43 protein-coding genes and 1 pseudogene (2 of these 44 only partly in view) are annotated in these 57,671 nt (G+C 62.3%); 32 read left to right on the top strand and 12 right to left on the bottom strand.

What is annotated here, in order from left to right:
• The 6 genes in view from AB4Y77_RS15020 to AB4Y77_RS14995 are tightly spaced (at most 53 nt apart) and all read left to right on the top strand, a layout consistent with a single transcriptional unit that may run on beyond the window.
• Positions 1–436: the 3' end of an FAD-binding oxidoreductase gene (locus AB4Y77_RS15020; RefSeq protein ID WP_311212197.1), read on the top strand. 977 nt of this gene lie to the left of the window's left edge; the window shows 436 of its 1,413 coding nt (coding positions 978–1,413); the start codon falls outside the window, past its left edge; its stop codon occupies positions 434–436.
• 53 nt (positions 437–489) lie between these two features.
• Positions 490–2,142, top strand: a complete 1,653-nt coding sequence (locus AB4Y77_RS15015) for an ABC transporter substrate-binding protein (protein WP_442014484.1) — start codon at positions 490–492, stop codon at positions 2,140–2,142.
• Positions 2,139–3,107: an ABC transporter permease gene (locus AB4Y77_RS15010; RefSeq protein WP_442014483.1), complete on the top strand. Its 969-nt coding sequence runs from the start codon at positions 2,139–2,141 to the stop codon at positions 3,105–3,107. Before AB4Y77_RS15015 ends, AB4Y77_RS15010 begins: the two co-directional genes overlap by 4 nt.
• Positions 3,104–3,958, top strand: a complete 855-nt coding sequence (locus AB4Y77_RS15005) for an ABC transporter permease (RefSeq protein ID WP_442014482.1) — start codon at positions 3,104–3,106, stop codon at positions 3,956–3,958. Before AB4Y77_RS15010 ends, AB4Y77_RS15005 begins: the two co-directional genes overlap by 4 nt.
• 1 nt (position 3,959) lies before the next feature.
• Complete coding sequence (locus AB4Y77_RS15000; protein WP_442014481.1) at positions 3,960–5,681, top strand: dipeptide ABC transporter ATP-binding protein; 1,722 nt, start codon at positions 3,960–3,962, stop codon at positions 5,679–5,681.
• A complete protein-coding gene (locus AB4Y77_RS14995) occupies positions 5,678–6,877 on the top strand; it encodes an aminotransferase-like domain-containing protein (protein WP_311212202.1) in 1,200 nt (399 codons plus the stop codon). Before AB4Y77_RS15000 ends, AB4Y77_RS14995 begins: the two co-directional genes overlap by 4 nt.
• Positions 6,878–6,888: 11 nt before the next feature.
• Here the strand turns inward: AB4Y77_RS14995 and AB4Y77_RS14990 are convergent, their stop codons facing one another.
• Positions 6,889–8,040 (bottom strand): fatty acid desaturase family protein, encoded by a 1,152-nt coding sequence (locus tag AB4Y77_RS14990; protein WP_311212203.1) that lies wholly within the window; start codon positions 8,038–8,040, stop codon positions 6,889–6,891.
• Between the two features lie 13 nt (positions 8,041–8,053).
• Positions 8,054–9,154, bottom strand: coding sequence for a ferredoxin reductase (locus tag AB4Y77_RS14985; protein ID WP_442014480.1), 1,101 nt, complete (start codon positions 9,152–9,154; stop codon positions 8,054–8,056).
• A 429-nt stretch (positions 9,155–9,583) separates the two neighbouring features.
• On the opposite strand from AB4Y77_RS14985, the gene AB4Y77_RS14980 reads away from it, so the two are divergent.
• The 12 genes from AB4Y77_RS14980 (at position 9,584) to AB4Y77_RS14925 (ending at position 29,046) form a co-directional block, all read left to right on the top strand.
• The gene (locus AB4Y77_RS14980) at positions 9,584–10,783 is read left to right on the top strand and encodes a pyridoxal phosphate-dependent aminotransferase (RefSeq protein ID WP_311212205.1); all 1,200 of its coding nucleotides are present in this window, start codon (positions 9,584–9,586) and stop codon (positions 10,781–10,783) included.
• Positions 10,780–11,739, top strand: coding sequence for a 2-hydroxyacid dehydrogenase (locus AB4Y77_RS14975; protein ID WP_311212206.1), 960 nt, complete (start codon positions 10,780–10,782; stop codon positions 11,737–11,739). Before AB4Y77_RS14980 ends, AB4Y77_RS14975 begins: the two co-directional genes overlap by 4 nt.
• A gap of 142 nt (positions 11,740–11,881) precedes the next feature.
• A complete protein-coding gene (locus tag AB4Y77_RS14970) occupies positions 11,882–12,280 on the top strand; it encodes a bleomycin resistance protein (protein WP_311212207.1) in 399 nt (132 codons plus the stop codon).
• A 73-nt stretch (positions 12,281–12,353) separates the two neighbouring features.
• Positions 12,354–13,781 (top strand): mycothione reductase, encoded by a 1,428-nt coding sequence (gene mtr / locus AB4Y77_RS14965; protein ID WP_311212208.1) that lies wholly within the window; start codon positions 12,354–12,356, stop codon positions 13,779–13,781.
• A 103-nt stretch (positions 13,782–13,884) separates the two neighbouring features.
• Entirely contained in the window at positions 13,885–14,613 is a 729-nt protein-coding gene (locus tag AB4Y77_RS14960) for a hypothetical protein (protein ID WP_442014479.1), read from the top strand.
• A 31-nt stretch (positions 14,614–14,644) separates the two neighbouring features.
• Positions 14,645–15,208 carry a dihydrofolate reductase family protein gene (locus AB4Y77_RS14955; protein WP_311212210.1) on the top strand — a complete coding sequence of 188 codons (564 nt, stop codon included), beginning with the start codon at positions 14,645–14,647 and terminating at the stop codon, positions 15,206–15,208.
• 149 nt (positions 15,209–15,357) lie between these two features.
• Positions 15,358–15,648 (top strand): hypothetical protein, encoded by a 291-nt coding sequence (locus AB4Y77_RS14950; protein WP_311212211.1) that lies wholly within the window; start codon positions 15,358–15,360, stop codon positions 15,646–15,648.
• A 78-nt stretch (positions 15,649–15,726) separates the two neighbouring features.
• Positions 15,727–26,232 (top strand): amino acid adenylation domain-containing protein, encoded by a 10,506-nt coding sequence (locus AB4Y77_RS14945; RefSeq protein WP_442014478.1) that lies wholly within the window; start codon positions 15,727–15,729, stop codon positions 26,230–26,232.
• Between the two features lie 6 nt (positions 26,233–26,238).
• Entirely contained in the window at positions 26,239–26,517 is a 279-nt protein-coding gene (locus AB4Y77_RS14940; RefSeq protein WP_311212213.1) for an MbtH family protein, read from the top strand.
• The gene (locus tag AB4Y77_RS14935; protein WP_311212214.1) at positions 26,514–27,494 is read left to right on the top strand and encodes an ATP-binding cassette domain-containing protein; all 981 of its coding nucleotides are present in this window, start codon (positions 26,514–26,516) and stop codon (positions 27,492–27,494) included. Before AB4Y77_RS14940 ends, AB4Y77_RS14935 begins: the two co-directional genes overlap by 4 nt.
• Complete coding sequence (locus tag AB4Y77_RS14930; protein ID WP_311212215.1) at positions 27,491–28,291, top strand: ABC transporter permease; 801 nt, start codon at positions 27,491–27,493, stop codon at positions 28,289–28,291. Before AB4Y77_RS14935 ends, AB4Y77_RS14930 begins: the two co-directional genes overlap by 4 nt.
• Positions 28,288–29,046, top strand: coding sequence for a 4'-phosphopantetheinyl transferase family protein (locus AB4Y77_RS14925; protein ID WP_442014477.1), 759 nt, complete (start codon positions 28,288–28,290; stop codon positions 29,044–29,046). Before AB4Y77_RS14930 ends, AB4Y77_RS14925 begins: the two co-directional genes overlap by 4 nt.
• Here the strand turns inward: AB4Y77_RS14925 and AB4Y77_RS14920 are convergent.
• Positions 29,036–29,722 carry a helix-turn-helix domain-containing protein gene (locus AB4Y77_RS14920; RefSeq protein WP_442014476.1) on the bottom strand — a complete coding sequence of 229 codons (687 nt, stop codon included), beginning with the start codon at positions 29,720–29,722 and terminating at the stop codon, positions 29,036–29,038. The genes AB4Y77_RS14925 and AB4Y77_RS14920 overlap by 11 nt on opposite strands.
• Positions 29,723–30,126: 404 nt before the next feature.
• Here AB4Y77_RS14920 and AB4Y77_RS14915 point away from each other — a divergent pair, with 404 nt between their 5' ends.
• From AB4Y77_RS14915 to AB4Y77_RS14880, 8 genes are all read left to right on the top strand, one after another.
• Positions 30,127–30,465, top strand: a complete 339-nt coding sequence (locus AB4Y77_RS14915) for an antibiotic biosynthesis monooxygenase family protein (RefSeq protein ID WP_442014475.1) — start codon at positions 30,127–30,129, stop codon at positions 30,463–30,465.
• Between the two features lie 79 nt (positions 30,466–30,544).
• On the top strand, positions 30,545–32,527 hold the full coding sequence (locus tag AB4Y77_RS14910; protein ID WP_442014474.1) for a hydantoinase/oxoprolinase family protein: 1,983 nt from the start codon (positions 30,545–30,547) through the stop codon (positions 32,525–32,527).
• On the top strand, positions 32,527–34,101 hold the full coding sequence (locus AB4Y77_RS14905; RefSeq protein ID WP_442014473.1) for a hydantoinase B/oxoprolinase family protein: 1,575 nt from the start codon (positions 32,527–32,529) through the stop codon (positions 34,099–34,101). Before AB4Y77_RS14910 ends, AB4Y77_RS14905 begins: the two co-directional genes overlap by 1 nt.
• Before the next feature lie 76 nt (positions 34,102–34,177).
• Complete coding sequence (locus tag AB4Y77_RS14900; RefSeq protein ID WP_442014472.1) at positions 34,178–35,635, top strand: APC family permease; 1,458 nt, start codon at positions 34,178–34,180, stop codon at positions 35,633–35,635.
• A 64-nt stretch (positions 35,636–35,699) separates the two neighbouring features.
• Positions 35,700–37,181: an aminopeptidase P family protein gene (locus tag AB4Y77_RS14895; RefSeq protein ID WP_442014471.1), complete on the top strand. Its 1,482-nt coding sequence runs from the start codon at positions 35,700–35,702 to the stop codon at positions 37,179–37,181.
• 300 nt (positions 37,182–37,481) lie between these two features.
• A complete protein-coding gene (locus AB4Y77_RS14890) occupies positions 37,482–38,768 on the top strand; it encodes an ATP-binding protein (protein WP_442014470.1) in 1,287 nt (428 codons plus the stop codon).
• A gap of 99 nt (positions 38,769–38,867) precedes the next feature.
• Complete coding sequence (locus tag AB4Y77_RS14885; RefSeq protein ID WP_442014469.1) at positions 38,868–39,095, top strand: MmcQ/YjbR family DNA-binding protein; 228 nt, start codon at positions 38,868–38,870, stop codon at positions 39,093–39,095.
• Positions 39,092–40,417 (top strand): replication-associated recombination protein A, encoded by a 1,326-nt coding sequence (locus AB4Y77_RS14880; protein WP_442014468.1) that lies wholly within the window; start codon positions 39,092–39,094, stop codon positions 40,415–40,417. Before AB4Y77_RS14885 ends, AB4Y77_RS14880 begins: the two co-directional genes overlap by 4 nt.
• Before the next feature lie 72 nt (positions 40,418–40,489).
• On the opposite strand, the gene AB4Y77_RS14875 is transcribed toward AB4Y77_RS14880, so the two are convergent.
• Positions 40,490–41,062: a TetR/AcrR family transcriptional regulator gene (locus AB4Y77_RS14875; protein ID WP_442014467.1), complete on the bottom strand. Its 573-nt coding sequence runs from the start codon at positions 41,060–41,062 to the stop codon at positions 40,490–40,492.
• A gap of 92 nt (positions 41,063–41,154) precedes the next feature.
• Between AB4Y77_RS14875 and AB4Y77_RS14870 the strand changes: the two are divergent.
• The 5 genes and pseudogenes from AB4Y77_RS14870 to AB4Y77_RS14850 form a co-directional block, all read left to right on the top strand.
• Positions 41,155–41,721, top strand: a pseudogene (locus AB4Y77_RS14870) (MFS transporter); the annotation flags it as partial.
• Positions 41,722–41,788: 67 nt separating this feature from the next.
• Complete coding sequence (locus tag AB4Y77_RS14865) at positions 41,789–42,403, top strand: hypothetical protein (protein ID WP_442014546.1); 615 nt, start codon at positions 41,789–41,791, stop codon at positions 42,401–42,403.
• Between the two features lie 119 nt (positions 42,404–42,522).
• Positions 42,523–43,494, top strand: coding sequence for an aldo/keto reductase (locus AB4Y77_RS14860; RefSeq protein ID WP_442014543.1), 972 nt, complete (start codon positions 42,523–42,525; stop codon positions 43,492–43,494).
• Positions 43,495–43,538: 44 nt separating this feature from the next.
• Positions 43,539–44,393 (top strand): helix-turn-helix transcriptional regulator, encoded by an 855-nt coding sequence (locus tag AB4Y77_RS14855; protein ID WP_442014466.1) that lies wholly within the window; start codon positions 43,539–43,541, stop codon positions 44,391–44,393.
• Between the two features lie 602 nt (positions 44,394–44,995).
• Complete coding sequence (locus tag AB4Y77_RS14850) at positions 44,996–45,775, top strand: CPBP family intramembrane glutamic endopeptidase (RefSeq protein WP_442014465.1); 780 nt, start codon at positions 44,996–44,998, stop codon at positions 45,773–45,775.
• A gap of 885 nt (positions 45,776–46,660) precedes the next feature.
• Here the strand turns inward: AB4Y77_RS14850 and AB4Y77_RS14845 are convergent.
• Complete coding sequence (locus AB4Y77_RS14845) at positions 46,661–48,751, bottom strand: glycoside hydrolase family 3 C-terminal domain-containing protein (RefSeq protein WP_442014464.1); 2,091 nt, start codon at positions 48,749–48,751, stop codon at positions 46,661–46,663.
• A complete protein-coding gene (locus tag AB4Y77_RS14840; RefSeq protein WP_442014463.1) occupies positions 48,751–49,824 on the bottom strand; it encodes an SAVED domain-containing protein in 1,074 nt (357 codons plus the stop codon). Before AB4Y77_RS14840 ends, AB4Y77_RS14845 begins: the two co-directional genes overlap by 1 nt.
• A 673-nt stretch (positions 49,825–50,497) precedes the next feature.
• On the opposite strand from AB4Y77_RS14840, the gene AB4Y77_RS14835 reads away from it, so the two are divergent.
• Positions 50,498–51,529, top strand: a complete 1,032-nt coding sequence (locus tag AB4Y77_RS14835; RefSeq protein ID WP_091466953.1) for a DUF4192 domain-containing protein — start codon at positions 50,498–50,500, stop codon at positions 51,527–51,529.
• 160 nt (positions 51,530–51,689) lie between these two features.
• On the opposite strand, the gene AB4Y77_RS14830 is transcribed toward AB4Y77_RS14835, so the two are convergent.
• From AB4Y77_RS14830 to AB4Y77_RS14805, 6 genes are all read right to left on the bottom strand, one after another.
• Positions 51,690–51,911: a hypothetical protein gene (locus tag AB4Y77_RS14830; protein WP_054808180.1), complete on the bottom strand. Its 222-nt coding sequence runs from the start codon at positions 51,909–51,911 to the stop codon at positions 51,690–51,692.
• A gap of 86 nt (positions 51,912–51,997) precedes the next feature.
• Positions 51,998–53,461 carry an APC family permease gene (locus AB4Y77_RS14825; protein ID WP_231341097.1) on the bottom strand — a complete coding sequence of 488 codons (1,464 nt, stop codon included), beginning with the start codon at positions 53,459–53,461 and terminating at the stop codon, positions 51,998–52,000.
• A gap of 127 nt (positions 53,462–53,588) precedes the next feature.
• A complete protein-coding gene (locus AB4Y77_RS14820) occupies positions 53,589–54,185 on the bottom strand; it encodes a TetR/AcrR family transcriptional regulator (protein WP_442014462.1) in 597 nt (198 codons plus the stop codon).
• Between the two features lie 110 nt (positions 54,186–54,295).
• Positions 54,296–54,877: a carboxyltransferase domain-containing protein gene (locus AB4Y77_RS14815; RefSeq protein WP_364305441.1), complete on the bottom strand. Its 582-nt coding sequence runs from the start codon at positions 54,875–54,877 to the stop codon at positions 54,296–54,298.
• A gap of 503 nt (positions 54,878–55,380) precedes the next feature.
• Positions 55,381–55,578, bottom strand: a complete 198-nt coding sequence (locus AB4Y77_RS14810) for a hypothetical protein (RefSeq protein ID WP_024820613.1) — start codon at positions 55,576–55,578, stop codon at positions 55,381–55,383.
• Positions 55,579–57,671, bottom strand: partial view of an FAD-binding and (Fe-S)-binding domain-containing protein gene (locus AB4Y77_RS14805; RefSeq protein WP_442014542.1) — the 3' portion only. It continues 847 nt past the right edge of the window; only the last 2,093 of its 2,940 coding nucleotides appear in the window; its start codon lies beyond the right edge, outside the window; it ends in the stop codon at positions 55,579–55,581.

Here is a 57,671-nt window from a genome sequence, read left to right as displayed (position 1 = left end):
CGCAGTGCGGCTCTGGGAACTGCGCCGCAGCGGCCGTGGCCTCCCCCAGGACAAGTGGTACATCGGCGAGGACATCGCCGTGCCCAAGTCGCAACTGCCCAAGGTCTACGCTGCCTTCCCGGCGTTGGAAGCGCGTTTCGGCGTGGCCATTTCCGCGGTATCGCACGCCGGCGACGGCAACCTCCACCCGCTGATCACCAAGGACAAGACGCCCGACGACGGCGCGAACCCACCTGCCGCCCTCCTGGAAGCGGCCACTGAACTCGTCAAGGTGGCGCTTGCCCTCGGTGGGACGGTCACCGGCGAACACGGCGTGGGAACCATCAAACGCGAATGGGCAGCACTGGAACTCTCGGAGCGCAGCCGCGAGGTGCAGCACGCCATCAAGGCAGCCATCGACCCCCAGCAACTTCTCAATCCCGGCAAGGCCATCTGACCGCCCTGCCCCGCAGCATCCCCCAACGCACCATGACGCATCAGGAGCTAACCATGAACACTTTCAACAACCCTGAATTCCGCAGGCGGGCCTTCCTTGCAGGCCTCGGCGCGCTCAGTACCACGGCACTCGTCACGGCGTGCGGCGGCACAACCGCCAGCACGGGCGCCGGTTCCACCACACCGGTGGATGGCGGTGACGTCACTTTCCTGATTCAGGGGTATGACACCGGCTGGGTTTCCAGCAAGACATCCATCTCCAGCTACGAGGGCAACCTGTGGGGCCAGATCACGGACAAGCTGGTGTATGTCAATGAAAAGGGCGAGTTGAGCCCGTGGGTTGCCGAGAGCTGGGAAGAACTCAACGGCGCCAAGGATTTCATCCTCCACCTGAAGCAGGGCGTGACGTTCTCCGACGGCAGTCCGCTGGACGCAGCAGCCGTGGTCGCCAACCTCAATGCCTGGGCGAAGGGCGATTCCACCCGCGGCGTCAGCAAGGTGGGTTTGTTCCCCTCCAGCAATTTCGTTTCTGCTGAAGCCACAGACGCAGCCACAGTCAAGGTTTCGTTTTCCTCGCCCGCGCTGGGCTTCATTGCCACACTGGCCTATCACGGCTGCATCCTGCTCTCCCCGAAAACCCTCGCGCTCCCGGTGGAAGCGCAGGCGGACCTCAGCCAGGAGATCGGCAGCGGTCCGTTCGTGGTCAAGTCCTGGAAGCAGGGCGACAGCTATGTTCTGGAGAAGCGCAAGGACTACAACTGGGGCCCGGCCGCACTCGGCCACACCGGCCCGGCGCGTCTGGACACCATCACGTACAAGGTCATCAAGGACACCTCGGTCCGGACATCTACGGTCGTTTCCGGTCAGGCTGACGTCGCTTTCAACGTGGAGCCCCAAGAGATCGAATCGCTCAAGGCCCAAGGCTTCACAGTCGGAACACCTCGATACTTGGGCTTCGTGGATGGATTCCAGGTCAATACCCAGGCCTTCCCCACCAATGATCCCGCTGTCCGGAAGGCCATCCAGCACGGCATTGACCGCGAAGAGATCCTCAAAACCGTCTACACCAGCGACTGGAACGCCGCCACCACGTTCATCCAGGGCAACGTTCCTGAAGCCGGCGAGTTCAGCGAAAGCTTCACGTTCGACGCCGATAAAGCCAACAAAATCCTCGACGACGCCGGATGGGCGTCCGGTTCGGATGACTACCGTTCCAAGGACGGCAAGACCCTCGAATTCACACTGACACCCAACCCCTATGTGCCGTCCACCAAGGCAGAGGATGAGCTGATCGCCCAGCAGCTCAAGAAGGTGGGCATCAAGGTCAATCTCAAGGTGGTGGACGTCGCCGGCTACGCCGCGGTGCAGGCCAGCAAGCCGCCGCTCTTCCAAACTTCACGCAGCTTCGTCGACGTCGGAACGGTCGCCGGTGTCCTGACCAGCCAGAACAAGGGTGAAGACTGGTTCGGACTCGGTACCAGCGATCAGAAGCTGAACGAGCTTTCCACCGCAATTGCCACTGCCTCGGACCGGGCCTCCCGCGAAAAGGTTGCCGACGAACTGCAGCAGTACGTCCTCGAACAGGGCTACTTCATCCCGCTTAACCAACTCGTCCAGCGCCTGTACCTGATCAGCCCCAAGATCAAGGACGTCCAGTACAACGGCCTGGCATACGCCAACTTCTACACCGCCTGGATCTCGCAGTGACAGGCGACTACAGGCGCTTTGCGCTGACGCGCGCAGGCCAGGCGATCGTCGTCGTCCTTCTCGCCTATGTGTTCACCTTCCTGATCATCAGCGTCCTCCCGGGCGACGCCATCACCAATACGCTCAGGGACCCGCAGCACGGCCTGAGCGAGGAAGACATCCAGCGGATTGTTGCCTTCTACGGCCTCGATCAACCGGTGATTGTCCAGTTGCTGTTGTCCTTGGGACGCTTCCTGAGGGGGGAACTGGGATTCTCGCTGCAATCCAACCTCCCAGTGTCCCAACTGGTGGGTGACGCCCTGCCCTCGACGCTGACGCTGGCCACGACCGCCCTTGTCATCGCCGTCATTTTTGCTGTCGCCATTGCCTACGGCGCGCAGTATCTGCCCGGCAAATGGGCTGCAGTGGTCCGGTCCATACCGTCGTTCTTCCTGTCGGTCCCCAACTTCGTGATCGGCCTGGTACTGATCGAGTTCTTCGCCTTCCGGCTGCACTCGTTCACCACCACCGATCCCAACAGCCCGGTGGCCACCTTGTTCGCCGCCATTACCCTGGCCATCCCGGTCTCAGCGCCCCTGGCCGAAGTCCTGATCGCGAGCCTGGACCATGAATCCCGGCAGGAATACGCTGCGGTGGCCCGTTCACGCGGGTTAAGCGAGGCCAGGCTCTTCGCGAAACATCTTGTGAAGCCCTCAGCCCTGCCGTCGGTAGCCATGGTGGCCCTCATCGTGGGCGAACTGCTGGGCGGTTCTGTGATCACTGAGACCATCTTCGGACGGGACGGGATCGGCACCGTGGTCCAGAAGGCCGTTACCGGTGAGGACCAGCCGGTCCTGCAAGCAATCGTTTCTTTGTCAGCCGTGGTCTTCGTCGCCGTGAACCTGGTGGCGGATCTTGCCTCGCCGCTGTTGGATCCCCGCGTCAAGCTCCGCGAGACCAAACTCAAGGAGAAGGTGGGCGCATGACTGCCATCCTCAGCAACACACAGCTCCGGAACAGTGGAGCGGCGCCCAGGAAACTCAACGCCGGCCTGCCCCCGGCAACGGTCATGTTGTCCTTCGCCGTAGTCCTGGTGGTCATCCTGTGGTCACTGGTCCCAGGCCTCTTCACCACCCTGAGCCCTGTCACGGGCGATACTGCGAGCAAGTTGGCGGCACCAAGCGCCGCTCACTGGTTCGGCACGGATTACCTCGGCCGCGACCAATACGCCCGGGTAGTCCACGGAACCGCATCCTCGGTAACAAGTGCACTGGTGGCCGTGCTCATCGGCCTGGTGATCGGCAGCATCATCGGCCTGGCCAGCGGCTTCCGCGGAGGCTGGGTGGATGCAATCCTGGGCCGCTTCGTTGACGTCCTGCTGGCCATTCCCGGCTTCCTCCTCGCAGTTGTCATCGTCAGCTCACTGGGTTTCCAGACCATCAACGCCGCGATCGCCACCGGAGTGTCCGCCGTCGCAGTCTTTGCCCGGCTGATGCGGGCAGAAGTGATGCGGGTCCGCAGCGCCACCTACGTTGAAGCGTCCTATCTTGAGGGCGGAAACCGGCTGCACGCGCTGCTGGGACACGTCCTTCCCAACGCGTACCGCTCGGTCCTGGTCTTGGTAGTCCTGCAGTTCGGTACGTCCATCCTGGTCATCGCCTCCCTGGCCTTCCTCGGCTACGGCGATCCGCCCCCTGCCTCGGACTGGGGACTCCTGGTCGCCTCGGGCAAAACCTACGTCACAGCTCCTTGGCTTGTGTACGCGCCCGCTGCGGTCATCGTGGTCACCGTCCTGTCCGTGAACCGCATCAGCCGCTGGCTGCGAAACGCCAAGTGATATGACGACTCCTCGAAAGGACACCGACGTGTCAGCTGACCTACTGACGGTGGAAGGCTTGTCGATCGCCTACGGTCCCACCGCCGTCGTTCATGACGTTTCTTTTTCGGTCGCCAAAGGCGAAAGCCTGGCGCTTATCGGCGAATCCGGCTCCGGCAAGTCGACCATCGCCAAGGCCGTCCTGCGCCTGCTCCCCCACGGTGAAGCGACGGCCACGGGCCGAGTGGCATTGAACGGACGGGACGTTCTGGCCTTGCCCGAAAAGCAGTTCCGTCCCCTGCGCGGTCGGGAACTCGGGTTTATCCCGCAGGACCCCGCCTCCGCGCTAAACCCGGTCCGGACCATCGGCGCGCAGGCACATGAAGCTGCGGCGCTGCTCGGCGAAACCGATCCGTCAGTTCGCCGTGGCAAGATCCTGGAGGTGCTGGAGCAAGTGGGACTGCCCGATCCCGTACGGGTATACGACTCCTACCCTCACCAGCTTTCGGGCGGCATGCTCCAGCGCGTCCTGATCGCGCTCACCGTGCTGCCCCGCCCGTCCCTGATCGTGGCCGACGAACCTACGTCCGCCCTGGACGTAACCGTACAAAAACTGATCCTGGACCTGCTCACCGAGCTCCGCCAGGAGCTGGACATCAGCCTGCTCCTCATCACACACGACCTTGCCATCGCGGCCGAACGGGCCAATTCCCTGGTGGTGCTGAAGGACGGCGCAGTGCAGGAAAGCGGCTCGTCGCAGGCCGTCTTCGCTTCACCTCAAACGGACTACGCGCGCAGCCTGCAAGCGGACGTCCCCGCGCTTCATCCGGACCGGTACCGGGACCAGCGTGCTGCTTTTCATACGGCGCACGACGACGGCTCCCGAAGTGGGGCAATCGCCTCACCGTCAGCGGGCCTCCAGATTGATGTCCAGGATGTGACGAAGCGCTTCTCGGCCGGTGGAAAGGACATCCTTGCCTGCGACGGCGTGTCCTTTTCCATAGAACGCGGACGGACACACGCACTCGTTGGCGAATCCGGCTCCGGCAAGACCACTGCGGTGCGGCTGCTGCTTGGACTGGAACAGCCGGACAGTGGGCAGATCTCGGTTGCCGGCCAATCGACGTCGGGAAGGTCGCGTGCGGAAGTGCGCGACATCCGCCGGCACCTCCAACTGGTCTACCAAAACCCATTCACCTCCCTGGACCCCACGTGGCGTGTGGGCAGGATCGTCCGCGAGCCCCTGGACCAGTTCGGTGTGGGCTCCAAGCCGGAGCGTGCCCAGCGAGTGCACGAGGTGTTGGCAGCCGTGGGGCTGCCGGCCGATGTCACGACGAGGCGGCCTGCGCATCTGTCCGGTGGCCAGCGCCAGCGCGTAGCGATTGCCCGGGCGTTGGTGTTGAGGCCCGACGTCGTGGTTCTGGATGAGCCGACGTCCGCCCTGGACGTGAGCGTGCAGGCAGGGATCCTGGAACTGCTGTCCAAACTGCAGCGCGAGCTGGGCCTCACCTACTTGTTCGTCTCGCATGATTTGGCGTTGGTAAGGCAGGTGGCTGACTCCGTTTCCGTCCTGCGAAAGGGGCAAGTGGTGGAAGACGGAGCTGTGGAGGACATCTTCTCGCGACCGCAACATCCCTATACCCGTGCACTCCTCGACTCGATCCCCCTGGCTGCACCGGCTGCCGCTGCCCCGCTTGGCACGGTAGCCACAGAAGTCAAACAACTAGCAAAGGCCACAGCATGACCACCCAGACCCTGACAACCACCCGGCGTCCCGCGCTGATCGAGGCCTTCACTGCACCGAAAGGATTCGGCGACCAAACGCTCCGGGACCGCAGGGCAGATGCCATCGAACTTCTGGGCGGCATCCCTGACCCCGGGGTCCTCCCCACGGCGGAACTTGCCGCCGCAACGGCCCGAGTGCTGGCGAAGCCCGGCGTACCGGCACTCCAATACTCGCGAACGGAAGGCATCTCCCCGCTGCGTGAGTGGATCGCCGATCGCGAAGGTGTTCCGGTGGATCGGATCCTGATCACCAACGGCGGCTTCCACGGGCTCTCCCTGGCCATCCAGTCCGTGGTGGAACGCGGAGACCTGGTGGCCGTGGACAACCCAATCTTTCCGCTGTTCCTGCGAGGGCTTCAGTTGTCGGATGCGCGGACCCTGCCCGTGTTCGTGGGGCCCAAGGGCCTGGACGTTGATCATCTTTCGGACCAGTTGCGCGCAGGCGCCCGCCCCTCAGCGCTCTACACCGTACCGGACTTCCACAATCCTTCCCAAGGGACGCTGCCCGAAGAGGCCAGGAAGGAGTTGGTGCGGCTGGCCGAGCACTACGGTTTCGTGATCCTGGCCGACAACCCGTACCGCGAACTTCGTTTTGCCGGTGAACAGGAGAGCGTGGGGGAATTCAATGCCTCGGATCACGTCCTCCACATCAACACGTTCACCAAAACTCTGGGCCCGGGACTTCGCCTCGGCTGGACCGTGGCACCCGAGCGACTGTCCCGCGATCTTGTGGCTTTGCGGAGCAGGCAGGATTCGCACAGCTCCACTCTGGTTCAAGCGATCATAGGAGAACTGGTGACCTCCGATCCCGGGATCTTCGACGCAACACTGGACCGTGCCCGTGCACTGTATCGAAATCGGGCCGAAACGCTTGTTGCAGCACTGCATCGCGAGGCACCAGGCGCGTTCGAGACCGTCCTTCCCGACGGCGGGCTGTTCCTCTGGCCCAAACTGGCAGACTCATCGGTGGACCCTGACAAACTTGCCGCCGACGCCAGCGCCGAAGGTGTTGAGTACCAGCGGGGCTCGTTCTTCCCCTCGGGTCCGGGGACCGACGCTGACCGGCACTTGCGCCTGGCTTACGGCGACGTTCCAGCCCCGAAGCTTGAGGAAGCGGCAGCGCGCCTGGGACGCGCACTCAAGCGGCAGAGCTAAGGCAGGGCGGGCTAAGGGAGAGCGAGCTTAAAGACCTTAGCCCACGCGGAACCGACCTGTTTCAGCAGCGGCCCTGTGGTGTACTTCAAGCCGTAACGCTGGCAAATGTCACGGACCTTGGGCGCAATCTCGGCGTAGCGGTTGGACGGCAGGTCAGGGAAGAGATGGTGCTCGATCTGGTGCGACAGATTCCCTGTCATGAGGTGCATGAACCGTGAGCCCGAGATGTTGGCGGATCCGATCATCTGACGGACGTACCAGTCACCGCGGGTTTCGCCTTCCACCATGTCCTCTGTGAACGTGTCCGTTCCTTCCGGGAAGTGGCCGCAGAAGATGACGGAGTGCGCCCAGACGTTGCGGACGGCGTTGGCAACGAGTGTGCCGTAGAGGGCTTGTTTCCCGGAACCCGACAGCATTGCCAGGGCCGGGGTGGCCGCATAGTCCTTGGCAAACTGTTTGAGCGCCTTCCGCCCCAACGCTTTGAGGTCCTTGTTCATGGCCTCTTTCGACTTCAGGCCCTCCTTGTACTCGGGGATCTCCAAGTCGTAGAGGGCTATGCCCCATTCAAAAACGGGCGCAAGCACTGCGTTGTAGAGCGGATTGCCCAGGTTGAAGGGCTTCCACTCCTGGTCGGGGTCCATGCGCAGAAGGTTGTAGCCGACGTCGCGATCCTTGCCAACCACGTTGGTCCAGCGATGGTGGAGGTCGTTGTGCGTGTGCTGCCACGAACGCGACGGGGTAACGAAGTCCCATTCCCAGGTGGTGGAGTGGATGTCCGGGTCACGCATCCAGTCCCACTGGCCGTGGAGGATGTTGTGGCCAAGTTCCATGTTCTCCAGGATTTTTGCCAGGCTGAGGAGTGTCGTGCCGGTGAACCAGGCAGCTTTGTTCTTGCTTACCAGCAATGCGGCACGACCTGAGATTTCCAACCCACGCTGGATCTTGATCATCCGCCTGATGTAAGCGGCGTCGCTGGAGCCTCGCTTGGCAAGGATTTCGTCACGGATCGCATCGAGCTCACGGCCCAGTTGGGCTACTTGCTCGTCGCTCAGGTGTGCGGCCGCCGGCGGCCGAACCGTGGGCCGTCCCGCATCAGCAAGGGCACCGCGCCGGGTCTTGGATCCGACGGCGGTGACGGAGCCTTTGGCTGAAACCACTGACATGCTGTTGTACTCCTCAGATTTCCAGGTTGACGGGCCCGGCGGCTGCCGAGACACAAGTTTGGATAAGTTCCCCGGGCGCCCCATGGATCTCACCGGTGCGCAGATCGCGGACCCTCCCGGCAAGCAAAGGAGTCAGGCAGCTGTGACAGATACCCATGCGGCAGCCGCTGGGCATCAGCACCCCTGCGTCCTCGCCGACGTCGAGGAGAGGGACACCGCCGTCGGCCTGGACCTCGCGATCGGAAGTTTCGAACGTGACCACGCCGCCTTCACTGCCGTCCCCGCCCAGGAGCTCGGTGCTGAAGCGCTCGATAGTGAGCGAGCCGTGCCCTGTTCCACCGGTGGCTGACTTCCCTGACGTGGCGGCAGGAGTCAACGCTGCCTGGTTCCACATAGCTTCGGCGTCATCCAGGAAAGACCCAGGGCCGCACGCGTACGCTGCCCTGTCACGCCAGTCCGGGCACACGTCCTCGAGGACGGCCGTGGATGCGAAGTTCATGCGGCCACGTCCACTGGTGTGCCACTGCACCACGCGGAAGTTGGGAAACTGATCAGCAAGTTCGTCCAGTTCCTCGCGGAAGATACTGTCGCCTTCTTCGCGGGAGGAATGGATCAGGACAACGTCTGCATCGGGGCGGCTGGGGACAAGCGTCCGAATCATTGACATCACGGGAGTGATGCCGCTTCCCGCTGTGAGCATGAGTAGTGAACGGGGGTGCTCAGGGAGGACAAAGTCGCCCTGGGGCGGAGCAAGGAAGAGGACGTCACCCACCTTGGTCTTACGGACCAAGGTTCCGGAAACGGATCCAACGTCCGTGACAGTGATGGCCGGACCTTTACCAGCCGGCGCACTCAGCGAATAGGACCGCCATTGGCGGACCCCATTGATTTCTACGCCTATTCTCGCCCACTGGCCGGCGAGGTGGGCATGCCAGCCGCGGCCGGGCCGGAAGAAGATGGTGGCTGATTGAGCTGTTTCGTGGACTACCTCGGTGACGACCCCCCGCAACTGACGGGATGAATAGACCGGGTTGAACAGCGCCATGACATCCTCCGGCGCAAGCGGGGTGGTCAAGACCGAGGCGATGCGGGCCAAGGGACGAAAGCTGACCATGGACTACTCCTCGCAACGACGGAGACCGAAGACCTCGACCACGGATGTCGGGATATCCGAACTAGCAAATATCATAAGCATACTTACAACCTCACTCCCTGCAACATTGGGAAGGCCCCACGGGAGGGGCTTCAGCGGGAATGGGGTGAAATCCTAGGAGTGGACAGCGGTGATTCGCGCCGCCTCACCGAGCCTTTTCACCCATGCCGGTTCAGTAGAAAAACAGTAGTACGCCCAACGGATGACGTGCAAACCCGCAATCGACCGAGCCCATCAATGCGGCATTTCCCCGTTGGTGGATTAACGGGTTTGCTCATCGGGGTCGCCGCTCGAACGTTCGTGTCCTTTCGCGGAACATGCCATTCCTGATATATTAGTTAAGTATTAGATGTCTACGGAAGACTCTTAACTCAACGAGGAGTAAACAGCATGCAGCAACTCGCGCATCGACTCGAACGGCTCGGCACGGAAACCGCCTTTAGCGTCGCCCAAGCTGCGGCGGCCTGGAAGGCGAAGGGGAATCTTGTTTACCCCTTCCACCTCGGGGACATCAACATCCCAACCGCCCCACATATCGTCGAGGCGATGACCAAGGCAATCGCTGACGGGTACACGGGCTACTGTCCCGGCCCAGGCATCCCACAGCTCCGCGAAGCCCTCGCCGAGGACCTCGGCTCACGCCGTGGCATGACCTTCTCTGCCGATAACGTCGTGGTGATGACGGGCGGCAAGCCGGTCATCACGAAGTTCCTTCAGGCTGTGATGAACCCCGGGCAGGAGGTGCTCTACCCGAATCCCGGCTTCCCCATCTACGAATCGCAGATCGAATACCTCGGAGGCACAGCGGTGCCGTACCGTTACGTCCCCACGAGCCAGGGCTTCTCGATCGACCTGGACCAAGTTCGCGCGTCCATCACCGCTAACACGGTGGCGATCATCTACAACGACCTGCAGAACCCCATCTCCGCAGAATCAACTGCGGTTGAGCGTGAGGCCATCGCTCAGATCGCCCAGGAGCACAACCTCTGGGTCCTCTCCGACGAGGCCTACTTCGAGACCCGCTACGAGGGTGCCTCCAGCTCGATCGCGTCCATCCCGGGCATGGCAGATCGCACGGTCATCCTCTACACCTTCAGCAAGAAATTCGCCATGACCGGCTCACGCCTCGGCTGCGCAGTCGCACCACTTGAGATCGCAAAAGTCCTCAGCACCCTCAACACCAACGACGAATCGTGCACCACCCACTACGTGCAATGGGCAGGCATCGAAGCACTTCGCGGCACCCAGGAACCCGTCCAGCAGATGCTCGACATCCTGCGTGAGCGCCGGGATGCTACCTGCGAGCTCGTCAATTCCGTCCCCGGAATGCACGTCGCCGTGCCGCAATCGACCTTCTACCTGTTCCCGGACGTCACCGATGTCATGGAGACAATGGGTTACACGGCAGTGGGCGACTTCGCCAGCGACGCGCTGTACAAAACCGGCGTGTCCTTCTGCACTCGTGAGCACTTCGGCCGACGCCAACCTGGAGAAGAACGGCAGTACATCCGGCTCGCGTACTCAGGAATCGACGTCGCCAACATCCGCGATGGCCTCGGCCGGCTCCGCGAATGGATCGTGGCAGCATGAGCCGGGTTGTCGTCACGGGACGCATCCCCGACTCTGCGATTGAAAAGCTTCGCGCGGAACACGACGTCGATGCGTGGAGTGGCCCGGAATCCATTGGGCGGGAAGAACTCCTGCGTCGCGTAGCTGGTGCCGACGCCATCGTGTCCCTGCTCACCGAGCGCGTTGATGCCGAACTGCTCGACGCCGCCGGACCGCAGCTCAAAGTCGTGGCGAACGTCGCCGTCGGCTATGACAACATCGACGTACCCGCCTGCAACGAACGGGGCATCATGGCCACCAATACGCCGGGCGTGCTCACGGAAGCCACGGCCGACATCGCCTTCGGCCTTATTCTTATGGCGACCCGTCGGCTCGGCGAGGGTGAACGACTCATCCGCTCGGGGCAGCCTTGGAAGTGGGGCATGTTTTTCCTGCTCGGGTCCAGCCTGCAGGGCAAGACACTCGGCATCGTAGGCATGGGCGGCATCGGCCAAGCGACCGCGCGCCGGGCCAAAGCCTTCGGCATGGAAATCGTGTATCAGTCCCGCAGCGAGATCGATCCCACGATCGCTGCCGAACTGGATGCACGACGCGTCGATCTCGACGAGCTCCTGGCCGTCTCCGACGTCGTCTCCCTGCACTGCCCCTACGGTCCCGGCACCCATCACCTGATCGGGGCAGAACAACTCGCCGCCATGAAGAACTCCGCGTTCCTCGTCAACACCGCGCGCGGACCCATCGTCGATGAGAATGCGCTGGCAACAGCTCTCCGGGAAGGGGCAATCGCAGGAGCCGGACTCGACGTTTACGAGCAGGAGCCCCACGTCCATCCCGGGCTACTGGAATTGGACAACGTTGCGCTCCTGCCGCACCTTGGCTCGGCGACTGTGGAGACGCGCACCGCCATGGCCATGCTGGCCGCCGACAACGCCCTCGCCGTGCTGAGCGGGGAACAACCGCCGGCACCGATCGCTTAGTGCGTTGGGGATACACAACGAGCAGAACCGGCCAGCGAAAAGTTGACTCCACTATGCCCTGGTCGGGCGACTGGGTAATTCGTTAGGGGTGTCCGTGCTTCACGGACACCCCTGGCGTGTCCCGTCTACCTACTATGGGAACATGGCCTTGACCTCGGCACGCGACCTTGCCGTCCCGAATCTCCCCTCTGGAAACTTCGATGTGACTGAAGCCTTCTACGGTGGTTTCGGTTTTGAACGCCGGTTCCGTGATCAGGGCTGGATGATCCTGGCCCGGGCCGGACTGCAGTTGGAGTTCTTTCCGGCCCCTGGGCTCGATCCGTATTCCAGCAGCTTCATGTGTTGCCTCCGCGTAGCTGACGTCGACGAACTCTACGCCGCCATTCTCCAATCCGGCGTCCCGGTCACTACCGCCGGGATGCCACGCCTCCATCCGGTGCGTAGGCAGACGTGGGGTCTCCGTGCCGGATACCTCATCGATCCAGACGGCACCCAGCTCACCCTTATCGAACAGCGGCCAGCCAGCGCTGATCCGGGCTGAGGGCGCCCATCGGCCTATCCCTTCGCGCCGTGTTCAGTAGGGTTGAGAAGACTCGAGAGTGAGGACTACCCACATGCACACCACTGCCACCAAGGCCGCCGTGGATCGGCATTACGACCTGGTCATCATCGGCACGGGTTCCGGGAACTCCATTCCCGGACCCGGGTTCGAAGACCGGTCGATCGCGATCATCGAGGAAGCGTCGTTCGGCGGCACCTGCCTGAACGCCGGCTGCATCCCTTCGAAAATGTACGTGCACACCGCCGATACCGCGCTGCAGACCGCCAGGTCCGGACGGCTGGGCCTGGATGCCGAGGTCAACTCCGTAGACTGGCCGGGCATAGTGAGCCGGATCTTCGAGAACCGCGTCGACCCAATCGCGGCCGCCGGTGAGGAATACCGCCGCGGCCCACAGACCCCGAACATCGATGTCTATGACCAGCACGCAGTCTTCGTCGCAGAACGCACCTTGCGCACGGGCCAAGGCCCCCACCAGAAAACCATCTCGGGTGACCAAGTCGTCATCGCCGCAGGCTCGCGCCCCTTCATCCCCGAGGTCATCGCCGCCTCGGGCGTGCGGTACCACACCAATGAGGACATCATGCGGCTCCCCCAGCTGCCCAAATCCTTGGTGGTCATCGGTGGTGGCTACATCGCCATGGAGTTCGCCCACGTCTTCGACGCCCTCGGCACCGACGTCACCATCATCGCCCGCTCCACACTCCTGCGGAACCTCGACGAAGACCTGCACGCCCCCTTCAACGACCTCGCCGCCGAACGCTTCGCCGTCCGGTCCGGCAGGACCATCATCGGCGCCGACCAGACAGACCAAGGCATAACCGTCAGGCTCGACGACGGCTCCTCCGCCACCGGGGAGGTACTGCTGGTAGCCACTGGGCGCGTCCCCAACGGGGATCTGCTGGACCTGCCCTCCGGCGCGATCGAGACAACAGGGGCCGGGCGCATCAAGGTCAATGAGTACGGCCGGTCAACCTCCGCTGAGGGTGTTTGGGCCCTGGGCGACGTGTCATCGCCCTTCATGCTCAAACACGTCGCCAACGCCGAGATGCGCGCAGTGCGCCACAACCTGCTGAACCCGGAAAACCTGCAGAAAATGCCACACGACCACGTCCCCGCCGCCACCTTCACCCACCCCCAGATCGCCACCGTCGGGATGACCGAATCCCAAGCCCGCGAACACGGCCACAACGTGACGACCAAAGTCCAAAGCTACGGGGACGTCGCCTACGGTTGGGCCCTGGAAGACACCACCGGCATCTGCAAGCTCATCGCCGACCAAGACACCGGCAAACTCCTCGGCGCCCACTACATGGGCCCCCAAGCATCAACCCTGATCCAGCAAATGATCACGGTCCTGGCCTTCGACCTCGACGTCCGTCAGTTCGCCGCCAACCAATACTGGATCCACCCCGCACTGCCCGAAGTCACCGAAAACGCCCTGCTGGGTCTTACCTTCACCCAACCAGACCGCACCGATTAGATTCCGGCTGAACCAGAGCCGCCGCCGGCGCTTCTGAGCACCCCTCGCAACTTTGCCGTACGCTGTGCAGAGTTGCTGCTCTCCTACGCGTGAGGATGAAGCCATGTCAGGCGAGATTACTGTGCCACTGCTGCCCTGCCGATCCATCGACGAGATCGCGGACTTCTACGAGATGCTCGGTTTCGAACGCACTTACTGGCAGACCAAGCCCTACCCCTGTGTCGGCCTCCGTCGCGAAGACTTCCAGTTGCAGTTCTTTGGGTTGGACGGCTTCGACCCGGAGGCTTCGTACGGGTCGTGTGTGGTCCTGGTCGAGGACACCATGGCTCTCTACGAAGCCTTCGCCGCCGGCATGCGCGCGGTGCACGGCAAGGTGCTGGTCGCCGGTATCCCGCGAATGACCAGGCCACGCAAGCGGAAGAACACCGGCAACGCCGCCGGCTTCTCGGTGGTCGACCCCGGCGGCAACTGGATCCGGATCTTCCACAACACCGACACGGCGGACGACAGCACCGACGAACCGACCAGCCAGCTTGCGAAGGCCATGCAGAACGCGGTGGTGCTGGGCGACTCAAAAGGCGACACCCGGCAGGCCGCCCGGATCCTGGACAGCGCACTGAACAGGCACCGCGCGTCGACGCCAGTCATTGACCTTGTGGAAGCGCTGGTCTACGGCGCCGAGCTCTCGATGCGGCTCGGTGACCGGGCTCGGGCGGGCGTACTGCTGGCGGAGGTCGCAGCCGTAGAGCTCACCGGCGAGCAGCGGGAGAACCTAAGCGAGGCACTGGCGAACGCGGCCAATCTGGAACAAGCACGGACCGCCGGGGACTAACCTTAAACTACCTTCCACACGAGGAAAAGACATGGGCAAAGTAGCCTGGGGATTCACATGCTCGATCGACGGTTTCATCGCTGGGCCTGGACACGACATGAGCTGGTTATCCGATGCCGAACCACTCGAAAACGGCACCACGGAGCGTATGGCAGGCGAGGTAGCAGTGATCATTTCCGGCAGGGACGGCTACGACGCCGCGAAAGCCCAACGGGACGAGCGGGATCAGATGACCGCCGAGGCTTACGGCGGCGCCTGGTCCGGGACCGAGTTCATCCTCACCCACCGGCCTGAGGAGATAGCCGACGACCCCACCATCATTGCGCTTAACTGCGACATCGTGGAGGCGGTCCGCCGCGCCCAGGAGATCGCCGGCGACAAAGACATTCAGATCATCAGCGCCGACATCGCGCGCCAAGCACTGGAACTCGACCTCATCGACGAACTCCAAGTCTTCGTGGCCCCAGTGTTCCTCGGCGATGGCACCCGCATCTTCGATGTCCCCGGCGGGCGCCGCTACGATTGGGAGCTCGTCCAGATGTATGAGGGCGCCGAACGCAGTTTTGGGCGAACCTACCGGCCGAAGCGGCGCTAGGTTTTGCGTGCCGGCTGCGCCCGGTACACACAAGCCGAAGGACTGCAGAAACTCCATTCCCATCCATGAGCGTGGCAGCTCCGAATGACTGATGGCGCGCCACCCTGTGGCGCGCGGACAACATCAGCTACGTAAATGGAGAAGACCCCGTGAACAAGCCCACCAGGAACGCCGCCCGCATCGCAGTCGGAACCGTCCTTGCAGCCTCCGCCTTCACCCTTGCTTCTCTCCCTGCACAAGCAGCCACAGCAGCCCCCGCCCCAACGACGGCAAGTGAAACTTCGGCCCCTTCCAGCGCAGGTACCCTCGACGGCGGAATTCTCGGCGGCTTCCTTGCCGGTGGCATCCTGAACGGTGGAATCATCAACGGCCCTCTCATCAATGGACCACTCATCGACGGTGAAGTGCTTGGCCTTCTGCAGCTTGGCCAGTTCCAGTAGCAGAGCACCATGACGCGGCAGTCCTGATTCCCAGGGCTGCCGCTGCTTTCCCACACCTCCCCACCGCAGAGAAGGATTATGAACTCCCCTATCCCCGCTTCCCCTGACCAGCCCGGCGTTCCGGAGCACCAGGCACCGGCCCGGATGGGTTTAACTGCAGCACAGCGAGGCATCTGGTACGCGCAAAAGTTGGCGCATGGCAGCCCGATGTATCAGATTGGACAGTTCATCGAGATCACTGGCCCGCTGGATGTTTCACGGCTGGAGGCGGCCGTGGCTCGCGCCGTTGTGGAGACGCCGGCATTGAACCTGGCATTCGGTGAAGACGATGACGGCCCGTTCCAGTATGCAAAAGCCATGGAAGCTACGGTGCAGTTCACCGATTTGAGCGGTTGCGGGGACGAAGCCACGCGCGAACAAACCGCTCGCGCGCTGATGGACTCTGACATGGCGCAAGCACGCACAGTAGAGGACGGCGGGCTACTCCACACCGAGGTCATCAGGATCTCCGGGAGCAGGCACTTCTTTTACCAGCGCGTCCACCACCTGCTGCTGGACGGATATTCCGCTGTGCTGGTACTGCGTCGTGTCGCTGCAGTTTACGAGGCACTGAGCGCCGCCAAGGACATGGCCAAGGCCGCGGCCCTCGATTTTACGACGCTTGATGAACTCATTGCGGACGACCATGAATACCAGGACTCCGCCGCGGCAGCAGCCGACGCGGCCTACTGGATTGACGAACTCGACGACGAACCAACCCCGGCTGGACTCGCCGGCCGCCCCTTGGGAACGGCCGACGCCCTGCTGCGTTCCACCCGGACGCTCCCCCAGTCCGCGGTCGATGCCCTTCAGTCAGCGTCCGGCAGCGCGCCGGCGTTGATTCTGACGGCAGTGTCCCTTTACCTGCACAGGATGACTGGCGAACAGCATGTCTCCCTCGCACTGCCCGTCACGGCCCGTCGAGGGAAGCTGGCCAAGTCCACGCCGTCCATGCTGTCCAATATCGTCCCGATCCGGCTGCACATCACCCCGGGGGCCACTGTCCAGGACATGGTGACCGCTACGGGTGGAAAACTCCGCGGCGCCCTGATCCACCAGCGAACCCGCTACGAGTCCATGAGCGGGCAGGGCAATTACCTTGGACCATCGGTAAATATCCTTCCGGTGCTGGACGACATCGCGTTCGGCGAGGCAACCGGCAGCATGCACATCCTGTCCACTGGCCCCATTGATGACTTGTCCGTCATTGTCCATGGGCTCGGACACAATGCGTCTGGCGGAGTGACAGTGCAGTTCGCGGCGAATGCTGGCCTCTACAGCCAAGAAGGCCTGGACCAGCACCTGACGCGGTTCGTCCGACTCCTGGGCTCGCTTCTGGCCAGCCCTGAAGATCCGACGGCGGCCCTGTCAGTGACGTCGACGGCGGAAGAACAGTCTCTGCTCGCCGAGGGAGACGCCGAGTCCGTGGACCTGCCGGGCCACACGGTTGTTGAGGAGTTTCAATCGGTGGCCGCAGCGGCACCCGAAAGAACCGCAGTCGTTGCTTCTGACCGCTCCCTGACCTTTGCAGAGCTGGAACGGCGCTCCAACCAACTGTCCCGTTTCCTCCGCGAGCGCGGAGCCATGCCTGGGACCACGGTCGCCGTCCGGTTGGACCGCAGCGTTCTGCTGCCTGTTGCCATTCTGGCCATCCTTAATGCCGGAGCCGCCTACGTTCCGTTGGACCCGGACTACCCGGCAGGTCGTGTGGAAGGCATGTTGGAGGACGCGGCACCGGTCATTCTGCTCACGGAGACTGCTTTGACCGTGAGCATTGATCAAGGAAGGCCGGAGACAAGCATCCCTGTGGCGGTTTTGGATTCCGCCGTGACCACTGCGTCTTTGGACGACTACGACGCGACGCCGTTGGCGCCCCTCGCCGGCCAGCACGATCTTGCCTACGTGATCTTTACGTCCGGCTCCACCGGCCGCCCCAAGGGCGTCGGCGTGGAACATCTGGCGCTGCTGAACCTGCTCACGTCACACCGGGACAGGATTTTTGACCCCGCCACGCTGCGGCTCGGCCGTCACCTCCGCGTGGCCCACACCGCGGGGTTGTCCTTTGACGCGTCCTGGGATCCAATCCTGTGGCTTCTGGCCGGTCACGAGTTGCATATGGTGGACAACCAAACGCGTCGCGATCCCGAAGCCCTGAGCCTGTTCCTGGCCGAAGAACACATCGACTCGATCGAAACAACGCCGTCGTTTGCCAAGGCCCTGCTGGCCGGTGGGCTCTTCGACCAGGACGCCCACCCCTCTGTGGTTGCCCTGGGCGGCGAAGCCGTGGACCCAGTTACGTGGCGCGAGTTGGCAGCCCATGAAGGCGTCGTGGCCTATAACTTCTACGGCCCCACCGAAACCACCGTGGACTCGCTGACTGCTGTGATGGAACCCGGCACCGATGTCACCCTCGGAGGATCGGTAGCCAACAGCCGGCACTACATCCTTGACTCGGGCCTCAACCCGGTTCCGATCAATGCCATCGGTGAACTCTATGTTGCGGGCCCCAACCTCGCGCGCGGATATCTTGACCAGCCCGGATTGAGTGCCGGGAGTTTCGTGGCCGATCCCTTTGTTGAAGACGGCTCGCGCATGTACCGTACCGGCGACGTCGTGCGTCGTTTGGACGACGGCACCCTGCAGTTCCTTGGGCGGATGGACCAGCAGGTCAAGATCCGGGGATTCCGGATTGAACTGGCCGAGATCGAAGAAGTCCTGCGGGGTATCGCAGGGGTGGCGCAGGCCGCGGTGACCGTGGCGAAGAACAAGGCAGGCTACGACCAACTCCTCGCCTACGTCACCGCCGCCGACCCCGGGCATGGAACCAACGGCGGCGCGGCCATAGAGGCACTGGACTCGGCAGCCATTCGCAAGGAGGCACGCCGGACCTTGCCGGACTATATGGTGCCCGCAGCCGTCGTCACCATCGAGTCCATACCGTTGACAGCCAACGGCAAGCTGGACACCCGTGCACTGCCAACGCCAGGACCGGAGGAAGCAACCACTGAACCTCGGACGCCTGCCGAGCGTGTGGTGGCCGAAGCTTTTCGCGAGATTCTGGGCGTGGAAGCCGCAGGCCTTGAGGACGACTTCTTCGAGCTGGGAGGCCACTCACTGCTGGCCACACGACTGGCCGCGTTCCTGCGGGACACCACAGGTTCAGCCCCGGCCCTGCGCACCATCTTCGAAGAGCCCACCGTCGCGGGGCTCGCTGCGGCGTTGGAATCCGACGGAACGTCTACTCCCTCGTTGCGAGCTGTGGAGCGGCCGGCAGCCATCCCCCTTTCCTTCGCCCAGCGCAGGCTCTGGTTCCTGAACCGCCTGGACCACCAGTCCGGCGCTTACAACATCCCGGTAGTCCTGACCCTGAAGGGCCGCCTGGATGTGGGTGCCTTGGAAGGGGCGCTCATCGACGTCGTGTCCCGGCACGAGACATTGCGCACCATCTTCCCTTGGTCCGGCGGTGAACCGCGCCAGGAAATCCTTCCGTCCGTGGCATCGGCGGCGAAACTCCTGGCCGTGCAGTGCGACTCGGACAATCTGGAACGGGCCTTGCAAGCAGAGACCCAGCGCGGCTTCGACATCACCACAGAGCTCCCGGTCCGAACGGTTTTGTTCCAGCTGGCACCCGACCACCACGTCCTGGCCATCACGTTGCACCATGTGGCGGCCGACGGCTGGTCCTTGTCTCCGCTGGCCCGGGACCTGTCCGAGGCCTACACAGCACGTTTGCACGGAGCGGCAGCGCTCGCCACTGACCTGCCCGTCCAGTACGCCGACTACACCCTGTGGCAGCGCGAAGCCCTGGGACGGGAAGACGATCCTTCCAGCCCGATTTCGCGGCAGCTGGAATTCTGGTCACGCGAGCTCAAGGGATCCCCGGAGGAACTCCAGCTACCCTACGACTTCCCGCGCGGAACCCGCGAAGGCGAGCTCCCGGCGTCGTCAATTCCCTTGGAACTGGACGCCGCCACCACGGCGGGCCTGAACGCGCTGGCGAGGAAGCACAATGCAAGCCTTTTCATGGTGCTGCAGGCCGCGCTCGCCGCACTGCTGACAAAGGCGGGCGCTGGCGAGGACGTACCGCTCGGCACCCCGGTGGCGGGTCGGACCGATACGCAACTGAATGATCTGGTGGGCTTCTTCGTCAACACGTTGGTGCTGCGGACCAACACGTCCGGAAACCCGACGGCAGCCGAGCTGGTGGAAAGCGTTCGGTACACCAACCTGCACGCGTACGGAAACCAGGACGCTCCCTTTGAGCGTGTGGTGGAGGAACTGAACCCGACGCGTTCGCGCCACCGCCATCCCCTGTTCCAAGTGATGCTGACGCTGCAAAACACCCCCGATGCCACGCTCTCCATGGAAGGTCTGGAAGCCTCCGCGGACCTGGGGAGGGAGCCGGGCGGGGCAAAGTTCGACCTCCTTGTGGATCTTGCCGAAACAGCCAGTGCCGGCATCTCAGGATCCCTCTCCTACAACCCTGCCCTCTTCACCCGCAGTACGGTGGAACGGCTGGCTGAGGGTTTTGCGCTGGTTGCCGGGCAGTTCGCCGCAGACCCGCGCGTGAGCCTGCACCGCTTGCGGATACAGAGCCCGGCTGATCATGCCGATGTCCTGGCCCACAGCGCTGCCACAGAAGACGCCGTTCCGTGGCCCACCATCCTGGACGCGCTTTCCGAGACTGCCGCCCTGCGCCCGTCAAGCACCGCCGTAGTTACTGCGAAGGCATCATGGACCTTCGCCCAGCTCCAGGAACGGGTGGACACACTCGCCAAGGGACTCACCGCCCAGGGCGTACGTCCAGGTGACCGCGTGGCGGTGGCAATCCCACGTTCAGCGGACGTCGTGGCCGCTGCCTTTGCCGTGCTCACGGCGGGTGCGGTCTACGTCCCCATCGATCTGTCCTATCCCACGGAACGGATCCGGATGATCCTGGAGGACAGCACCCCAGCGGTGGTGATTATCCACGACGAGGCGAGTACCGGCGTCGAAGCTGTCACGGCAGTGACTCTCGCCAGCCTCGTGGAGACCGGCACTGCGGTCGCAGACACCATGCTGGCGGATCGCCTGCCCGGTCCCGCGGAACTCGCCTACGTGCTGTACACATCGGGTTCCACCGGGCGGCCCAAGGGCGTGGCGGTGACGCACGGTGCTTTGGCCAACCTCTACGCGCACCACCACCGCACGCTGTTTTCGCCTCGCTTCGCGGCAGGCACGGGAAACCCTGTTTCCGTTGCGCACATCGCCGGGCTCGGCTTCGATGCGGCGTGGGATCCGATGCTCTGGATGGTCGCCGGTGCCGACCTGCACATGGTGGCCGACGCAGAGCGCGGCGACGCTGAAAGCCTCACCCAGTACTGCCTCAGCCATGGCATCGGGGTTTTGGAAACCACACCGTCTTTTGCCGCGCAATTGGTGCAGTACGGACTGCTGGAGCACCAACGTGACCGGCCGCTGATCCTTGCCCTCGGCGGCGAGCCCGTGTCCGGGGCCCTGTGGGAGCGACTGGCCGCTGATCCCTCCGTTCAGGCGGTGAACTTCTACGGCCCCACTGAGTTCACCGTTGACTCGGTCATGGCGGACATCACCGGCCCCAAGCCGGTGATTGGCCGGCCAGCCGGCAACACCTCTGCCTGGGTGCTGGACCCTTACCTGCAGCCAGTTCCAACCGGTGTCCCCGGCGAACTGTATCTGGCCGGCGACGGGATGGCGCAGGGATACGACCAGCGACCCGCCGAGACGGCTTCGCGTTTCGTGGCGAATCCCTTCGCCGCTGACGGAAGCCGAATGTACCGTACTGGCGACCTGGTGAGGCGCGACGCCAGCGGCGCGCTGGAGTTCCTTTCCCGGACCGATGACCAAGTGAAGGTGCGCGGGTTCCGGATCGAGTTGGGTGAGGTGGAATCAGCCCTGTCCGACCATCCTCAGGTACGACAAGCAGTGGCCGTACCCGATGGCAATCCGGCCCAGAGGATCATCGCGTACGTCGTGGGCGACGTGGACAGTGCAGAGCTAAGAACGCACGCCGCACGAAAGCTGCCTGACTACATGGTGCCCGCGCTGATCATGTCCATCCCGGCTCTTCCCCTGACATCGCACGGCAAGTTGGACCGCAAGGCCCTCCCGGCACCCGCGGCAGCCGGAGCGGGCAAAGGCCTGGCTCCGTCTACGCCGGAAGAGCATGTCATGGCAGGAATTTTCGGCGAGGTCCTTGGGCTGGACACGGTAGCCATGGACGACGACTTCTTCCTCCTGGGAGGCCATTCTCTTCTGGCGATCACCATCATGGGCAAGATCCGGGAAGCCTTCGGCGCTGCCCTTCCGCTGCGGACACTTTTTGACCTGCCGACTCCGGGGGCACTTTTGGCCGCTGTGTCGTCCGGACGGCCGGATGGTTCAACGCTCGACGACGGCCCCGCAGTTCACGCGGACCACGCGCCGGAGACCGGGCGAACCCTTTCGGAGTGGATCGCCACACGTACTGACGTCCCTGATGAGGACCCTGCCCTGTCCTTTGCCCAGCGACGCATGTGGTTCCTCAATCAGCTGGATCCAGGCTCGGCAGACTACAACATTTCCTTGGGCGCCCGGCTGGAGGGTGAGGTAGATGAGCAAGCCCTGTCCGCCGCCGTCGACTGTTTGGTGGCCAGGCACGAGGTCCTGAGGACCAGTTACCCGGCGGCAGCCGGCACCCCGCACCAGCGGGTCCACCCGGTCGGGCAAGCCCACGGCCTACTGCGGATCATCCCGGTGAACTCCAAAGAAGAGGAAAACACGATCCTGGCCGGGGAGACACGCAAGGGCTTCGATGTCAGCACCGACCTCCCCCTGCGCGCCATCCTCCTGCGCCGCGGTTACAGCGACGATCCCGAATGGGTCCTCCAGCTGGTTCTCCATCACATCGCCAGCGACGGCGCGTCCCTCGCACCGCTGGCCCGGGACCTTTCAGAGGCCTACTCGGCCGCACTCACCGGAGCGGCAAACAGCCGTGCTCCACTCAGCCTCCAATACGCGGACTTCAGTGCGTGGCAGCAGGAGGAACTTGGCGCTGCTGGAGTCACAGCCCGGAAGGTCGGGGTCTGGAAGGAGGCCCTGGCCGGCATTCCGACGGAGCTCACCCTGCCCGCCGATGCCCGCCGTCCCCGTGAGGCCCGGCAGCCCGGCAAACAGCGCACGTTCCAGCTCAGCGCAGCCGCTCTTGAGTCCCTGAGCTCGTTGGCGGCCACCTCCAACGCGAGCCTCTTCATGACCCTCCACGGCGTCCTGGCCGGATTCCTGCACCGCATGGGTGCCGGCGATGACATCGTCATTGGTTCACCCACGGCCGGACGAGCGGACCCGGCATTGGAAGAGCTGGTGGGGTTCTTCGTCAACACCCTGCCACTGCGGATCAGTGCCGCCGGGACTCCTACGCTGCGGAGCATGGTGGACCGTGCCCGGACCAGCGTCCTGGCAGCGTTCGATGGTGACGACGTGCCGTTTGAACGGCTCGTGGAGGTGCTGAATCCCGAACGTGAACTGGGGCGGCATCCACTGTTCCAAACCATGCTGACCGTCGACAGCTCCCCCGCCTCCGTTCCAGACCTGCCGGGCGCCAGGGTCAGTCCGCTGCCGGAGAACGGCTCCGGGGAGGCCAAATTCGATCTCTCCTTCACCTTCCGTCCGGCCACCTCTGGACTGTCAGCCACCCTGGAGTACAACGCGGCCATGTTCCAGGAAGCCACCATTGAACGGCTGGTGACAGGCTTGGTGCGTTTCGTGGAGCGGGCTGCCACCGATCCGGACACGCCCATCGCCGCACTGACGTTACTTGATCCTCAGGAAGCCGCCGCCTTGGCGACCCTTACAGCGGGACGGCATTCCGCCGTCGGGCATCAAGCAGAAGCGCCCGACGGCGTTTTGGCCGCCTTCGCTGCCACCGTCCAGTCTGCCCCGGACTCCGTAGCGCTCGTCACCGACGCCGGCGAGCATACCTTCGCTGAGCTGGCCCGTTCCGTGGGCCGCGTGGCGACCGGACTGGAACAGCGGGGAATCACCGCTGGCGACGTCGTCTCGGTGTTCCTGCCCCGGTCCGCCGGAACCATTCAGGCTTTGTTGGGCGTGGTTGCCGCGGGCGCCGTCTACAACCCGATTGATACCGAGTACCCGGACGACCGCGTGGTGGCCATCCTGGAAGATGCCGGACCTGCTGTGGTGGTCAGCTCTGAACCGGAATCCGGACGCATGTCAGTCCTGCTGTCCATGATGGCTGCCCGGAACCCCGGTGCTGCGGTTCCGCAGCTGGTGTTGTTGCCCGAACTCCTGGGGCCCGGAGGCGGTACCGGGTTGGGCTCCGTCCAGGAACTCCTTGAGCGCCAACCCGCAGGACGCGACCTCGCCTACGTGATGTTTACCTCTGGTTCCACGGGCAGGCCCAAGGGTGTGGAGGTCAGCCATGGCGCCTTGGCAGCGCTGCTGGAATCTCATGGCGAGACCCTCTTTGCGGGACTCGATCCGGACACCACCGGAGTCCAACAGATGGTGGCTCACACCACCGGAGTCGGCTTTGATGCGTCGTGGGATCCCATCCTCTGGATGATTGCCGGGCATCGGCTCCATATGGTGGGAGACGACGTCCGGCGCGATCCTGCCGCACTGGCCGAATACTTTGAAGACCGCCAGATCAGCGTCTGGGAAACAACGCCCGGTTACGCCCGGCAACTGCTGACAGAACCAGCATTCACCCGGGTGCTGGACGGAGCCGGCCTGGCATCCGGTTTCAGCCTTGCCTTGGGGGGCGAAGCCTTCGATCCCGCCCTCTGGGACGCTCTTTCCGGCAAGGACAACGTCACTGCATGGAATCTCTATGGGCCCACCGAGGCAGCGGTCGATACTGTGATGGCGCGCGTCAGTGACCACAGAGTTCCTGTGCTGGGAGACGCCACGTCCCGGACCAACCTGTACGTTCTTGACCCCCTGCTGCAGCCAGCGCTTCCAGGGGTTCCCGGCGAGCTGTACATCGCGGGCTGCCAGTTGGCCAACGGCTACCGCGGCCAGCCTGGCCTGACGGCTGAACGCTTTGTGGCTGATCCGTTCAGCGCCGATGGTGGGCGCATGTACCGCACGGGAGATCTCGTGGCGCGGCACTGGGATGGGAGCATCGTCTTCTCCGGACGCAACGACGATCAGCTCAAGATCCGTGGCTTCCGCGTGGAACCCGGGGAGATCGAGCAGGCGGCCACTACAGCCGTGGACGTCCAAGCCGCCGTCGTCCGGGCAGTGCCCTCCGGGGACAGTGTGCGGTTGGTGGCGTGGGTGGTTCCCGAGGCGGGCACCACCGTTGATGGTCCTGATGACGTGGCGGCCTTCACTGAAGGCGTCCGCACACATCTGCGCAGCTTGTTGCCGGACTACATGGTGCCGGCGGTTGTGGTGACAATCGACGAGATTCCCCTGACTCACCACGGCAAAGTGGACTTTGCGGGTCTGCCGGAAGCGTCCAGCGCTCCCCGGACGTCCGGCACGGCGCCCCGGACCCCACGGGAGGCAACGGTGGCCGCGATCTTCGCCGACGTTTTGTCCCTGGACAAAGCCGGGGTGGATGAATCGTTCTTCGAGTTGGGCGGGCATTCATTCCTGGCGCAACCGTTGATTGCCCGTATTAACGCAGCGCTGGGAACCTCGCTCCAGGTCCAGTCGCTCTTCCGTGCACCGACAGTGGTAGGCCTGCTGCAGGAGGCCTCACGCGGTGCGGAGGAAGGAGCTGCGGAGAGCTTGCGCCAGATCCTTCCACTGCGCACCAGCGGCACCAAGGCACCCCTGTTCGCCGTCCATCCGGCGTCGGGCATTGCCTGGGGATTTGCCTCGATGCTCGGTTCCTTGGATCCTGAGCGGCCGCTGATCGGGCTTCAAATGCCAGGCATGGAACCGGGCTCCACCCACAGTGTCACTGCGGAGAACCTGACGGAACTCGCGGACTCCTACATAGCCCGCATCAGATCGGTGCAGCCGTCGGGTCCTTATCACCTTCTGGGCTGGTCCTTCGGCGGGCATCTGGTTCACCGACTCGCCACACGACTCCAGGAGCTAGGCGAAAAGGTTGCTTCGCTGGCCATCCTTGACGCTTTTCCTGGAACCCAGAAGAACAACGACATTGTCGGAAACGGCTCCGGAATTTGGGCTGCCTATCTTGAGGCGCAAGGGTATGCACTTGATGAAGCCGACGCTGAAGGACTTGACGCTGGCAGGGCCCAGGAAATCCTCCGCAGGAACCACAACCCGCTGGGTACTGTTCCGCTCGATGCCGTGGAGGCCATGGTGGAGAACTTCCCAGTGCTGGCCCGGCTGATTCGAGAACAGGAACCAGCCCTATTCGACGGCGACCTGCTGCTCTTCCGCGCGACTGTGGACGTGCCTGCGGGGACACCGGGAGCGGACGCCTGGGAGCCCTACATCACCGGGAGCATCACCGACGTCGAGGTACCGGACAGGCACTCCCGGATGTTAAGTGACGCAGCTCTCCCCTCAATCATGCCCGCCTTGGCCATCCAGCTTGGGGGGTGAGTCCGAATGACCTACAACGCTCCGGAACCCGGGGCACTGTTAACGCCGGAACAACCCGAAAGGTCAATCCTCGTGACGAACCCGTTTGATGACACTTCAGCAACCTTCTCCGTCTTGGTCAACGAATACCAGCAACACTCCTTGTGGCCTTCATTCGCGGCCACACCCAAAGGGTGGGTAGCCATGTTCGGTCCGGACAACCGCGAAGCCTGCCTGGAGTACGTGTCGCAAACGTGGTTGGACATGGCTCCCCGCAAGGTTGCCGAGCTTGCTGCCAGCCAGTGATCCGGGTAGAAAATGTCCGCAAGTCCTACGGCGCCTTCACGGCCCTGGACGGCCTGACGATCAAAGCGGCGGAAGGCACTGTGCTGGGACTGTTGGGGCCCAACGGCTCCGGCAAAACCACCACTGTCAAGGTCCTCACCACCTTGCTGACACCGGATTCAGGGGATGCCTGGGTAGCCGGACATTCCGTCCGCACTGAGCCTGAACTGGTACGACGCAACCTTGGCCTCTCCGGGCAGTACGCCGCAGTGGATGAAAAGCTCACCGCCTTTGAGAACCTGCACATGGTGGGCCGCCTCTACGGCATGAACCGCAGGAATGCCACGGCCCGTGCCCACGAATTGTTGGCGGATTTCCGGCTCACGGACGTTTCCGGCAAGCGGGCCGGGGCCTTCTCAGGCGGCATGCGACGCCGCTTGGACCTTGCTGGAGCCGTGGTGGCACGGCCCAAGGTGGTGGTGCTGGACGAACCCACCACCGGCTTGGATCCGCGCGGTCGGCTGGATACCTGGGACGTGGTTGCCGGCTTGGTGTCCGCAGGAACAACCGTCCTCCTGACCACCCAGTACCTTGAAGAAGCTGACAGGTTGGCGGACCACATTGCCGTCATCAACCACGGCACCGTCATAGCCGAAGGCACTGCCTCCGAGCTCAAAGACCGCGCCGGGTCCGAACGCGTGGAGATTACTGTGCGCGATGGAGCCGACCTGCAAGCGGCCGCCTCGGTGCTGGCGGGGGCCACCGGCGGGCTGGCGACCCCCGAGCTGGACCAGGCCGCTTTGAGAGTTTCCGTGGCAGCACGCGGTGGCCACGGCGTCCTTGTGCGCGTCCTGGCCGAACTGGACGATCGGTCCCTGCCTGTCACCGAAGCGTCGCTGCGCCGTCCCACACTGGACGACGTCTTCCTCCAGCTCACCGGAGGAAACGCGCATTCGGAAAACCGCAAGAGCGACAGCAAGGAAGGGGTACCCGCATGAGCATCGTTACCGCCGCTGTCCGGGACAGCTCTGTCATTGCCCACCGCAACCTGCTCAACGTTCTCCGCACCCCGGGGGCGCTGGTCACCGGCGTCGTGCAGCCTGTCATGTTCGTCCTGCTTTTGGGCTTCGTCTTCGGCGGTTCCCTGGGTGGCGACCAGTACCGCAGCTTCCTTATTGGCGGCATCCTGGCCCAAACCCTGACTTTCAATGCTTCCTTTACAGCCGTGTATTTGGCGAAAGACCTTCAGCTGGGGTTGATTGACCGTTTTCGGTCACTGCCCATGTCCCGTGTCGCGGTGATCCTGGGACGCACCACCTCGGATCTGTACACCAGCGTCATTTCCATCGCGGTGACCCTGCTGTGCGGTGTCGCCGTCGGCTGGCGGATGAACACCGGCGCGCTGGAGTTGCTGGCGGCATTGGGCGTCCTGTTGCTCTTCGCGTTCGCCGTCTCTTGGATTGGGGCGCTGATTGCCCTCACCGCGCGCAGTGTCGAAGTGGCCCAGAGCCTTGGTCTGGTGTGGCTGTTCCCGGTGACGTTCGTGTCCGGCGCTTTCGTTTCGACGGCGTCCCTTCCAGGTCCCCTGCGCGCCATTGCCGAATGGAACCCCGTGACATCCGTTGCGACGGCCGTACGTGAGCTGTTCGGAAACGCTGCACCTTCCGGCTTCACTACGCCCGGAGGATGGCCTGCCGATAACGCCCTCGTCTACGCCGTCTCCTGCAGCCTTGCCATCATCGCTGTGTTCGCACCACTGGCGATCGCAAAGTACCGACGCATCAGCAAGCTGTGACCGCCCAGTCTGGGACGCCCGGCGTCGGCTATTTGATTCTGCCGTCCGCCGTCGTCGAGGCGGCGTGTTCCGGCGTCGGCGGCCTGGAGCGATTCCTCTCCCCGGCCGAAAATGACGCCCGACGACGGTTTCGGAACGTGGCGGACAGCCAGGACTACGCAGCCTCGCATGTACTGCTTCGCCTGCTCGCGACGCACCAGTTGGGGCTGGGCGTTCAGGCGGCACAAGGGTTGGACATCAGCCGCCAGTGCCCGGGCTGTAGCAGCACAGACCATGGGCGGACGGTCCTGCCTGGAATGTCGCTGAGCCTGTCCCGGAGCCACGGCATGGTGATGGCGGCAGTGGCTCCGGCCTCAGCCAGCGTCGGGGCAGATGTTGAACGCGTCCCGTCAGAGCTCTTCGACGGCTTTGACGACTACGTTCTTACTCCCCGTGAGGCGGCCATCATGGGCAAGTTGGACGTGTCGTCGAGGATGCGTCAGTGGGTTGCCAAAGAAGCAGTGCTGAAGGCCGCAGGGCTGGGGCTCAGCATCCCGCCGTCGGCCGTGTCCCTGGTTCCGGGCGAGGACCGGGCCAGCGGTCTTCGCGCCGTTTGCCCGGATCAACCACTGGTGAACGGCCTCGATGTTCACCCTGTCCCGGTCACATCAACGCACCTGGCTGCCGTTTCGGTAAGGGGATTTGTCCTACCCGTACTCCGCGATGTGGGTGAGGTACTTCCTTCACTGCCGTTCTGGCGGTCTTCTATACTCTGACGCGGAGTCGCTCGGATTCGGCGATCGCGGCTTCGACGGCGGCGGCGTCCAGTCCACACGCGCGTAGAGCGGTTGCGGCGATCACTTCCAAGTACGCGGGGTCCGGTTCCCCGCTCCGACGCAAATGGCTGATCAGCTCCGTGAGGTGGATGATGATCGCGCCCAGTTGTTCCTCCGAAACCGTTGCTGCCACCACCTCAGTTGCAGCAGCAGCTCCAAGCCTTCCGTAGACGTTGAGCAACTCTTGCCGCTCCATGCGAAAGGTGCTGTAGCGCTCACCTTGTACCTCCGGAAGCAACCACAGGATGGCGAAGTTGTGCGCGGCCTTGATCAGTGTCGTTGTATCCAGAACAACGGCAGCGTGGAGGGCGCCGGCCGCGCTGGCCGAAGCAGGGACGAGTGCCTCAAGGCTGCGAACAACCTCCAGACCGGGTCGAACGGACGCGGTGAGGAGCTCGTCGAGCATTTCTTCCTTGTTCGCGAAGTGGTAGTAGAGGGATGCCTGACGGACGCCGACCCGCTCGGCTATTGTCCGGGTCGATGTGGCCGTGAATCCGTTTTCGACGAAGAGCGCCGCGGCGGCGTCAAGGATCTGTTCCCGGGGCGAGTGTTCAGTATCGGACGCCGGGATACTGCGTGGACGACCGGTGCGTACTGGCCTTATTTCGGTTGGCATGGCTCCATCCTTTCACGCGGGACCGTGACATTCCCGTCCGCATTCCATCCCCCGCCTCCGACCGGACGGCACGCTGAAGGGACCCCTGCGACTCTCCGCGACCACCCACCTGGATGGGTGACTGTTACTTCAAAAATACACTACCTATCACTTGACAGGTATTAGCTGGGGTGGGACGCTCATACAAGCGAAGTGTTACCCCCGCCACAACGTTCGACCAACAAATCCCCCCCACCAATTCGGGACGAAATGGTCGCTCGCAGAAGGTCACGGGACACGGGCATTCGCTGCACTGCCCAACTGACAAAGAAGTCGTACTGCTGCATTGGTCGGCGCGTTGTGATGCGGGAGTCCTGATTCAGGATTACCACCCGCAGTGAACCGTTCGACCGGAAGGAACCCCAATGATCAGGACTCAATTGCACCTGAAAACCCGTCCTGGCCTCGTTCAAGATGTTCTGGATTTCTATGAGGAACGTGGCATCCTCGCGAGGTCCCTCGCGCAACCGGGGTGCCTGGCAGCGGAGATACGCGTTCCACTTCGCCACCAGGATTGCGTTGTCATCAGCGCAGTTTGGGACGCCGAACCGGCCTACCAGTCCTGGTTGGCGAACCCGGAACGGGCCTCCGCTGCCAATGAGCTGAGGGCTCTGCTGGACCCCGCGGAGGGCGCCTTGGGCGACGCCGAAGTCTCGATCATCCACGACTGCAGAGCTGCGCTTCCCGGTTCATCTGCCAACTGATCCGGCGGCTGACTCAGTAAATCCGAATCAAATTCACACCATCAAGGGATACATCATKAAGAAAGACTTACGGGTAGGAGTGGACATCGGTGGAACCTTCACCGACATCGTCGTGCAAAACAGGTGCGACGGCAGCACGCTCCTCCATAAAGTCCTCAGCACACCGGATAATCCCAGCGTTGGGATGCTCCGGGGCCTGGACGAGCTTGGCATCGCGGAGGACATCGAGTTCCTTGTTCACGGGACTACCGCGGGCCTGAACGCCCTCCTTTCCCGCACTGGTGAGCGTATTGCACTCATCACCACAGCCGGGTTTGAAGATGTTCCGATCCTGGGCCGCGGCGGGAACAAGGAAATCTGGAGCCTGACGCCTGAACGGCCGACGCCGCTCGTCGCTAAGGATGCCATCGTCTCTGTCGATGAAAGGGTCCGCTTTGACGGATCCGTGGAACGGCCACTGCAGGACGACGACGTCCGCCGGATTGCCGGCTGGCTGCTGGCGGAGGGCATCACGAGCGTCGCGGTTTCCTTTCTCCACGCCCACAGGAATCCCACCCATGAAATTACCCTGCGCAAACGCCTCGCCGCCCTCGTGCCTGAGGCCTCGATAGTTCTCTCCCACGAAGTCGCACCGGAACAGGGAGAGTTCGAGCGGACGTCCACCACACTCGCCACCGGCTATGTGGCGCGCACAGTTGACCGTTACCTCACAGCGCTGACGGTGGAACTGGACAAACGGCGTTGCAGTGCTCCGCTGCAGGTCATGAGGTCCAGCGGAGGGATATGCTCGGCAACACTGGTGGCGCGCCAACCCATCCAAACAATCCTTAGCGGGCCCGCTGGAGGCGTCGTTGCCGCCGAAACACTTGCCCGCTCGCTCGGTCGGCCAAACCTGATCGCCATCGACATGGGTGGAACGTCATCTGATGTGAGCTTGGTGATCGACGGCAGGATGACGCTGGCTACCGAAGGTGAAATCGCCGACCAAGTCATGCGGATGCCGGTCGTTGAACTGCACACCATCGGCGCCGGGGGCGGTTCCATTGCCCGCGCGGAAGCCGGCGGGCTTCGAGTGGGTCCCAAGAGTGCCGGCTCCGACCCTGGTCCGGCATGCTACGGACAGGGTGGTACTGAGCCTACAGTCACCGACGCCCAGGTGGTACTGGGCCGGATTGATCCGGCTTGGTTCCTGGGTGGCCGGATGAAGCTGAGCCTTGACGCGGCGCAGATGGCCGTCGGCAGGCTGGGCAAAGCCTTGGACATTGAGCCGGAGACCGCCGCGGAAGGCATCGTGGCGGTGGCGAACGGCATGATGGCCAACGCCATCCGCACTCTCACCATGCGACGGGGTATTAATGCCCGGGATTTCGCGCTCGTGGCCTTTGGGGGTGCGGGTCCCCTCCACGGTGCTGCCCTGGCGGACGAACTCGGAATCCGGGAAGTAATTGTTCCCTTCGCAACCGGTGTGCTTTCGGCCTGGGGGATGCTGCACGCCGACATCCGGCACGACGTCTCCGCACCTCTCTCCGGCCTGGCGGATGACCCGGAGGTGCGTCGGATGTTCCATGAGACATGCCAGCAATTGGAAGCCCACGGATCAATACTGCTGGACACCGAGCGCGTCCCCGACGACGACAAGACGTTCGAATTCTCGGCGGACATGCGCTACGTCGGTCAGGAGCATGCAATCTCCGTCGAAATTGCCAGCGGGGACGATGCGGTTGGCCTCTTCCACGACGCCTACCGGCGCCGGTACGGGCACAGCATGCCCGAATCACCCGTCGAGTTTGTCAATGTGAGGCTCGCTGCTGTTGGCTGTGTCGGCTCGGCTCCGGCAGAATCGTCAGGCCCTGGCCCGGATGTCCCCAAGGAATCAGCCCGGAAAGTGCGGATCGACGGCGTCACCCATGACGCGCGCGTTGTGCACAGGAGCGCACTTGGCGTCGCAGCGGTCAACGGGCCCGCGATCATCCAGGAAGACGGTTCAACAACCCTGGTCCCCCCGTCGTGGCAGGCCACGCGCGGCGACTTTGACACCATGATTCTTAGAAAGGTCAGCTGATGAACACCGACGTAGTGACCACAGAGATCGTCCGTAACCTCTTCCTGTCAGCAGCAGAAGACATGCACGCAACGCTGGTGCGCTCAGCCTTCCAGCCGCTTCTCTACGAAAACGAGGACGCCGCCGTCGCCATCCTTGACCGCAACGCAGACGTCCTGGGCCAGTCCAGCGGCCTGCCCCTGTTCCTGGGAAACCTCGATGAAGCGATCAAGGAGACTCTTCGTCGCAGGGGTGGGACCGGGTGGCTCAACGAAGGCGATGTCGTCATCCTGAACGACCCCTACATCCAGGGCACGCACGTCAACGACGTCACCCTTTTTGCACCCGTACACTCTCAGGGCGAGATCATCGGTTACGTCGCCGTCCGCGGCGATGTGACCGACGTCGGCGGTAAAGATCCCGGCGGAGGAACCGAGACCACAGAGGTATATCAGGAAGGTCTCCTGCTCGGGCCGGTAAAGATCTGCACAGCCCACGGGCCAAACCAGGACATCATCGACATCATTCGCCGCAACAGCCGCAGTAGAGAGCTGATCGTAGGCGACATCAACGCCATGATTTCCTCGTGCCGGATCGGCCAGCGCCGCATGCTGGAGATCGTCAAGCGCTTCAGCATTGGCGTCATCGAGGCAGCTCGCGATGAAATCTTCCGCCAGAGCGAGGAGTCCGACAGGGATACCGTCAGCAACATACCCGACGGCGTCTACACCGGAAGCGGCTGCATGGACAATGACGGCATCATCCTGGACGCCCCCGTCAGGATCCCGATCAAGATCACTGTCCATGGCGACACACTCACCGTTGACCTAACGCAGAGCCCCGATTCAACAACAGGGCCCATCAATTGCGGACGCGCCCAGGCCGTTGCCGCCATCCGCGTTGCCTACAAGTTGCTGTTCGCCCCCGAGCGCTCGTTCGACGGCGGATGCTTCCGTAACGTCGAAGTGCTGACGCGTCCGGGGTCGGTTCACCATGCAGAGGAGCCAGCGGCCTGCGGTTGGTATTACACCACCTTGGGACTTCTGGTGGATCTCTTCATCAGCGCCTTCGCGGACGTCCTGCCCGGACGTGTCACGGCGGCCCAGTTTGGTGATTCGATGATTACTTACTTTGCCGGCCAGGATTTTCGCGGCACGGACTACCTCTGCGTCGAAGCACACGCCGGCGGTTGGGGTGCGTCCAGCCGGTCAGACGGAGCCGACGGACTCATCAACGTCCTCAATGGCAGTTTCCGGAACACTCCCGTTGAAGCGCTGGAATCCCGATACCCGATCACGGTTACGCAATACGCCATCAGGCACGACTCCGGTGGTGCGGGCATGCATCGTGGAGGGAACGGCATCGTCCGCAGCTACCGATTCGACGAACCAACGCAACTGTTCCTTTGGCTCGACCGCTCCCTGACCCCCGCCTGGGGACTGAACGGGGGCTCCCCTGGCGAACCGCCCCGCGTGGAAATCTCGGGCAGCGTCCAACGATCGGACCTGCTTAAGGTCAACGGGCTGCATCTCTCTGCCGGGGACGAACTGAAAATCCTGACAGGTGGCGGCGGCGGCTTCGGGGCTCCCGAATGACCACTCCTTGCACTACCCGCCACACCTTCTCCCCACCAGAAATCACACTCGGTATTTCGCATCGAAAGGCAACGCCATGACCGACAGGTCATCGAATACTGCGACGGCTCCCGGCGGACGGGGCCCGCAAGGGGCACCGACCGGAACGCTGAGCGCCCGCCACATCATCTTCTTCGTCATCGCCGCCGCAGCGCCCCTTGGGTTCGCCGTCGGATCGATCCCCTTGGCAGTAGGCCGCGGCGGCATTGGCACTGCCGCCATGTTCCTCATCGCCGGCGGCTTCCTGGCACTGTTCGCCGTCGGATACGTGGCCATGACCAGGTTCGTCCCCAACGCCGGCGCGCTCTTCTCCTACATCACCGCAGGCCTGGGCCGTCCACTCGGCATCGGCGTCGCGTTCGTCGCCGCACTGGCATACGCCCTGGTATCCGCCGGAGCGGTGGGTCCGTTCGCCGTATTTGCCGAGCAGACAGGCCAGTCGCTGTTCGGTGTTGCCGTTCCCTGGCCGGTTTGGGCCGTCGGGGGCGTCCTGGTGATGGGCATCCTGGGGCAGTTGAATGTCGAGCTCAACCTACGGGTGCTGGGCTTCTTCATGATCGCGGAAGTGGCGGTCCTCGCTATCCTGGGCGTAGCCGTTGTCTCCCAAGGAGGCGCCTCCGGCCTATCCCTCGATGCATTGAGCCCAGGGGCCATCGCAGAAGGGCAAATCGGCGTCGTTCTTCTCGTCGTCTTCGCGGCCTTCGCAGGATTCGAGGCAACTGCGCTGTTCCGTGAAGAGGCCAAACATCCTGTGCGCACGCTGCGCCGTGCAACGTTCGGGTCCATCGCCGTTATCGCACTGCTGCAGTCCTTTGTTGCCTGGTCAATCGTTCAGGCGTTCGGCTCGACAGTGGTGGACGTCGCCAACGCAACGCCCACCGAGATGTTTGCCATCGCAGCCCGACAGTACGTCGGCGACTGGTTCGCCAACCTCATCTCGATCCTCGTCGTCTGCAGCTGGTTCGCTTCCGTCAGTGCTTTTCACAACGCCACAACCCGGTACCTCCACGCACTGTCGCGCGACGGAGTGATACCGGCCGTCTTCGCTCGCCGCTCGCGTCGAACCAATGCACCCTGGGTGGCCAGCCTCGCCCACAGCACGTTCACACTGGTGGTCATTTTGCTCTGCATCGTCGCAGGACTCGACCCCTATTTGGACCTCTTCGTCCTCGGCAGCGTGCCCGTCGCGGTCAGCATTCCTGCGATGGAGTGCCTCACTGCAATCGCAGTGGTCGCGTTCTTCCTCAGGGACCGGCGTGGCCAATCACGGTGGACGGTGTTTGTCGCACCCTCGCTGGCTGCGGTTGCCCTGGCCGTAGTTGTCTATCTGGTTCTGGCCAACATGGAGTTCTACACAGCCCAGAGCGGCCCGATCAACTGGATACTCCCCGGCGTCAACCTTGTAGTCCTCGGGATCGGCGTTGCCCGTGCTCTATGGATGCGCTACCGCACACCCCACCTTTACGAACGCATCGGCCGCTTCGGGCTGGAATAAGCGAGCTCAGCGCCTTCCGCACGTGGTTCAAACGAGGCCTCACCCTCCCATCAAAGGTGGACGAATGACTCCCCCCGAAACGACTATTTCTCTTCATGCAGGTTCCTCTTCGAACCGCTCAACCACACCCGATTCCGAATCCTTCAAGAAGGCCATTGGCGAAAACTGGGCCAGACATGTCGAAGTTCTGCCCCAGCCCCGGGAACAGGCCGCATTTGCCGCAGACCGGCGCAGGCGGGTCTCCGTAAGGTACCCAGGCGTGCGTCTGCTCGCCCCGGCGGGCCGCCTCAAACAACGAGCGAACGATATGACGTATCCGTTCCGGGCGCACTCTGCGTTTGCGTGGCTGACAGGATGGGGCAGCGATTCCGAGCCCGGAGCCGTGCTCGTGTTCGAACCAGCAGGCGACACCCACGAGGTGACGCTGTACTTCCGCGAACGGGCCGGACGCGGCTCGGATGAGTTCTACGCGAACCCGGAAATCGGTGAGTTCTGGATTGGCCCGAGACCTTCTCTCCGGCAAGTCGCCACCGACCTCGGACTCCAGACCCGCGACATCGCCGATCTGGACATGCTCCTGCGCCACGTCCCAACAGCCGCACACCCGACCGTGACCATATCGGAAGCCGACCCGGAATTGGCCGATGCCATCGGGAGCCGGGAACCCGGTGCAGTCATACGCAACGCTGGATTTGCCCGCGACCTCTCCGAACTGCGACTCGTCAAAGATCCCTACGAGGTAGAGCAGATACGGAATGCCGTAGCCGCCACCGCCCTCGGATTCTCGGACGTCATCGCCGACCTCCCCCGCATCCGTGGCCATGTCCGCGCCGAGCGCCTCATCGACGGAGTATTCAACAGCCGGGCCCGGGCGGAGGGAAACACTGTAGGTTACAACACGATCGCAGCAGCCGGTGTGCACTCGTGCCTCCTGCATTGGACCCGCAACGACGGACCCGCTGTGAACGGTGATTTGGTTCTCCTCGACGCAGGCGTGGAGATGGACAGCTACTACACCGCCGACATCACCAGAACGTTTCCCGTGAGCGGAAGCTACTCTGTGGCGCAACGCAAAGTCCATGAGGCTGTCCTGGAAGCAGCAGACGCCGCCCTGGCCGCCGCACGTCCCGGCATCCGGTTCCGTGACATCCACGACGCCGCCATGGCAGTCATTGCCCGCAAAACCGTCGAATGGGGTGTACTGACGGTCAGCGTCGAGCAGGCCTTGGAGGAGGGAAACCAACAGCATCGCCGCTACATGGTCCACGGCACGAGCCATCACCTCGGACTCGACGTACACGACTGCGCGCAGGCCCGCCGGGAGATGTACCTCGACGGCATCCTTGAGCCCGGAATGGTCTTCACCATTGAACCGGGACTCTACTTCCAGCCCGATGACCTCACGGTGCCGGAGGAGCTACGCGGCATCGGAGTACGCATCGAGGACAACATCCTGGTGACAGCAGAGGGCGCAGAGAATCTATCGGCCGCGATCCCCCGCACCGCCGACGGGATCGAAGCGTGGATCCAGCAGTCAAGCAACTGAACATCATGCCTGCAACTGGGCGTGCCATGTCCCATTGCCCCGCACCGAACCAGCCCTCGTAGAGAACGGATAACAAAAGATTCCGTCGAAAAAGCCGGAAGACTCTCCCGGAGTAGGAGGATTTGATGCTACAACCGATCCCGAGGCCACCATCCGGGCAGTACGACGTGCGGGCATCATTGCTGGTTCACGGGACCATCACGGGAGCATGCGGGCTGCTCGCGAACTCCAACAAATCGCCCCAGGAACTCCGCCAACTCGTCACCAGTCCCAAGAACACAAAGACGGGAGACTGTTCCTATGCAACCTTGGATAATCCGGGATTTTCACCTCGATGATCTCGACCAACTCATCGACGTCTGGCAAGATTCACGGACCTCCGGCGCCCACCCCGTGTACACCCTTGCCGAGATCATCGACGCCTGCACCAATGGGCTGGCCGTCGTCGCCGTGACCGAAGGTACCATCATCGGCGCCGTAGCCTGCGTGCTTCAAGACGATCGGGCCTGGGTGTTGACTCTCGCCCAAGCCAAGGAATGGCGGGAACGAGGCCTGGGCAGTGCGCTACTCGCCCACGTTGAAGGAAAACTGGCCAGCCGGGGAGTCAGGAGGATCTCCGCGTTGGTCCCAGCCTCTGAGACCAGAATCAGGGCATTCCGCAATAGCGACTACCGCGTGGAAGAAGACCTGCACTACTTCGAAAGGACCATACCGGTACACCCCAAGGAAACCCGCCCCCTCAGCCAGTTGGGAGGCCGGCTCCTGCCCCACGGATTATGGGAAGCACTTGCCGGCATGCAGTATGAGAAGCACCTGATTGAGCAGCGCCTCATCCTTCCCCTGGCACACACCGAACTCGCGAAATCACTGGGTGTCTCCCCGCCACGTTCAGTGGTCCTCTTCGGTCCGCCGGGAACCGGAAAAACAACCTTCGCCAAGTCCATAGCTTCCCGGCTGGACTGGCCATTCGTTGAAGTTTTTCCATCACGGCTGGCCGCCCACCCCCAAGGCCTGGCCGGTGCCTTGCGCCAAGTCTTCCTGGACATCAGCCAACTCGAACATGCAGTCGTTTTCATCGATGAGGTCGAGGAAATCGCGGCCACCCGAACAGGCGAAGCCACGTCCCCGCTCCAAGGAGTCACCAATGAACTCCTCAAAATCATCCCGGCATTCCGGGAACAAGAAGGCCGCCTCCTGATCTGCGCTACCAACTTCATCCGCTCACTGGACAACGCCTTCCTCCGCCACGGCCGTTTCGACTACGTCATACCCATTGGTCCGCCCGACCTGATAGCCCGCATCGCAATCTGGAACCGCTATATACCGTCCGCTTTCGCCCAGCACGTCGACGTGGATGTCTTGGCCAAAGCCAGCGATCGGTTCTCCCCGGCCGACATAGAATTCGCCGCCAGAAAGGCCTCACAAAAGGCCCTGGAATCTGCTGTTCAATCCGATCAGCCAACTACCATGGAGATGCCCCTGACCACCGCCGCCTACCTTCACGCCATCGAGGGAACGCGTGCAACAGTGACCGAAGCTGTCGAGAAGGATTTCCTGGAAGACATCGACCGAATAGCGCGTGTCTAGGCATCGGTTTCCCTCGGCGCACATTTTCTCCAATGCCAGGCATAGTGCGTACGCTCGTACGTATTAGCGTTCAATGCCATTCAGGACGAAGGAGATTGCATGCACGGCGATGAGCCTGACGTGCAGATCATCACCGTGAAGGCCGACCCGCATCACGGCGACGCGTTGCGCCGCGACCACGACACGATCACTGCCGGCCGCTACCTCAACAAGCAGCACTGGATTTCCAGTGGACCAGGCGCGGGCATCACCGCTTCACTGATCAAAGACCTGGTGCACGATTCCTATGATCTCGCTGGCCAAACCCTCAAGAAACGGCACCCATGACCGAGCAACCACCGTCGCTGTTCGACGTCGACGACGCCTCCCGACCGCTGGCGGACCGCCTGCGGCCCCACACCCTGTCCGATGTCGTCGGGCAGGATCACCTGCTCGCAGCGGACGCGCCCGTCGGGCGGATGGTCGGCGTGCACCAGTTGTTTTCGATGGTGCTGTGGGGGCCGCCTGGATGCGGCAAGACCACGATCGCCAGGCTCCTCGCCGAGCAGACCAACCTCGCCTTCGAACCGCTCTCGGCCACCTTCTCCGGCGTCGCTGACCTCCGCCGGGTCTTCCAGACCGCGCAGCGCCGGCAAGAGATCGGGCAAGGAACCTTGCTGTTCGTTGACGAGATCCACCGCTTCAACCGCGCGCAACAAGACTCTTTTCTCCCCTATGTGGAGGATGGCACCATCGTGCTCGTCGGGGCCACAACAGAGAACCCCAGCTTCGAACTCAACGGTGCGTTGTTATCGCGCTGCCAGGTGTTCGTCCTCAAACGCCTCGACGACCCGGCCCTCAGCGCACTCGTCACCCGGGCGGAGCATCTGCTCGGCGGGCGGCTGCCGCTTGATGACGATGCGCGCCATGCGTTGATCGCGATGGCTGACGGGGACGGCCGGTACCTGCTGAACATGATCGAACAGGTCCAGTCCCTCCCTGCCCCGGTCGACCCAGGCATGCTCGCCGCCGCAGTACAGAAGCGGGCACCTCTCTACGACAAGTCACAAGAAGGCCATTACAACCTCATCTCCGCGCTCCACAAATCCATGCGGGGCTCTGACCCCGACGCCGCCCTGTACTGGCTGGCCCGAATGCTTGACGGCGGAGAAGACCCCTTGTTCATCGCCCGCCGGATCACCCGGTTCGCGAACGAAGACATCGGCCTCGCCGATCCGAACGCCGTGCAGCAGGCACTCGCCGCATGGGATGTCTACGAACGCCTCGGCTCACCAGAAGGCGAACTCGCGATCGCACAGGCCGTGCTCTACCTCGCCACCGCCCCCAAATCAATCGGCGTCTACCGCGGGTTCAACAAGGCATCGGCTGCCGCGAAACGCACCGGATCACTGATGCCACCTGCCCACATCCTCAACGCACCCACCCGCCTGATGAAAAACCTGGGCTACGGCAAAAACTACCAATACGACCCCGACACCGACACCGGCTTCTCCGGCGCCAACTACTTCCCCGACGGCCTCTCCCGGGAAACGTTCTACGAACCCACCACCAGCGGCTACGAACGCGCCATCAACGAACGACTCCGCCACTGGGCACAGCTGCGCAACGACCAACCCGGCGCCGACACGACACCGCCCCAAGACAGGTGACCACCGTTCGAAAAGCTCACCGCATGGCCAAGCCGTACTGCCCTTCAACCCCGGCGCGCCGCTGAGCGAGAGTCAGGACAACGACCGGGTGGTGCTGCGGGCCAGCAGGCTGGTGACCAACTGGCGTCCGTAACCAGAGGCAGGGCGCTCCTTGGTGAAGAGGATGCGATACAGGATGGGGGCAGCGACGTGGTCGATGATCTCGCTGACCGACGGAGCTGTGCCATCCGGGAATCGGGCGAGGATCTGGGTGATGGCGTCCGTGGCGTATTGGGCGCAGATTCCCGTATTCTCCCCGCTGCTGTCGCCTGCCAGCACGTCCGCCACATAGGACCGGCCCGGCCCTGAGCCCATTTCCTCGAGGAAGTGCTCGGCCCAGAGGCTCAGGTCACCAGCCAGTGAGCCGGTTTCGGCCGGCGGTTCCGTTGCGCGGAAGCGGTCCGCGGCGACATCCGACAAGAGGGCTGCCAGGTCGCCCCAACGGCGGTATACCGTGGTCGGATTCACGCCGGCGAGGGTGGCAATCATCGGGACGCTGAGGTCGTCACGGCGTGTCGTCAGGAGTAACTCCTTGGTCGCCTCATGAACGGCTTGTTGGATGCGGGCACTTCGGCCGCCGGGCCTGGATCCGGTGATAGGCGTCATGGATCCAGCCTAACGCAGCAATATTGCTTTTGGGAGAATTCGGGCATAGTCTGGGCTAAACGCATAATATTTGCTTTACGAAAGCAGGAGCTATGTCTACGGACCTTAAAGCCACCTCGTTGCCAGTGCGGATCACCCACCGAATGAGTCCCCGATCAGCCTTTGCGCTGCAGGCCGCGATATCGATCGCCTTCCTCGCCGCCTCCAGCGCGCCAACACCCCTTTACGCGATGTACCAGTCATCGATGCAGCTTTCGGCACTCCTGATCACAGTCATCTTCGCGGCCTATTCGATCGCGCTCCTCGTCGCGCTTCTCGTCGTCGGTGCCTTGTCCGACTACGTGGGCCGGCGCACCGTCATCATTGCCGCACTGATTCTGGAACTCGCCGCGATGGTCTTCTTCGCCGTCGCGGGCAGCTCCACGGAACTCATTGCGGCCCGGGCCCTCCAAGGCCTGGCCACCGGCGCCGCGACGGCCGCCTTGGCAGCCGGCCTCACCGACCTCTTCCCGGCCAGCGCCCCCGTCATGAACAGCGTCGCCCCAATCCTCGGAATGGCCGCCGGCACCCTCGGATCAGCGGCCCTCACCACCGTGTCCACGTTCCCGACCATCGAGGTCTTCATCGTTCTTGCCGTGCTGTTCGCGGCTCTGCTGGTCGCAGCCTTCTGGCTACCCGAAACCACCCCCGAGGAAGCCCGGCGCCTTAGCGTCCCTGGCGATACATGTGACCGTTCCCAAGACCGCCCGAGGTCCCCTCCTTGCCGCGACACCTATGCTGGTTGCCATCTGGGCCATTGGCGGTTTCGTTCTTTCCCTCGGCCCCGCCCTGGTCCGCGCCGAAACCGGCTCCGACTCGCCCCTGGTAGGCGGTTGGTTCGTTTTCGCCTTGACCATCTCAGGAGCAATAGCCGTCCTCGTGATGGGCACCATGCACCCTTTGAGAGCTTTCGTGGTCGGCGCAACTGCACTGGCAGCCGGTGTCGGAGTCCTTCTTGTCGGTGTTGTCGGCCATCAAAGTGTGCTGTTGTTCGTGGGGGCCGCTATCGCAGGGGTAGGCTTCGGCGGCGGATTCCAAGGGGCCATGCGGACCATCATGCCCACGGCAGCTCCGGGCGAACGCGCGTCTCTGCTTGCCACCGTCTATGTCATCAGCTACCTCGCAACGAGTGTGCCGGCCATCGGCGCCGGTGTATTGGCCTCCTCGTGGGGAATGACGGCAACAGCCCTCACCATCGGAAGCGCCGTGATCGTGCTCGCCCTCGTGGCATTGGCATCAGTGCTCCTGCGGTCCCGCAGGGCATCTGCCCTCCGCGCCGCCCGCGGCCTACAGCACAACTGACATCCGACGGCGAAGAAGGACCCCTTGAGACATGGTCTGACAGGTCCTGTTTCCGAACGCAGAACCCACCTAGGTTCGAAGGAGACGAACCAGCCACCGACCTGAAAGCAGGACCAGCCATGGAATACACACGACTCGGCAGCACCGGACTGAAAATCAGCCGCCTAGCCCTTGGCTGCATGAGCTACGGCGACCCCTCCACAGAGAATTCCCACCCGTGGTCATTGAACGAAGATGCGGCCGGGCCGTTCTTTCGTCAGGCCCTGGAGCTGGGAATCACGTTCTGGGATACGGCCAATGTTTATCAGGCCGGCACGTCCGAGGAGATCGTTGGGCGCGCCATCAAGCAGTATTCACGGCGTGAAGATGTGGTCCTCGCCACGAAGGTTCGTGGCAGGATGCACGACGGCCCTGGCGGCGAAGGCCTCTCACGCAAGGCCATCCTGGAGCAGGTCGACGCCTCGTTGACCCGCCTGGGCACGGACTACATCGACCTCTATCAGATCCACAGATTTGACGATGACACCCCGGTGGAAGAAACCATGGAAGCCCTCCACGACGTCATCAAGTCCGGCAAAGTACGCTACATCGGCGCGTCCTCCATGTATGCCTGGCAGTTTGCGAAGCTCCAGCACGCAGCAGAACGCGGTGGATGGACCACGTTCGTGTCCATGCAGAACCAGTACAACCTGCTGCGACGCCAGGACGAGCCCGAGCTGATGTCCATGTGCGCTGACATGGGTGTCGGACTGGTGCCGTACTCTCCCAACGGAAAAGGTCGACTCACCCGCCCCGCGGGTGAACAAAGTACCCGGTCAACCACCGACAAAGTGGTCCAGGCTTTCGACACCGATTACGACGAGCCCGTCATCAACGCAGTGCAAGCAGTGGCGGACGCCCGCGGCGTTGCCATGGCTCAAATCGCGTTGGCGTGGGTGCTGCGAAATCCCGCAGTCTCGGCGCCCATCGTTGGCGCCACCAAGCCCCACCACCTCCAGCAGGCCGCTGAAGCGCTGTCCCTGACACTGAGCAGTGAAGAAGCCAAAGAACTCGAGGCTCCCTACGTCAACTACGGACCAGCATGGTACTGACAGGTCCTCCCAGCGCCCGCAACACCAGGCATACCCTTGGAGACATGGATTCCAAATCCGCGATCAGGAGCTTCCTCACGTCCCGACGCGCCAAACTCTCCCCCGAGCAGGCGGGCGTGCCACTGTACAGCGGAGCCCGCCGGGTTCCCGGCCTTCGCCGGGAGGAAGTCGCGCACTTGGCCGGTGTCAGTGTGGACTACTACGCCCGACTCGAGCGCGGCAAAATCTCCGGCGCATCCCGTGAAGTTATCGAGGCCATCGCCCGCGCCCTGCAGCTCGATGAAGACGAGCGCGACCATCTTCTTGATCTCACCCGAATTTCGCAGCGGCGCCCGCCACGCCGGAAACCCTCCAATCGCACCACTGTCCGGCCTGGGATACAGAGCGTGCTGGATTCCATCGACACCCCGGCGTTCATACAGAACGCGCGACTCGACCGTTTGGCGTCCAACCGACTCGGCCGGGCACTCTATTCCCTCCCCGATGACGGGTCCCGTGACCGTTTCAACTACGCCCACTACCTGTTTCTGGACTCCCGCGCCCCACGCTTCCATCGGGATTTTGAGACGGCAAAACACAATGTCGTGGCGCTGCTTCACGCCGCAACAGCCCTGGACCCCTACGACAGAGAGCTGATCGAAATCATCGGGACGCTTTCAACGCAAAGTGAAGAATTCCGCTCATTGTGGGCCTCGCACGATGTCTTCAAGTACCGGTCCGGGCACAAGATGCTCACCCACTCAACGGTCGGAGACCTCGAATTCGGGTATGAATCATTCGAACTCTCCACAGACCCAGGACTGGTTATGCTGGTCTACACCGTGGCGCCCGGCTCCCCGACCTCAGACGCCATGAGGATACTCGCCAGCTGGAACGCCCCTACGCTCAACGCGCATTAGAAACAGAATCGAGCCTGGTCCTCCTGGGAGGTGTTGCTCTGTTGCTCTGCAGAGGAGACACTCCGGTCGCAAAGAATGAAACACGACGGCGGCTACGGCCGCACCGCGGAAGGATTTGAGGCACGCGAAGCCCGGCAAAGGCAGTAGTTGTCATACCCTTCGCACCAAGCCCCGAGCTGCCATTCCAGCTCCTAAAAGACGAGGTGAAGCATCTCACCCAGATCCTGGACAAAAAACTCGACGTCGCACTCGATCCCCAAGCCTGACACGACACAGAGCCGAACCATCGCCCCTGCCTGGCCGCAATGCACCGGAGCAGCCGGCGTCCCTTGACCATTCGGAATACCTGGCAGGAATCTACTGCGCGGTGCCGGGGACAAGACCCCCTCGGTGCGACGGTACGACCGAGCGGCGGAATTCGGACGCAGTCACCATTTCGCGCAGTGAAGCTGAGCACTGAGGGTGTCACCACCGACTGCGCCACCAGGTCGATAGGGCGCTGACTCGCGACGCGCTCGACACCGTGACCTCGTTTACTGGCTCCGCAGCCACCGGATAGATTGAAGCAAATGAATCTTTCGCCGGCTGAAAGGCAACAGCGCATGCGCATCACCCCTCGTGTTTGGATTGGCTTGGCCATCTACGTCGGTTACGTCCTCGTCATCTACGTCGTATCAAAACTCAGCGGGGTGTCATACACCGACATCGGGACGTCCGCCGAGTTCACTTGGCGTGGAGCGGTGCTCGACCTCGCCGTCGGCGCGGTGCTGCTCGCCATCACCACATGGCTCCTGGGGTGGTGGAAGCCCGCGCTGTTCGAGCGAAAGCGGTCGCACCACAAGTGGCCGATCTTCGTCCCCGCGCTCATGCTCGTTGTCGCCGTGATGAACCTTTCGAACACTGACTGGTCAAAATTCGACGCATCATTCCTCCTGTCCCTGCTTGCCCTCGGGATCGCCGTCGGATTCTGCGAAGAACTGATGTCACGAGGGCTCCTTCTGACGGCATTCCGCTCACACCTCTCCGAAGTATGGGTGTGGCTACTCACCTCCCTCCTGTTCGGCGCCATGCACCTCATCAACGCCGCCCTCGGTGCTCCCATCACCAACACTCTCGGACAAGTGGTCCTCGCCGCGATGACGGGTACAAGCTTCTACATCGTGCGGCGGGTCACAGGCTCTCTCATCTGGGCAATGGCACTACACGGCATCTGGGATATCGCTGCGTTCTCGGTCGGCTTTGCCCCGATCGGCACAGCCTGGGCGGCCTACCTCACGCCGGTCATCGGCATTCTTGCTGTCGTTGTCGTGTACTGGGTAATTAAAGGTACGGACGAGAAACCGATCCGACCAACGCCGGCCGCAGCAGCCGCACGGCTCTAAAGCTCCGTTGGACGACGGCGAGGGAAACGATAATGGCCAGCCTTCTCGGACGTTATGTGAACTTGCCGCAAACAAACCGTGACTCTTGCCCTCCTGAACCAACTGCAGGAGAACGGTGTTCTCGTCAACCCGCCTCGCCACCGCATCAGGCGTGCCGGTGCGCCCCCTGAGACGGAGTACCGACCCTCGCACCCCTCGAAATCACCGCCGATGGGGGGCGTCACACGCCCAGGACCCATTTGATAGCACTCGGCCGACCGTGGCCACCGAACTCTCAGCAGAATGACCCTGCACATGTAGAGTGCTTCCGGATCCGCCTCGCTACAGCCACTCACACGCATGAGTAAATGAAGACCCAAGTAGGGAAGAGCCTGGCCGCAAGCAGCCGCGATAAAGATGATTTAAGTCTGGACAATGTCCAACCCCCCTTTGGCCGGACAAAGTGTCCGCCCGGCATGTCTCTTAAGCCAGTAACGCGCCAGACCCAGGAACTTTGACGCAAAATAACGAAGTCATGTCGTGCTCACTCCCCTTACCCATGAAGAGGTGTAGGCCAACCACGACCCTGAACCCGCTCCCCCACAACCAAACAAGCGACCCGCGGCGCCAGGCACACCCCGCGGCCAGTGTCAGAGGCACCTGACCACCCAAAATGTACACACGTTAAAGCAAAAACCCCCTCTGACGAGGGGGTATGCTGTGCCCGAGGTGGGACTCGAACGGGATTCTCGACCTTGGAAGCGCCGGGAAGTAGCGGAGACATGCGGAATGCGGGCCAGTCCGGCAGCGGTACGGACGAGCCCGAGGTGGAAAACGTGGACAGTGTCACAAACATTCAATCGCGCCAGGGATACTTGCCTCCCCCACTCCACAGCCTGCCGCAAGCTATTCATTGACGATGCTGAACTTTGCCACCCTCGTACATTCGAGTCCGCCGCCTACATGAATCTCGAAAGCACCTGGTTCCACAACGTAGAGGCCCTCGTTGTCCCAGAAGCCCAAGTCATTCCAGCCCAGCTTGAAGGAAAGCGTCCGGGTCTCCCCCGGATTCAAGTTGGTTCTGGTGAATGCCCTGAGCCTACGGACTGGCTGGGCGAGAGACGCTACGAGATCCCTAATGAAGACCATGGTGACTTCATCGCCTCCAAGCTCACCCGAATTTTCCACACAGATTTCCACGGTTACGGTACTGCCGCGTTGCAAGTCTGAAAGCGAAGCTTCCGGAGCTGAGAGCCTGAGCTTTCCGTACTCGAACGAGGTGTAGCTAAGGCCGTGGCCGAAGGGGAACTGGGGTCCGAGTTCCAGGTCTTTGTACTTCGATGTGTAATGGTCGTCCGTATTGCCGGGACCCATGAGCCCGACGTCAACGGCAGCGCCGTCAAGGGAACCGGAGACCGTGGCGGGGCGTCCGGTGTTTTCGTGGTCATAGTAGATTGGCACTTGGCTGGACGATCGGGGGAAAGTCATGGGGAGACGACCTCCGGGGTTTACTGCGCCGCATAAGGCTCGTGCCACGGCACGCGGTCCCTCCAACCCCGAATGCCAGGCCTCAAGAACAGCGGGCGCGTCATCAATCCATGAGCTGGTTACCAAAGGTCGCCCATTGAACATGACCACAAGCGTGGGCTTACCGGTCGCAGCGACGGCTCGTATCAGTTCCTCCTGAGCACCCGGAAGCCGCAGATCACTTCGGGAACTAGCTTCTCCGGTCAGCGCAGAAGGCTCCCCTACAGCAACCACAACGGCGTCGAACTCCGCAACGTCAACCACTGAATCGGCTATCTGGCGAGACTGACCCCCAAAGAAGCCAGTCCCTTCCCTCACTGTCAGCGACCATTCAGGGCACTCTTCCCGAATGGCGTCGGCCAGAGAGCTGGCAGGCTCCGCAAACGACTGAACCCAGGCTCCGAGGTGGTCAGTACTCTCTGCGTAGGGCCCAACCAGCAGCACCCGTTTCGGTGCTTTGCCAAGAGGCAGGACAGATTCATTCTTGAGCAGTACCAGACCCTTCTCAGCCGTCGTAAGCGCCGCCTGTCGACTGGCGGGTGAAGGGGTCGTCACCTCGTGTTCGGCTTCCCGGTAGGGATCATCGAACAGACCAAGGGCAAGCTTCAAGCCGAGAACCCGACGAACGGCGTCGTCCACACGTACCAAGGGCACGTCGTCGGGACTCAGCCGCGCACCGTCGTCGTCGGTGAAGACATTTCCGCCCATTTCCACGTCCAACCCGGCAACGAATGACTGCCGAAGTGCGTCCGGCAGGTCTTCTGCAATGCCGTGATCCAGAAGGTTAACCACACCGTCGGCGTCTCCCACCACCACGCCGTTGAATCCAACATAACGTGAATCTGCGTTGAAGGCTTGAACCCGACCTCCCAGAAGCGTTGTGAGGATGACGGAAACGCAATCGAACGTGTTTTTGTAGTCACGGAGGTATTTCATCAGCCGGATGACCTTGCGCAGGTTGCCGCCTGTGAGCGTGTCCCGTTCCTGCATCCAGTCGCTGAAGCCACCAGGGTTGGTTTCCTCGAAGGTGTTCTCGGCGTAGTTGATGATGACCTGGCGACCGTCGCTGAGAGTGAGGTGGGGCACTACGTCGACATGGCAGTCGCCGGCGTACTCGATACGTACGCACCTGTTCTTCTTGGTCACCTTGTCCTTGTAGGTCGAGGTAGCTTTGAACGCAGCGCGGACCTTGCGCAGGTATTCCCCGGGGTCCTCAGACCAAGCTTCATCTTCTTCGAGGTGCAGCAGGAAATCTGCATCGAACTGGTCGAAGGCGCCGACAGGTTCGATGATGGTGGCGTGCGCCCATGAACCTTGGGGAATGTGCTCCTTATACAGCGGGCCGACCTCAGTGTCCTTTTGCAGCGCGCTTACGATTGCCGTTACGTGACCGTCGAGTTTGTCGAGCTTCCACTGCTTGAGATTGACGGTCGTGTCGAGGAAGGCGACGAAGTGGGCGTTGATGTCCATCAGAATTCCATAACTCGGCGGTAGCCGTCAGAGGTGAGATCGTACAGCACGACCGAGGGTCGCAGGTCGCGGGCTTTGAGACTCCGGCCGAGGGTCACTGCAGCCGAGACGGGCATTCCGCCAAAAAGGTGCAGACGCCGGATCTTCTTATTGGACTCAAGCCCTGAAAAGAACCGACGGACAGTGGCCTGGAACGACTCCAGACAGGCACGGTTTGCGATGATGTCTTCGTGCGCGCTGTCGCCACTCACTTTTAGATTGAAAACCGGAGCCGTCGTGAGATCGGCTGGCAAGTCATTGACGGGCGTGGTCCCTGAGAGGTTAGTGATAAGGACGGCATCCTCGGCCTCGTGCGGAGCAGTACGGAGGACCTCTACCTTGAAGGCGGTGTCGGGGGCGGCATCGGACTGAGGCCACTCCCAGCCTCCGCTGCTACGGTGGCGCTGGTAGACGTCGGTTGCTACTCCGTCCTCGAGCTGCCAGCCGAGGTACACAAGCAGAGGCAGGCGGACGATAGCGAAGACACTCAGATGCTCGATGTCGTTGCTCCGGATGCCCTCATGGATTCGGTCCCGCACGGCTGTTTCGATCTTCTTCTGCGCTGCAGCATAGTAGGAAGGGCTGCCTTCCTCTTCACCGTCAATATGGCGCAGGTCAATCTCAATGCCTCGCCGGTCGTAAGCGGGAAGGAAGAAGGGAAACCGATCGCTGGATCGAATGACGGCAGCTGCGGCAGTGTCGCGTCCGAGCTCCATCGCAGCTCCGCGAACCCACCCCTGCACACGCAGCACTGTGCTTCGCCGGTCCGAGGTCATGCCGGTCAAGTGATGGATTTCGTCTTCATGCTGAGCCTTGCGGCGCCGCAATTCAGCAACGGTCATGAGCTTGGCAACCAAGGCCTTATCTATTTCCGTATGACAGCTTGAGCAGGCCAGGAGAATATTGTCAGCTAGATCCCGGTCGGCTTCCGGTAACGGATCAAGGCCGCGAGGCGAACCTTCCGTAGCCTGCTGGCCCACAATGTGTGCCCCTTCACCCACAGGAACGGTCTTGAATGTAAGCGATCCCTCCATGAGGTCTACCTTGCACAATGTGCAGCGGCCCCCGGCCCTAACCCAGGGTTTTCTCTGTTCAATCGTGCCCATGGACATCGCGGATTCCTTCATGTCGATAAAGTCTTCTTTTCATCATGCCAGTCGGTACCGACACAATCCGCGCTTCTGTCATCAGGAAGCCAGTAAAGAAGATTTCAGTCCGGCAGGGGCTATGGCGAGACTCCCAATAGAACCGTGCCTTAGTGCTGAAGGCCGTCCCGCAGGGACTGTCACCCAAGGTTGGTTGCTACGGGTTCGCAAGACTTAAGCCGGGCGCAGGAAGGGGCCGGCGCAAGGCCTGATCCCAAGAGCGCCTCTCCTTGGGGCCCAAAAACTGTCAACGCCGGCGCGCTGTTAAGGGCCACTGTTGGTGAATCATGCTCCCGTGCGACCGACGCTCCATGAACGACTGGAAGCATCACCGCTGTTTGTCATTCTGATAGCCGATCGTCGCTGCGGTCCCTCCAAGGAACCAGGCGCTACCTAGCGTGACCGATCCGGAAACTCTACTCGGAGCCCCTGGGTCGCAACCATCCTGCCGGAGCAGTCCGCCAAGCGGCACCTTAGCCCCTACACCAGCGTGTAGGGCCTTTATCGGAACGCTCATAAGACCAATAACCACGAGACAACGTGCAGACAAAGGAACAGGACAATGAACTCGCTCACCATCAAAGACCCTGCAGACCTGCTCAGCTTCATCGGGCACACGTTAGGGTTCTGGCCAAAGGAAAGCCTCGTCTGCATCACCCTGGACAAAGGCAAGGTCGGCGCCACCCTCCGCATCGACCTACCCCGCCAACCAGGAACAGAAATCCCTTACGCCCGGACGGTCAGCAGCTATCTCACCAGCGACACCAGCGCGACGAGCATCGTCTTCGCCCTCTACACCTCACACTACTGCGAACCCGGCCAGCCCAAACCACACGCAGCAACCATCGCCGCACTCACCGGAGTCCTCGCCGAAAACGGCATCACCATCCGTGACGGAATCTTCGTCGACGACAACACCTACTCCCCCTACGACAGCGAACCCGGACAAGACATCAGCCTGCCCCTCAGCACCACCGAATACAGCCGCGTCAACGCCGAATTCATCTACCGCGGCAGCACCATCGAACCCACCAACCAAATCGTCCTCCCTGCGCCAGCCCAGGAAGCAGACCACGCCATCGCCGTCGAAAACCTCATGAACACCATCCGAGCCCAGGCGCCGCGACAAGCTGCGGAACAAGCCAGACAACTCTGGACGACGATGCTGGAATGCAACGACTTCCCCACAGACACCGAGTGCGCCACCCTCATCGCGAACTTCCAATTCCCCCACATCCGCGACCGGCTCATGGCCGACATCCCCGGCATCGACGAACCACCCCAACACATCCTCTTCGCCCAAACCCAGACCGCGCCAAAATGGTCACGTGTCGAATGGGCGCAACAACTCCTCCTCCACGCCTACACACGGACCAGCCCACAACACGCGGCACCCATCCTCACCACCATTGGCTACATCAGCTGGTGGGAAGGCAGGGGGTCCAAAGCACACCAATACATGCAACTCGCCCTAGACACGGACCCCGGCTACCGCTTCGCACGTCTCACCGATCAGATGCTCGGAGCCGGCATCATCGCCGGCTGGAACACCAACAAAAACACCGCCTACAAAACCCGGCTCGACATGCCCTGAAGGGAACAGCCGACCGATGATGCCCTGTTGGGGTATCGGGCTAGGGCTGGGCCTCTACACGGTGCCGTGTCCAAGCCCTGGCACCGTCCGGGAGATTGAGTTCATGGATCGGAGCGCGGAAGCGCAATCAGTCCACCCGCTACTGGCGCGAAAAGCCTGGCTAGTGATCGATGCCGATGTGATCCTCTGGCTCAAGTGCCCACGCAACGCGATGGAGAATCGTTGCAACGCGCCCGCGCAGGGCATCCAACCAAGGATGTGACGATCCTTCGTGGACAGGGACGACAGGGGCGTGTGGAAGAGCGCTGTTTGCCGTTTCCAGAGCGCTTTGCGCCGCTTCCTGTCGCGCGAGCAGAAGAGCGAGCGGGTAGTAGCTGTTCATTGGGATTCTCCTAACATTGGCAGCAGCGAGCGACCGTGGCGATTCGCTTGGGGAAAGAGAAGAAGGCGGAAGGGTCCCGATGCGGATCAGTCGACATTCTGCCGGCCCAGCCTCGCATAAACGTTGGGACGCTTGGATCGGAGGAAGAGCGCGTAAAAGATGCCGCCGAAGAACAGGGCGAAGGTAAAGCTCATGAAGATCACAGTGAGCAGGGCTGAACCGCCGATCAGTTCAGGGTAGTTGGTGATAGCCAGGTACGTAATGACGCCGAGGAAAATGACACTGACCAGTGGAGCTATGATGCTCTTCCAAATAGATTCAGGTGCAAAGCTGCGGCGCCGCAGGAAGTAAACGAGCACAGCAAAACTCGTGATGAACATTAGGAGCAGCACTGCAAAAGTACCGCTACCGCTGGCAATTGGATAAAGGACATCAGGCGAAACTCCCAGAACTGTGAAGACGACCGTAGCGGCACCCCAGATGACTCCAACGGCCAAGGCTGAAACAAATGGCGACTTGTGCTTGGGATGCACCCGCCCAAGAACCGTTGGCAACGCGTGATCTCGCGCCAATGCAAAGCTGTACCGCGCCGCGATGTTCTGGATCGACAACATACACGCGAGTACCGACGTAATGAGCAGCACCACAGCAATATCCGCAAAGATCTTCCCAACCAGAGCTGCAACGGCGTCGTTGAAGAGGTTCACAGTATTGGACTCCGCCGCGGCCTGTACGTTGTCAGGGCCCAGGAAAGCAATGAACGCCCACGCCGCAAGGGCATAGAAGAGCCCAATGCCGACAACTGCGATGTAGGTCGCCCTGGGTATGGTCCGGTCAGGGTTCTTGACCTCATCCCGATAAATGACCGTGGCTTCAAATCCGAAGAAGTTCCCGACGGCGAACAGCAGCGCCAGGCCCAGAGTTGCATCCCCCAGGGAGGGAAGGGCAAAGACCGCTCCCTGAACTGCCTCCATCCCGTTGGCTGAGAAGGACACGATGTCAAACACCACCACCACGGCCACTTCCAAGAGCATGACGACAGTGAGCACCTTCGCCGAGAGATCGATGCGGTTATACGCAAGGAGTGTGGTCACAGCGATAATACCTAGCGCGTACCAATACCAAGGGACATCCGGGCCATTCAGGGAATTCATGACGAAACCGTTAAGGGTCACACCGAAGAACGAAGGTGCAAAGAATCCGATGAAGATGTAGCCAAACAACGCAAGAAAGGCGCCTCCAAGACCAGCAGGCTTTCCCAAGCCGGCCGTAACGAAGGAGTAGAAGCCGCCAGGTCCCTTGACGCTCCGGCTCATCTTCACAAAGCCCACAGAGAACATCAGCAACATCAGAGTTATAAGGACATAGATAGCTGGGGCGGTCTGGCCGCTGAACATCAGGAGAACGGGGAGAGTTCCCGCCACGGTGGCCAGAGGTGACGAGAATGCCAGCACGTTCATCACAAGTTCCCCCACCCCCATGTTGCCGCTGAGTCGGGTTTCCTGGGCATGGCGCGTCGCCTGAGGAGCGTCAATTGTCTTGTGTTGCATGTAGGCCTCGTCACTTGGTTATGAGTTCCGAATCACAGTATCGATGGCCGGCGTCGCGCCCTTGTGCCACCTTGGGACACCTTCCAATGGATGCCCCAGCGAGACCGGGTAGGCCGCACTATTGCCGCTAGACGGCACCTCGGATTTCGGCGTTGATCTCGACGATGGAAAGGGTCAGGGCCACGGCCCGGTCAGTCAGCAGAGAAAGTTCCTGGTCCCCGCCGCTCCGACCGGCCCATCGACCAACACCGTCAAGCAAGGTGAGTATCTGTTGGACGGTAGAGGCCGAGAGCTTGAGCCCCATCTCATCGGCTGCAGCAATGAACATGTCCTGGTGGAGACTGGTCCAAAGGTCGGCCTCTGCGCGGACCTCGTCCTTTAGAAAGCGTGCCACCTTGTCCGTAGCGACCAGTAGGTCCCATATATTCGGTTCGGGCCTTTGCAGTTGCTGAGCCAGGTGGCCTTGGACAAGCGCAGCCCAGTACTCCTCGGCAGACGTCGCCTTCTCGGCTCCAGCCAGAAGGTCATAAGCAAAGGCATGCGTAAACCACCGAAGCGACTCCGCCACGATCTCGTCTTTTCCCCCCGGGAAGCTCGAGTAGATGCTGGGTGCTTGCATACCCACCTCCCTGGCTAAGGTGCGCAGGCTGACTGACTCAAAACCGCGGGTCGCAGCGAGTTGCAGGAAGCCCGCCACGATTCGGCGCCGGGTCGGAGTCTGCATTGACCAATCACGCCCTGACAGGAATTTTCTGACAGCGGCATTAGCTTGCAGTCGCGGCGACTCGCTCACATCACCCACCCCGTTGATCGACAGTGACGACTCCAGCTTAGCTAACGAACACTCGTTAGCATAGAGGAAGAATCCAACCGTCCTCTCAGCCACATATGATCGCCCATTCGCAGGAGCGCGGCAGTTCCGACCGATCTCTCGGTCACCCGCCCGATGATAAGTTCGTCTGAATAGGCTGCGCGACTGGCAATGGTCAGGCCCGCACCAGATAGGGTCAGCGACCCTGGAGGCACAGCCCGTTTGGATCTGCTCGCCTGAAGTGTTTGGAGGCCACTGTCCGACCACGGCAATTCGAGGAGCGCAGATGCCCCGGGCTCCGAGAACATTCTCACAGTGTGTCTACTTCGGCAGATCCGCCTGATCAGGGTGCTTTCCGACGTACCTAAAAGGACGCCTGCCACAGCCAGGTCCGGTCCCGCCGGACCTCCAAACGTGATCGGCAAGATGTGCGTTGATGGACGATGCTCGCCATGGTCATAGGTGACCGTTGAATAGGCAGCCGCTAGGAAAGCCTCGAGGTCCTTCGCACCTATGGAACGCTCGTCGTAGTCGAGAAGGACGCCATCTTTCATCTTCTTAAAACCATTGATTGCGACTGATTCAAGAGACTGGACGGCCTCCATGAATGCTTCTACGTATGGACCAGGAACAGCCGGCGCCAGTATCTCCACCAGCAGCTTTCCAGGTTCACAGGCAATGAAAGCCAAATCCTGGAGACTCACCACGCCCTCAGTTCTCCTGCGAAAGGAAAGAAAGCGGGCCGTAGCGCTTGAACACAGTGCCAGGAACAAGCGCTACGGACCGCAGCTTGGAGGGTCTAGATGCCCCGAATCGGCCACGGCCACGCATCACTCGTATCGCGGCCCTCCGACATTTCCTGCAGGAGTCGATGAACAGTTCTGCCAGACCGCTTTAGCGAATGGTCGCCGCGCTCTCCGGAATCCGTCTCACTGGAGTGAGGTGAGGTTCGCAGCCACTCAACGTGCCGCCCTTGTGCGAGCTTCCTGTTCATCATCGGGATCAACCCTTAAGAATTAGTTGTGCCTTTTGGTCAATTCCAGTTTGGGTTCCTGCAGACCTTTCCATCCGTGTCAGTTTGAGACACCGCACAATAGAATTCACGGACTCAACGCGAACTGATACTGACAACAAAGATGAAGATCCCGGACGCAGCAATCAGAAGCGCCGCTGCACGAGGCGGGACGCTGTGGACACCTCGCACTGTTGCTGTAGCCCGGGGCTGCGGGCCGGGCTTGGCCAAGTGGTCGCCAACCAAACGCAACCCGGCAGCCACTAGAACCAGGAAGACCCCAAAGTACTCCATTCAGTCCGCCCATCGGGCGCTATACGGATCCAGCGCCACGGCCAGATGCTTGCTGGTGTATTCAGGGTCCACCTGCGAGACCTGCATGGCACAACTGAACCCGTCCGTAAGAACCAGTGCACCAGCATCAGCCTGACCAATTGACGGAATGATCGAGTGCTCCGCAACTTTCATCGACATGTCAAAGTGCTCTGCCTCGAAACCGAAGTTGCCGGCCACGCCACAGCACGAGGACGATTCCACCAGGTTGGAAACTCCCCAGGCTTCCAGGACCCGTTTCTGGGCGCCCGAACCGAACACGGCATGCTCATGGCAGTGCGTTTGCAATACTGCTGATTCGGGCGGCAGGGCCTTCGGTCTCCATCCTCGAGTAACGGCCTCGTCCACGGCGACGGCGAAGGATCGAACTCTGGCCGCGACCCTCTCAGCAGCTTCCCCTCCAACCAGTTTCGGACCTTCGTCCCGGATGGTGGCAGCGCAACTGGGTTCAAGGACAACAATGTCCCGGTCCGTGCCGTCGTCGAGCTTGCTGATCAACTGAGCCAACCGCCGTCGGGCCCCTTCGCGCTGCCCCGTGGAGATCCACGTCAGACCGCAGCAGGCGTCCGGCGTACAGCCTACGGATTTGCCCGTGTCACGGAGCACGCGGGCAGCAGCCGGAACCACCTCGGGCCTAAAGGCGCGGGTAAAGCTGTCGATGAACACCAGGATGTCGGCATTGCCCGCAAAATCGGCTTCCCGCACCCGCTTTCGGATCCGGCCGTTCGCCGCAAAAGCCGGGAGCCGTCGTCGGGCACTGATGCCCAGCCACTCCCCCGCAAGCCTGAACGGCCGGAATGATGCTCCCAGGTTGGCCAGTGGCGCCACCCGCGTCAGCAACGGAAGCCACCGCGGCAGCCACCCTATGGAGTAATGCGTGAACGGCCGGATCCGCCCACGATAGTACTCATCGACCAGTTCTGATTTTGCCTCGGCAATGTCTACACCTGTGGGGCAATCCGTGGAGCAGGCTTTGCAAGAGAGGCAAAGGTCCAGGGCCTCCCGGACTTCCGAGCTTGACCAGCCATCCTTGCTGCTGCCGTTTGCCCGGGTCAGTTCCTGCAGCACCCGCGCACGGCCACGGGTCGAATCCTTTTCATCCTTCGTGGCCCGATAACTGGGGCACATAAACCCGCCGCTGGTGGAACGGCACCTGCCCACTCCGATACAGGCGTGGGAGTTACCCACAAATGGACTGGAGACCTTCAGCAGTTCGCGATTTCCAGAGGAAAGCACGACGGCGGCACCCGGGTCTGCGGTCAGCCCACCGTGAGTGGGTCCAGGCTTGACGACACCTTCCAAGGCCAGCGAGGCAGCGAAGGGAACTGGATGAACGATGATCCCGGGGTTGAGGATTTGTGCCGGATCCCAGAGGTGTTTGAAGGACCTGAAGATGCCGATCATCTCCCGGGAATACATGACTTCCAGCAATTCGCTGCGTGCCCTGCCGTCACCATGCTCGCCGGACAGCGAGCCACCATGGGTCACCACCAGGTCAGCCGCGTCATGGGTGAAGTCACTGAAGACCTTACGTCCGGAGTCGCTGCGGAGGTCGTAGTCCAACCGCATGTGCACACACCCCGCTCCAAAGTGGCCGTACATGAGGGCGGTGTAGCCGTACCTTTTCACCAGTGGAAGAAGGTCCGCCAAGTAGTCGGCAAGCCGTTCAGGGGCCACAGCAGAATCTTCCCAGCCCGGCCACGTTTGAACTCCGTCGATCCGCAGCGACGAGAGTCCGGCGCCGTCTTCACGTACCCGCCACAGCTTTCCTCGCTCAACAGGGTCAGTGACGATCCTGAAATCAACAACGCGCCCGTTCGCGCCGAGCTTGTCGGCCAGTTCCTGACAGGAAGTGTCGGCCAGCTGCAAAGTGTCGGCCGAAAACTCCACCATGAGGAAGGCACTCCCCCCAGGCAACGACTCAACGCTGGCGGCTCCTCGCCGGTGCCTCATGATGTCCACGATCGAAACATCCAGCCCCTCGATGGCGCTCGGCTTGGCGGACAAAATGGAAGTGACATCACGTGCGGAGTCGATGGTGTCGCGGTAGCCCA

The organism is Paenarthrobacter sp. YAF11_1 (genome assembly GCF_052113445.1).
GTDB lineage: Bacteria > Actinomycetota > Actinomycetes > Actinomycetales > Micrococcaceae > Arthrobacter.
Note: the sequence above shows the minus strand (reverse complement) of the source record. Positions and strands in the feature narration are given on the sequence as shown.

Bases quoted from the DNA above. Each gene is read 5' to 3' on its own strand.
- AB4Y77_RS15000 (WP_442014481.1), top strand. From the start codon at position 3,960: ATGACGACTCCTCGAAAGGACACCGACGTGTCAGCTGACCTACTGACG.
- AB4Y77_RS14850 (WP_442014465.1), top strand. From the start codon at position 44,996: ATGCGCATCACCCCTCGTGTTTGGATTGGCTTGGCCATCTACGTCGGT.
- AB4Y77_RS15005 (WP_442014482.1), top strand. From the start codon at position 3,104: ATGACTGCCATCCTCAGCAACACACAGCTCCGGAACAGTGGAGCGGCG.
- AB4Y77_RS14970 (WP_311212207.1), top strand. From the start codon at position 11,882: ATGGCCTTGACCTCGGCACGCGACCTTGCCGTCCCGAATCTCCCCTCT.
- AB4Y77_RS14830 (WP_054808180.1), bottom strand. From the start codon at position 51,911: ATGAACAGCTACTACCCGCTCGCTCTTCTGCTCGCGCGACAGGAAGCG.
- AB4Y77_RS14820 (WP_442014462.1), bottom strand. From the start codon at position 54,185: ATGCAGACTCCGACCCGGCGCCGAATCGTGGCGGGCTTCCTGCAACTC.
- AB4Y77_RS14990 (WP_311212203.1), bottom strand. From the start codon at position 8,040: ATGTCAGTGGTTTCAGCCAAAGGCTCCGTCACCGCCGTCGGATCCAAG.
- AB4Y77_RS14955 (WP_311212210.1), top strand. From the start codon at position 14,645: ATGGGCAAAGTAGCCTGGGGATTCACATGCTCGATCGACGGTTTCATC.
- AB4Y77_RS14840 (WP_442014463.1), bottom strand. From the start codon at position 49,824: ATGGAGGGATCGCTTACATTCAAGACCGTTCCTGTGGGTGAAGGGGCA.
- AB4Y77_RS14915 (WP_442014475.1), top strand. From the start codon at position 30,127: ATGATCAGGACTCAATTGCACCTGAAAACCCGTCCTGGCCTCGTTCAA.
- AB4Y77_RS14825 (WP_231341097.1), bottom strand. From the start codon at position 53,461: ATGCAACACAAGACAATTGACGCTCCTCAGGCGACGCGCCATGCCCAG.
- AB4Y77_RS14905 (WP_442014473.1), top strand. From the start codon at position 32,527: ATGAACACCGACGTAGTGACCACAGAGATCGTCCGTAACCTCTTCCTG.
- AB4Y77_RS14890 (WP_442014470.1), top strand. From the start codon at position 37,482: ATGCAACCTTGGATAATCCGGGATTTTCACCTCGATGATCTCGACCAA.
- AB4Y77_RS14835 (WP_091466953.1), top strand. From the start codon at position 50,498: ATGAACTCGCTCACCATCAAAGACCCTGCAGACCTGCTCAGCTTCATC.
- AB4Y77_RS14855 (WP_442014466.1), top strand. From the start codon at position 43,539: ATGGATTCCAAATCCGCGATCAGGAGCTTCCTCACGTCCCGACGCGCC.
- AB4Y77_RS14900 (WP_442014472.1), top strand. From the start codon at position 34,178: ATGACCGACAGGTCATCGAATACTGCGACGGCTCCCGGCGGACGGGGC.
- AB4Y77_RS14880 (WP_442014468.1), top strand. From the start codon at position 39,092: ATGACCGAGCAACCACCGTCGCTGTTCGACGTCGACGACGCCTCCCGA.
- AB4Y77_RS14960 (WP_442014479.1), top strand. From the start codon at position 13,885: ATGTCAGGCGAGATTACTGTGCCACTGCTGCCCTGCCGATCCATCGAC.
- AB4Y77_RS14975 (WP_311212206.1), top strand. From the start codon at position 10,780: ATGAGCCGGGTTGTCGTCACGGGACGCATCCCCGACTCTGCGATTGAA.
- AB4Y77_RS14920 (WP_442014476.1), bottom strand. From the start codon at position 29,722: ATGCCAACCGAAATAAGGCCAGTACGCACCGGTCGTCCACGCAGTATC.
- AB4Y77_RS14930 (WP_311212215.1), top strand. From the start codon at position 27,491: ATGAGCATCGTTACCGCCGCTGTCCGGGACAGCTCTGTCATTGCCCAC.
- AB4Y77_RS14845 (WP_442014464.1), bottom strand. From the start codon at position 48,751: ATGGACATCAACGCCCACTTCGTCGCCTTCCTCGACACGACCGTCAAT.
- AB4Y77_RS14995 (WP_311212202.1), top strand. From the start codon at position 5,678: ATGACCACCCAGACCCTGACAACCACCCGGCGTCCCGCGCTGATCGAG.
- AB4Y77_RS14810 (WP_024820613.1), bottom strand. From the start codon at position 55,578: ATGGAGTACTTTGGGGTCTTCCTGGTTCTAGTGGCTGCCGGGTTGCGT.
- mtr (WP_311212208.1), top strand. From the start codon at position 12,354: ATGCACACCACTGCCACCAAGGCCGCCGTGGATCGGCATTACGACCTG.
- AB4Y77_RS14895 (WP_442014471.1), top strand. From the start codon at position 35,700: ATGACTCCCCCCGAAACGACTATTTCTCTTCATGCAGGTTCCTCTTCG.
- AB4Y77_RS14885 (WP_442014469.1), top strand. From the start codon at position 38,868: ATGCACGGCGATGAGCCTGACGTGCAGATCATCACCGTGAAGGCCGAC.
- AB4Y77_RS14980 (WP_311212205.1), top strand. From the start codon at position 9,584: ATGCAGCAACTCGCGCATCGACTCGAACGGCTCGGCACGGAAACCGCC.
- AB4Y77_RS15015 (WP_442014484.1), top strand. From the start codon at position 490: ATGAACACTTTCAACAACCCTGAATTCCGCAGGCGGGCCTTCCTTGCA.
- AB4Y77_RS14940 (WP_311212213.1), top strand. From the start codon at position 26,239: ATGACCTACAACGCTCCGGAACCCGGGGCACTGTTAACGCCGGAACAA.
- AB4Y77_RS14860 (WP_442014543.1), top strand. From the start codon at position 42,523: ATGGAATACACACGACTCGGCAGCACCGGACTGAAAATCAGCCGCCTA.
- AB4Y77_RS14875 (WP_442014467.1), bottom strand. From the start codon at position 41,062: ATGACGCCTATCACCGGATCCAGGCCCGGCGGCCGAAGTGCCCGCATC.
- AB4Y77_RS14945 (WP_442014478.1), top strand. From the start codon at position 15,727: ATGAACTCCCCTATCCCCGCTTCCCCTGACCAGCCCGGCGTTCCGGAG.
- AB4Y77_RS14985 (WP_442014480.1), bottom strand. From the start codon at position 9,154: ATGGTCAGCTTTCGTCCCTTGGCCCGCATCGCCTCGGTCTTGACCACC.
- AB4Y77_RS14815 (WP_364305441.1), bottom strand. From the start codon at position 54,877: ATGGAGGCCGTCCAGTCTCTTGAATCAGTCGCAATCAATGGTTTTAAG.